A 56707-nucleotide genomic window follows, 5' to 3' on the forward strand; every position below is an offset into this window, starting at 1 on the left:
CTGCAGCGTTTCCTGGCCGAGGATTTTGCCAATCCGGGCGTGCTCGATGGCTTCCAGCCTGCGATGAAGGGTGGCTTCGCCCGCGCCCATGGTCCGGAGCTCCTGCTCCACATCTGGGCCGGCAACGTGCCGGGCCTGTCGCTCTGGAGCCTGATCTCCGGCCTCCTGGTCAAGGCCGGCAGCATCGGCAAGGTTGCCAGCGCCGAACCATTGCTCGCCGGTTGGTTCGCGCAGATCCTGGCCGAAATCGATCCGAGGCTCGGAGAATGCCTCGCCATCGTCTGGTGGAAGGGTGGGGATGCCGCAAGCGAGCAGGTCTGGCTGAACCAGGCGGACACGATCGTCGCCTATGGTGGCAACGATGCGTTGGCGGCGATCCGCGAGCGCGCCCCGATCACGGCGCGCTTCCTGACGCATGGCCACAAGATCGGTTTCGGCGTGGTCTCGGTGGCGGCACTCGATGCGCGCAAGGCCGGCGCGCTCGCCCGCCTCTGCGCCCATGATGCGATGCGCTACGAGCAGCAGGGATGCTACTCGCCGCAGATGCTGTTCGTTGAGCGCGGCGGCAAGGTCTCGCCCCGAGAATTCGCCGAAATGGTTTCGCGGGAGCTCGCCGCCTTCGCGCGCCGGCATCCGCGCCGGGCGCTGTCGGTTGCGGAGGCGGCCGGCGTTGCCGCCTGGCGCAGCGGTGAGGAGATGCGGGCTTTCGACAACGAGGGCAGGCTCGTCCTCGGCGATGCGGAGGATGGCTGGAGCGTCGTCCAGGTCGATGCGGCCGAGCCGCTGGCGCCGAGCGGGCTGAACCGCACGCTCAAGATCGTCGCTGTGGAGAGCCTCGACGCCGTCGTGCCGCTGGTCGCGCCGTTCCGGTCCTTTCTGCAAAGTGCAGCGATCGCGGCCTCCCCGGAGGAACTGTTCCGGATCGCCGCGCTGCTGGGCGAGGCCGGCGTGACCCGCATCGCGGCCTTCGGGACGATGACTGCGCCCGAGGCCGGCTGGCATAATGACGGGCGCTTCAACCTGCTCGACCTCGTGACCATCACCGAGATCGAGCACTCGGCCGAGCTCGCGGCGGAAGCGTTCGCACCCTATGTCGATTGAGCGCCATCCCCCACCCTTCAGCCCTCATCCTGAGGAGCGGCGAAGCTGCGCCTCGAAGGATGTTCCAAGCGGTTCCGGAGCCTCCGGGAGCATCCTCCGAGACGCCATTCCCAAGGGACTGGCTCCTCAGGGTGAGGGCTTAGATCACGCACGAGGGAGGCAGCGAGAGACCTTCGTCGCGATCGAGGCTGCCCGCTACGGCTACGGCACGGGGCCGGCGATCGTCGACGATGTCGACTGGACGATCCCGTGCGGCGCATTCCACGGGCTCGTCGGCCGCAGCGGCAGCGGCAAGACCACATTGCTCAAGCTGGCCGCCGGTCTGCTGCAGCCTGAGGCCGGTCGCGTCCGCATCGACGGCGCGCTCCTGAGCGGGCCGGGGCCGCGGATCGGCTTCGTCTTCCAACAGCCGACGCTGCTCGACTGGCTCAGCGTCGCCGACAACGTGCTGCTGCCGATATCGCTGAAGCGCCGGCCTCGTTCGGAGGATCGCGATCGCGCGCAGACCCTGCTCGAGCTGGTCGGGCTGGGCGCCCTGGCGCATCGCCATCCCGGCCAGCTCTCGGGCGGCCAGCAGAGTCGGGTCGCCGTGGCGCGAGCCCTGGTCGCGGAGCCCGACCTGCTGCTGCTCGACGAACCTTTTGCTGCGCTCGACGCGCTGACGCGGGAGGAACTGCAGGATGACCTGCTGGCGCTCTGTGCGCTCAAGGCCACCACAGTGCTCTTCGTCACCCACGACATCGGCGAGGCGGTCTATCTTTCCGACCGGGTCGCGATCATGGCGGCCGGACGGCTGCATCACGCGCTCGATGTCGCGCTGCCCCGGCCGCGTCGGCGCGAGATGCGCTACGAGCAGCCCTTCAACGCGCTCTGCCGGGAACTCCGGCAGGCGATGGACGAAGCGTCATGAGCTTGCGTCTCGCCTCCGCCCTGCTGCTGGTCGTCCTCCTCGGTGCATGGGAGGCTTATTGCCGGCTCGGCAGCGTGCCGGCGCTGATCGTGCCGGCGCCGTCCTCGGTCTTCGCGACCTTGTGGGGCGAGATCGCGAGCGGGCGGCTCTTGCCGCATCTGTGGGTCACCGCGGCGGAGATGGCGCTCGGCCTCGCCCTGGGCTGTGCGGTCGGGCTCGGCACCGGCATTCTGCTGGCGGAGGCCCCGGTCCTGCAGCGCATGCTGCACCCTTACATCGTCGCGAGCCAGGTCGTGCCGAAGCTCGCCCTCGGCCCGCTCTTCATCATCTGGTTCGGCTTCGGCATGGCGCCAACCGTGGTGATCACGGCGCTGATCTGCTTTTTCCCGCTGATGGAGAACACCCTGACCGGGCTGTCGCAGGTCGATCCCGGGCGGCGCGAGCTGTTCCGCATGCTTGGCGCCGGCCGCCTGCAGACCCTGTTGCGGCTGAAGCTGCCGAGCGCGTTGCCTGTGGTTCTCGCAGGGCTTCGCGTCGCGGTGGTGCTCTCGCTGGTCGGGGCGGTGGTCGGCGAGTTCATCGGCGGGCGGGAGGGGCTCGGCGCCTCGATCATCGCGGCCCAGAGCGTGATGGATTCGAGCCTGATGTTCGCGCTGTTCATCGTGATCACGCTGCTCGGAATGCTGTTCTACCAGGCGACGCTGATGCTCGAGCGGCTGCTGCTGCGCCACCATCTGAAAGGATAGGCCGATGCTTCGCCATTCCCGCCGCCATATGCTCGCGTTGCTTGGCGCGGTCCTGATCGGCACCGCACCGCTTCAGGCCCAGCCCCTCGACAAGGTCACCGTGGCGGGCTGGAGCCAGCCGATCAGCGAGATCACCAATCTGCTGGCCGAGCCGGACAAGGGCTTCTTCAAGGCGAAGGGCATCGAGCTTGGCTATGTGCCGGGCACCGGTGGCGGCTCGGCGATCCAGAACATGCTGACGGGGCAGGCCGACATCGCCTTTACCGATCCGGCCGCCTTCTATCTCGCGCTCGACAAGGGCGAGAAGCTGGTCGCGATCTACAACATCTACCCGCAGAACGTCTTCAACGTGGTCGCGCCGAAGGCCAAGGGGATCAAGGGGCCAGCCGATCTCAGGGGCAAGCGTGTCGGCGTCTACAGCCTGTCGAGCGGCACGCGGCAGAACCTGCAGGTGCTGCTGCACCAGGTCGGGCTGACCGAGAAGGACATCGCCATGGAAGTGACCGGCCTGCTCAACTTCGCGCCGCTGATCCAGGACCAGGTCGATGCCACCGCCGCGACCGATACCGGCCTGCTGGTCGGGCGGATGAAGGGGCTCCCCGAGGTCGATGTGATCGAGGTGAAGGACCATCTCAACCTGCCGAGCGACATCTTCGTCGTGACGCAGGCGACCTATGAAGCGAAGAAGCCGCTGCTGAAGCGCTTCCTCGCGGCCTATCGCGACAGCGCCGCCTGGATGATCGCGAAGCCCGAGGAGGCGGCGAAGATCGCCGTGACGCGCGCGATCAACGGCCGCGACGAGGCGCTGAACCTCGGGATCATCAAGCTGCGCAACGCCTCTAGTGTGTCGCCGACCACCGATGCGAAGGGGCTCGGGCATTTCGACATGGAGCCGATGCAGAAGGGCGCCGACACCTTCCACAAGCTCGGGCTGATCGCAAAGCCGCTCGACATGGGGCAGGTGGTGAAATCGGACCTGATCCCGTGAGGCGAGAGCCATGAAGTTTCGCGACAGGACGATCCTGGTCACCGGCGCCAGCCGCGGCATCGGGGCCGCCATCGCCAGGGCCTTCGCCGCCGAGGGCGGGCTGGTCTTCGTCAACTACCGGCGCAGCGAAGCGGAGGCGCAGGCGGTGGTCGAGGCCTGCCGGGCGGCGGGCGGGCAGGCGCTGGCGATCGCGGCGGACGTCACCGTTCCGGCCGAGGTCGAGGCGATGCTGGCGCGCATCGGCGAGGAGGCCGGCCGGCTCGATGCGGTCGTCAACAACGCCTTCGCGCCTTACGTCTTCGACCCGGAGGCTCGGGCGCGCTTCTGGGAGACGCCGTGGTCGGCCTATCAGGCGCAGGTCGATGGTGCGCTGAAGGCGACCTATAATGTCTGCCAGGCAGCGTTGCAGCTGATGCGCAGGCGTGGGCGCGGCGCCATCGTCAACATCGCGACCGACCTCGTGGCCCGGCCGAGCATTCCCTATCACGACTACACGACGGCCAAGGCGGCGCTGGTCGGCTTCAGCCGCAATCTCGCCGCTGAGCTCGGGCCCCTCGGCATCCGCGTCAACTGCGTCGCGCCGGGGCTGGTCTGGCCGACCGGCGCCAGCCGCCGCACGCCGGAGGATGTCAAGGAGGCGCTGATCGCGCAGACGCCGCTCGGGCGCATCGCGACGGCGGAGGATGTTACGGGGCCTGTACTGTTCCTGGCCTCCGACTGGAGCGGCTTCGTCACCGGCCAGACGCTGCATGTCGATGGCGGGCTGGTGATGGGCTAGCTGCCTGCCGCCTGCGCATCCCTGATCGCCCGCCAGATCTTCGCCGGCGTCGCCGGCATGTCGAGATGGGTCACGCCGAGCGGGCGCAGCGCGTCGAGGATCGCATTCATCACCGTCTGCGGCGCGCCGATGCAGCCGGCCTGGCCCGAACCCTTGACGCCGAGCGGATTGGCCTTGGTCGGAACCTCGACCATTTCGAGATCGAAGAAGGGCAAGTCGTCGGCGCGGGGCATGGCGTAGTCCATAAAGGTCGCGCTCAGCAATTGCCCGGAATCGGGATCGTAGAGAGCCTCCTCCAGCAGTGCCTGGCCGATGCCCTGCGCCAGACCGCCATGGACCTGGGATTCGGTCAGCAGCGGGTTGACCAACGTGCCGTAGTCGTCGACCGCGACATAGCGCTCCAGCGAGATCGCGCCGGTTTCCGGATCGATCTCGACCTCGGCGACCTGGGCGCCGTTCGGGAAGGTGATGACGTCGCAGACATTGTCGCCATGGCTTTCGAGCGCGGCGCCCGTGCTGTCGCGGACATGCCGGGCTATGGCGAAGAGGTCGATCTCGCGGGCGAGCCCATCCCTCTCTGCGGTGGCGCGGAAGCGGCCATCCGCGAACTCCAGCCGATCGGCCGAGACCTGTAGCAACTGCGCTGCGGCGGGCCGCGCCTTGGCGATCAAATCGTCCGCGGCCATCACCAGCGCCGTGCCGCCGAGATGCAGCGAGCGGGCGCCGCCATGGCCGCCGCCGCGCGGCACGCGGGCGGTGTCGCCCTGCACCAGGTTGAAGGTCTCGACGGGCAACCCAAGCCGTTCGGCCGCGACCTGGGCGAAGCTGGTCTCGTGGCCCTGGCCGTTCGACTGCGTGCCGACCGCCATGTCGATGGTGCCGTCGTCATGCATGCGCAGCCAGGCTTCCTCATCGGGCTGGCCGCGCGAGGTTTCGAGAAAGCAGCTTATGCCGAAGCCGCGCAACTTGCCGCGCTTCTTCGCGGTGCGCCTGCGGGCGGCGAAGCCCCCGCGGTCGGCAGCCAGCAGCACCTTGTCGAGATTCTCGGTGAAGGTACCGCAGTCGATCACGGTGCCAAAGGCGGAGCGGTAGGGGAATTTGCGGATGAAATTGCGCTTGCGCAGCGTGGCGGGATCGATGCGCAGCTGATGGGCGGCAGCCTCGATCAGGCGCTCGATCAGGTAGTTCGCCTCCGGCTTGCCGGCACCGCGATAGGCGTCGATCGGCGCGGTGTTGGTGAAGACGCCGCGCACGTCCATCGACATGGCGGGGATGTCGTAGAGCCCGCCCATCGCCGCTGAGGGTGCATTGGTCGAGCTGCCCGGGCCGAGCGAGGAGACATAGGCGCCGAGATTGCCGATGGTCTCGACTTCGAGCGCCAGGAAGCGGCCCCGCCGGTCGAGCGCGAGACGCCCGGCGCTGAGATTGTCGCGGCTGTGGACGCCGCCGGTAAAGTCCTCGATGCGCTCGGAAATCCAGCGCACCGGCCGTCCGAGCGTGCGCGCCGCCCAGAGCACCAGCGCATATTCGGGATAGGTCACGTTCTTCATGCCGAAGCCGCCGCCGACATCGGGGCAGGAGACCTCTATGTGGTCGAGCGGCAGGCCGAAGACGCCCTGCGCCAGCTCCTGCCGGATGGCGTGGACCGAGGCGCCGCTGATCTCGAGACGGTAGACGCCGCTTCCGGGATCGAAACGGCCGAGCGCGACGCGTGTCTCCAGCGGCGCGGCGACGATGCGGTTGTTGACGAGCTCGCAGGTCACGATATGGGCGGCCCTGGCGAAGGCCTGCTCCACCGCGGCCGGATCGCCGCGCCGGAAGCGGTAGGCGAGGTTGCCGGGCGCCTCCTGCCAGATCTGCGGCGCATCCGGCTCGGGCGCGGCGCTGAGCTCCGTGACCGAGGGCAGCATGTCGTAGTCTACCGCGATCAGCTCGCAGCCCTCGCGGGCGAGCGCGGTGCTCTCGGCGACGACGAAGGCCACCGGATCGCCGACATGGCGGACGCGCTCGCGGGCCAGCGGCAGGCGCGGCGGCACGATCAGCGGCTCGACCGTCGCCACCTTGATCGAAGTCGGCAGCGGGCCGAGGTCGGCCAGGTCGTCGGCGGTGTAGACGCCGTGTACGCCCGGCAGGGCGAGCGCCGCTGCCGTGTCGATCGAGACGATTACCGCATGGGCGTGGGGCGAGCGCAGCACGGCGGCGAAGAGCTCGCCCGTCGCCGGGCGGTCGTCGAGATAGTCGCCCTCGCCTATGAGGAAGCGCCGATCCTCGCGCCGCCGCCGCGAACGCGGGTCCAGGGCTGCGGTCAGCGGTCGCGCGCCTTCGCCGTCATTCATGGCCGATGCTCTTCTCGCCCTCCCGTGGTCGCTCACCTCGTGGCGGTGAGATAGCGGGCAAGCCCGGCCGTCGAGGAATCATGCGCGTCCGCCGGAGTCTTGCCCTCGACGACGGGCAGCAACGCGGTTGCGAGTTCCTTGCCGAGCTCGACGCCCCATTGGTCGAAGGCGTTGATGTCCCAGACCGCAGCCTCGACGAAGACGCGGTGCTCATAGAGCGCGACGAGACGGCCGAAGGCGAAGGGATCGAGCTTGCGGTAGGCGATGGTCACGGAGGGCCGGTTGCCCGGGAAGACCTTGTGTGGCGCCAGCGCCGCGGCGGCATCCGGCGCCAGGCCCTGCTTCAGCAGCTGGTCGCGTGCCTCCTCGAGCGTGCGGCCCTTCATCAGCGCTTCGCTCTGGGCCAGGCAGTTGGCGATGAGCAGGCGGTGATGGTTCGCAAGCTCGGGCTCGTGGCCCTCGGCCGCGATCATGAACTCGCAGGGCACGGTGTCGGTGCCCTGATGGATGAGCTGGTAGAAGGCGTGCTGGCCGTTGGTGCCCGGCTCGCCCCAGACCAGCGGGCCGGTGGCGCGGCCGACCGGCGAGCCGTCCTTGCGGACGCGCTTGCCATTCGATTCCATGTCGAGCTGCTGCAGATAGGCCGGCAGGCGCAGCAGGCGCTGGTCGTAAGGCAGGATGGCGCGGGCGGGATAGCCGCAGACGTCGCGGTGCCAGAGCCCGATCAGGCCGAGCAGCACCGGCAGATTGCGCTCCAGCGGGGCCGTCCGGAAATGCTCGTCGAGCGCATGCGCCCCGGCGAGGAATTCACGGAAGTTCCTGTCGCCGATGGCGATCATCACCGGCAGGCCGATGGCGGACCAGACCGAGTAGCGGCCGCCGACCCAATCCCAGAAGCCGAAGATGCGGTCGGGCGCGATGCCGAAGGCACCGACCTTGTCGAGCGCTGTCGAGACCGCGGCGAAATGCGCCGCCACCGCCGCCTCGCCGAGCGCGCCGGCGATCCAGCGCCGGGCGGTCGCGGCATTGGTCATGGTCTCGATGGTGGTGAAGGTCTTCGAGGCGACGATCACCAGCGTGCGCGCCGGATCGAGCTTCGCCAGCGTGTCGGCGATATGGGCGCCATCGACATTCGAGACGTAATGCAGGCGCGGGCCGTCATGATAGGGCGCCAGCGCGAGCGTCGCCATCACCGGCCCGAGATCGGAGCCGCCGATGCCGATATTGATGACATCGGTGAAAGGGCGGCCATCGGCGGCGGCGATGTTGCCCGAGCGCACGCCCTCGGCGAAGGCGGCCAGCCTGTCGAGCGTGGCATGGACCTCCGGCATCACATCGGCGCCGTCGACCAGGATGCGGCTGCCGGCGGGCGCGCGCAGTGCGGTGTGGAGCACAGCGCGTTTCTCAGTGGTGTTGATCGCCTCGCCGGCGAACATGGCGTCGCGCTTGCCGGCGACATCGGCAGCTTCGGCGAGCCTCAGCAGCAGCGCCATTGTCCGCGCGGTGACGCCGGTCTTGGAATAGTCGAGCAGCAGGTCGTCGAGCCGGGCGGTGAAGCTTGCGAATCGGGCTGCGTCCTCGGCGAAGAGGCTGCGCAGATGGTGCCCCTGCGTGGTCTTGCGATGGTCCGCAAGCTGCGCCCAGATCTCATCCTGCACGATGATGCTCCTGTTCGGTGCGATGGGCCGCGAACGCGGCCGCTGCGGCGAGCCGGCTGGGGCTCGCTGTCGGGTGGAAGGGTGGGACGGCAGGCGGCGGGAATCAACCCCGGTCAGGCTGGAGGCGCGCCCGCAGCGCTCGCGGCAGCGCCGCCGGATCAGCCCCGCGCAGGGTCAGGAGAATCCGGGCGGGCGGCAAAGGGAGCGAACAGGGCCGCCACCTCGCGATAGACGTCCTGCTTGAACGGGATGATCAGGGCTGGCGTCCGCTCCAGACGCTCCCAGCGCCAGGCGTCGAACTCGGCCTTGTGGCCGCCGGCCGGCGTCGCGATGTCGATCTCGCTGTCGGGGCCGGTGAGGCGGAAAGCGAACCATTTCTGGGCCTGGCCGCGCCAGCGGCCCTTCCAGGCCTGTTTGCCGATTTCGCCGGGCAGGTCATAGGCCAGCCAGCCCGGAGCCTCGGCCAGCAGTGCGACAGAGGTGACATTGGTCTCCTCCTGCAATTCGCGCCTTGCGGCTTCGACCGGCGTCTCGCCCTTGTCGATGCCACCTTGCGGCATCTGCCATTCATGGCCAGGCGCGACATGCTCGGGCTCGCCCTTGTTGGCGCGGCGGCCGAGGAAGACGAGCCCCTCGGCATTGAACAGCGCCAGCCCGACGCAGGGGCGATAGCCTTCCGGCGGGTGCTCGGTCATCTCAGAGATCCGGTTGTCTTGTCAGAGATCCAGTTGTCCTGGGGCTGCGCAGCTCGCGCGCGGCGCTCATCGGCACGATGACGAGGCCCTTGGCCTCGAGCGACTGCGCCCAGCGCGCGATCCGCTCGATCGAGACCGGCAGGGCGCTGGCGCTGGCGATCGCCACGCCCTGGTCGCGGGCAAGCGTCTCGAGGGCGGCGAGTTCCTTGTCGATCGCTTCGGGCCGAGCGACATTGTCGATGACGCGATCGACCTTCAGCGCCGGAATCTGCGCGCGCTGCGCGGAGGATGCGAGCAGGCTGCGGGCCGAGGAACCGTCATCCACCACCATCAGGCCGCGGCCGGCAAGCTCCCGCAGAATCGGGGAGATGGCGCTCTCGTCGGAGGTCAGCCGCCCGCCGAGAAAGTTGACGATTCCGACATATCCGGTGAAGCGCCCGAGCGCCCAATACAGGCGATCGATGTTGTCGGCCGATTTCGGGCCGGTCAGCAAGGTATGCGGGCCGGGATCGCTGTCGGGATAGTCGAAGGGCTCCATCGGCACCTGGAGGAAGACCTCGTGGCCCTGGCCGCGGGCGCGCTGGACGCTGCGATCCAGCTCGGCGCCATAGGGGGCGAAGGCTAGCGACACCGCGCCCGGCAACTTCGCGATCGCCTCAGTCGTGCCGCTCTGGCTGATGCCTAGGCCGCCGACGAGAAGTGCGATCCGGCCGTTGACCTTGCCGGCCGGCGGCGGGCCTTCGGGGCGGGCATAGACCTGCGCGGGCGTTGCGCCGTCGGCCCCGATCTTGGGCAGGAGCCCATGGCGTGTCCGCTCGACGAGCCGGGCGTCTGGCGCCGCGGCGAGCGTAACAGTCGCGGCGCTGTCGGGAATGGTGATGACGATGGCGCCGGGTGCCTCGGCGCCGGGCCGCACGACCGTGACGCCGGACTCGCTCTCGAGCTGGCGGGCGTTCGATTGCGTGCGGGCGGTCTGGGCGGCGTCCGGGCTGGAGGCCGCGCCCGCGGGCGCGGCAGAGGCCGAATCGGCCGGTGCGGCGCGTTTCTCGATCAGGGCGGTGACGATCGGCTCGCCGCCATCGGGGTCGCGCCTGAGTGCGACGATCAGGAGGATCGATACCCAGCCGAGACCGACGAGGCAGGCGCAGGCGGTCACGAGCCAACGGCCCCATGGTTTGCCATGGGGCGCGGTGCGGTCCCGGCCGAGCGGCCGATTGAGCTCCGTGAGCGGCGTTCCGGCCAAGCGAAGCCGTCCTCAAGCTTGCGAAGCGGGCCCGAATCAGTGGCCCGCAGGGCTAGTCTTGGCGTGCCCGGCGGCCGGCGTCGAGCCCGGAGGGCCTGCTTTCGCCGTCAGTTCGGCTTCGGGGCCTCGGGCGCGGGGGCCGGAGCCGGCGCTGCAGCGTCCTTCTTGACGCCGCGTAGCTGGTTCAGGGCCGCGATCAGCTGGGTGTCCTTGGTCGGGTCGTTGGGGACATAGGAGCCGGAACCCGACTGCTCGTCCTTGCCGTCGCCGGCCTTGAGATGCCCCTTCAGCGCCGCCTCGCCCTTGTTCTCGGCGATCTTCTCCTTGATCTCCGGCGGGATCTCCTGGACGATCTCGACATCGGGGCTGATGCCCTTGGCCTGGATCGAATTGCCGGACGGCGTGTAATAGCGCGCCGTCGTCAGGCGCAGGCCGCCATTGCCGGCAAGCGGGATCACGGTCTGGACCGAGCCCTTGCCGAAGGAGCGCGTGCCCATGATGGTCGCGCGCTTGTGGTCCTGCAGGGCGCCGGCGACGATCTCGGCGGCCGAGGCCGACGAGCCGTTGATCAGCACCACGACCGGCTTGCCCTTGGTCAGGTCGCCCGACTTCGCATTGAAGACCTGGGTCTCCTCGGCGTTGCGGCCGCGGGTCGAGACGATCTTGCCGCGATCGAGGAAGGCGTCGGAGACCAGTACGGACTGGTCGAGGCGGCCGCCGCGGTTGTTGCGGAGGTCGATGACATAACCCTTGATCTTGTCGGCGCCGATCTCGGTGTTGACCTTGTCGATCGCCTTGCGCAGCCCTTCATAGGTCTGCTCGCTGAAGGTGCCGATGCGGATATAGCCGACATCGCCCTCGACCCGCTCCTCGACCGCCGGCACGACGATCGTCGTCCGCGTCAGGGTGAATTCGAGCGGCTCTGTCTTGCCCGGGCGATCGACCGTGAGCTTGACTTGGGTGTTGATGATGCCGCGCATCTTCTCGACCGCCTGGGTCAGGGACAGGCCCTTCACCTCGGTGCCGTCGATCTGGGTGATGATGTCGTTGGCCAGGATGCCGGCCTTCGCGGCGGGCGTGTCGCGGATCGGCTTGGCGACCTTGAGGATGCCCTCCTCCATCGTGACCTCGATGCCGAGGCCGCCGAACTGGCCACGCATGTCGGTATCCATGTCCCGGAAGGACTTGGAGTCGAGATAGGAGGAATGCGGGTCGAGCGAGGAGACCATGCCGTTGATCGCGGCCTCGATCAGCTTCTGCTCATCGGGCTTCTCGACGTAGTCGGTGCGAATCTTCTCGAAGATGTCACCGAACAGGTTGAGGCTGCGATAGACCTCGGCCGAGGCCGCGACCGCGCTGGTCGAGGTCAACAGGCGGGTCTGCGTGACCATGCCGGTCAGGCCCGCGCCGAGGACGGCTCCGGCGAAAACGAGAGAAACCTTGCGCATCATCCGCGAACCTTTTCGCCAAGCGGTTTCGTCCACCACGGCGCCGGATCGACCGAAACACCGTCTTTTCTGAACTCGATATACAGAACCGGTTGCCCGGTTCCCGAACCTACGATCGTCGCCACCGCTTCAGACGTCTCACCCATGATCCCGACGGGCTCTCCCGCGAGAACGAACTGGTTCAGCGCCACGTCGATCCGCTGCATGCCGGCCAGTAGCATATAGTATCCCCCGCCGGCATTCAGGATCAAGAGTTGGCCGAAGGAACGGAAGGGGCCCGCATAAACCACCCAACCGTCCGAAGGCGCCGAAACTAGGGCATTGGGGCGCGTTTCGAGAGAAATTCCGCGTGTGGTCCCGCCCGCGCCATCGGAATCGCCGAAGCCACGCAATCGTGAACCCGCCACCGGCAGCGGCAGCAGCCCCCTGGCCTCGGCGAAGGCGATCTTCGGGCTGAGCCGGGCCGGGTCCTTGAAGGCGAGCGCCGCCATGCGCTGGCGTTGCTCGCGCGTCTCGGCCTCGAGCGCCTGGCGTGCCGCTTCGGCGGCGCGATTGGCGGTGGAAATCTCCTTTTCCATCCGCTCGACGAAGTCGCGCAGGCTGCGGGCCTGTGCGGCGAGCTCGCCGGCCTGCCCGCGCTGGGTCTCGGCGTCCTTGGCGGCGCTGGCTTCGCGCTCGCGCCTGGCCTCGACGAGCGAGGCGAGGCGCTGGCGCTCGGATGCGAGCTGCTCCATCTCGGTGGAGAGTGCCTTGCGCTCATCGGCGATGCCGTCGCGCAGCCGGACGAGTTCTCCGAGATCGGTGCCGAGCACTTCGATCTCCTGGCGCAGGTCGGGGACCACGGCGCCGAGCAGCATCGAGGCGCGGACGGCTTCCAGGATGTCTTCCGGCCTTACCAATACGGCGGGGGGCGGGCGGCGGCCGATGCGCTGCAGCGCGGCCAGCACTTCGGAGATCAGGCCGCGTCGGCCTTCCAGCGAGCGCCTGATGGCGGCCTCGCTCGACTGCAGTAACGCGAGGCGCTGTTCGAGCGCACCGATACGCTGCTCGGCGCCCTGCGTCCGGGCCGTGGTCTCGAGCAGGGCCTTGTTGAGCGCTGCGCGGTCGGCGCGGATGGCGGCGATCTCGGCGTCCAGCTTGGCGCGAGCTTCGACATTGCCGGCGAGGCGCTGCTCGATCGCCTTTAGCTCGCCCTCGCGCGCCTGCTTCTCGACCAGCTTCTGCATCGCCTCGCGGGCAAGGAGGTCCGGATCAGGCGTCTGGGACTGGGCGGATGCGGGCCGAACGAGGCACAGAACCAGGAGGAGCACGGGCACGCCGCAGCGCCGCAGCGTCATTGCGAGCCCCCGGGCTTGCCGAAGGCAAGATCCGGGGGCTCGCAATGACGCTGCGGTGTCAGCTCGCGAACGACGAATCAGATGCCGAAAAGGGCTCATGCGCGATGATAGGGGTGTCCGGCGAGGATCGTCATCGTCCGATAGAGCTGTTCGAGGACGAGTACCCGCACGAGCTGGTGCGGGATCGTCAGGGCGCCGAAGGCGAGCGTCAGCCCGGCCGCGTCACGAATCTCCTCGGCGAGGCCGTCGGCGCCGCCGATGACGAAGCTGGCCGAGGCGGTACCCGCGTCGCGAGCCGCGGCGATCCGCTGGGCGAAGGCCTCGCTGTTCTGGCTCCGGCCGCGCTCGTCGAGCGCGATCACCAAGCCTGGCGCGAGCCTGGCGGTGATCGCCGCGGCTTCGTCGCGCTTGCGCTCGTCGGGCCTGCGGCCGCGGCTTTCCGGAAGTTCGACGATCTCGGGCCCGTTCAGGCCCAAACCGCGGCCCAGCGTCGCGGCGCGCTCGCGATAGCGTTCGCAGAGTTCGCGCTCAGGGCCGTCCTTGAGGCGGCCGACGGCGATCAGGGACAGACGCATGCCTGCGCGTGGCCGTCAGATCACTTTGTAATCGGACGATATCGTCCGATTACAAAAAAAGTGATTTCTTTCAAAAGCTTAGAGCATTGCTTTTGCGAAAAGCCGGTTTCCACTTTTCCGCGCAACGCTCTACCCGACCAGGCGCTCGTTCGGCCGGTCGGCCCCCCACATCTTCTCGAGATTGTAGAACTGGCGCACTTCCGGGCGGAAGACGTGGACAATGATGTCGCCGGTGTCGATCAGCACCCAGTCGCAGGCGGGCATGCCCTCGACCTTCGGAGCGGGCAGGCCTGAGTTCTTGATCGCCTCGACCAGCGAATCGGCGATGGAGGCGACGTGACGATTCACCCTGCCGGACGCGATGATCATCGCGTCAGCCAGCGAGGTCTTGCCGACAAGGTCGATGACGGTGATGTCTTCGGCCTTCATGTCTTCGAGAACATGCAGTGCGAGGGCCACGCTGGCGGCAGAGGGGTTCTCCGACACAGCGGCATGGGGAAGCGGCGCAGGCTCGGCTTCACCAAGGGTTGAACGGTTCAGTTCCGTATCCTCACATGACGACGCGCTCTCGGCGCGACATGTCCAAAATAGGGCCTTCGGGCCAAAAATTCAATCGCGTTCGGCCCGTTGGCGCAACATCGTCGAGGATAGCTCCGATCTGCGGCCGTGCAGGAAGATCCAGGCCGGCGGTCGCGTCGCGGCAAGCGCGGCGCCCTGGCTTTCGGAAATCCGCCAGCGCGACAGCCAGTTGGCGGCGGGCGAGGCGACCGCGCTATGGGTCGAGCCCGGGCGGTCGATCACCGCGATCGGCATCATCCGGGCGATGGCGCGCCACTCGTTCCAGCGATGGAAGCTGGCGAGATTGTCCGACCCCATGATCCAGACGAAGTTCACGCCGGGGCAGCGGCGCTTCAGGGCGCGCAGCGTGTCGGCGGTGTAGCGGGTGCGCAGGCGGGCCTCGATGCCGGTGACATGGATGCGCGAATGGTCGGCGAGCTGGCGGGCGAATCGGATGCGTTCCGCCAGGGAGGGCAGGGTGGAGTTGTCTTTCAGCGGATTGCCAGGCGTGACCAGCCACCAGACCCGGTCGAGCTGGAGCCGGCGCAGCGCGGTCAGGCTCGCCATGCGATGCCCGTCATGGGCGGGATTGAACGAGCCGCCGAACAGCCCGATGCGCAGGCCCGGCGCATGCGAGGGCAGCCGCAGATGTTCCGTCGCCGCGGGATCGACAATCACGGCCGGATCTGGCCGCTGCCATGGACGCGGTATTTGAAGGAGCAGAGCTGCTCGACGCCGACGGGGCCCCGCGCATGCATCCGGCCCGTGGCGATGCCGATTTCCGCGCCGAAGCCGAATTCGCCGCCATCGGCGAACTGGGTCGAGGCGTTGTGCAGCACGATCGCCGAATCGACCTCGGCCAGGAAGCGCGCTGCGGCGGCCTCGTCGGCGGTGACGATCGCGTCCGTATGGTGCGAGCCGTAGCGCTCGACATGGTCGATCGCAGCGTCGAGCCCGGTGACGACCTTCACCGCGATGATGCGGTCGAGATATTCGGTCGCCCAGTCCTCCTCGGTCGCCGGAGTGACGCGGGCGTCGGCCTTTTGCGCCATGTCATCGCCGCGCACGGCGCAGCCCGCGTCGAGCAGGGCCGCGACGAGCGGGCGAAGATGCGTCTCCGCGCAGGCCCGGTCGACGAGCAAGGTCTCCGCAGAGCCGCACACGCCGGTGCGCCGGAGCTTGGCGTTGAGCAGGATTTCACGCGCCATGGCGAGGTCGGCCGCGGCATCGACATAGACATGGCAGTTGCCGTCGAGATGGGCGAAGACCGGCACGCGGGCATCGCTCTGGACGCGGGCGACCAGGCTCTTGCCGCCGCGCGGGACAACGACGTCGACAGTGCCGTCGAGGCCCTTGAGGATTTCGCCGACGGCGGCGCGATCTCGCGTCGGGACGAGCTGGATGGCATCGCCCGGCAGGCCGGCGCTCTCCAGGCCCTGCCGCAGGGCGGCGGCGATCTCGGTGGCGGTGCGGAAACTGTCGGAGCCGGCGCGAAGGATCGCGGCGTTGCCGCTCTTCAGGCAGAGCGCGCCCGCATCGGCCGTAACGTTCGGGCGGCTTTCGAAGATCACGGCGATGACGCCGAGCGGCGTCGCGACGCGCTCGAAGCGCAGCCCGTTGGGCTGCGTCCAGCTGGCCAGGACCCGCCCGAGCGGGTCGGGCAGCTCGGCTACGCTGGCGACTGCGGCGGCGACGTCCTCCAGCCGGGCCGCGTCGAGCAGGAGCCGGTCGATGAAAGCTGAGTTCTGGCCGCCTTCCCGCGCATCGGCCAGATCGAGCGCATTGGCGGCGAGGATCGGGGTGGCGCGCTCGCGCAAGGCAGCGGCCATGGCGTGCAAGGCCGCGTTTCGCTGCGGCTCCGGGGCGAGCGCTACGAGGCGGGCGGCGGCGCGGGCGCGCCGGCCGAGATCCTGCATCCGCGCGGCGACGTCGCGAACCGCGCCGTCCTCGCGGTCGGTGCCGCCCGTCGCGGCGCCGAGCAGCGCGCTTTCGCTCGTCATGTCCACCCTGCCGAATGCCATTGCGGTAGAACCTTAGCCGACCCCGAGCGCCATGTCGTCCCGGTGGATCATCTCGGCCCGGCCGGGATAGCCGAGGACGGCCTCGATGTCGCGCGAGGCCCGGCCGAGGACGAGCCCGGCTTCGGCCGCGTCATAGGCGACGAGCCCGCGCCCGAGCACGCGGCCTTCGGGGTCGCGGATCAGAACGGAGTCGCCGCGGGCGAAATCGCCTTCGATCCGGCTGACGCCGACCGGCAGCAGGCTTGCGCCGCCGCGCAGCGCACGGACCGCGCCTGCGTCGACGTGGAGCGCCCCGCGCGGCTCGAGCGAGCCGGCGATCCAGGTCTTGCGCGCGGTCGCGGGGGTCGAGGCGGTGAGGAACCAGGTGCAGCGTGCGCCTGCCGCGATGGCACCGAGCGGGTTCTTCTGCCGCCCGTCGGCGATCAGCATATGGGTGCCGCCGCTGGCGGCGATCTTGCCGGCTTCGATCTTGGTGCGCATGCCGCCGCGCGAGAGCTCGGAAGCCGCGCCGCCCGCCATGGCGTCGATCTCCGGCGTGATGCGCTCGACCAGCGGGATATGCCGGGCGGCCGGGTCGCGTGCCGGCGGGGCGGTGTAGAGGCCGTCGATGTCGGAGAACAGCACCAGCAGATCGGCGCCGGCCATGGTGGCGACGCGGGCGGCGAGCCTGTCGTTGTCGCCATAGCGGATCTCGGTGGTGGCGACGGTGTCGTTCTCGTTGATGACCGGAATGGCGCGCAGGTCGAGCAGGCGGCCGAGCGTGGCGCGCGCATTGAGATAGCGCCGGCGTTCCTCGGTGTCGGCCAAGGTCAGCAGGATCTGCCCGGCGGTGAGGCCGTGATGGCCGAGCGCTTCCGCCCAGGTCCGCGCCAGCGCGATCTGGCCGACGGCTGCCGCCGCCTGGCTCTCCTCGAGGCGGAGCGAACCCGAGGGCAGGCCGAGCACGGTGCGCCCGAGCGCGATGGCCCCGGACGAGACGACGAGAACATCGGCGCCGCGCTGATGCAGCTCGGCGAGATCCTCCGCCAGGGCTGCGAGCCAGGCCTGGCGAAGCCGGCCGTGGGCGCGGTCGACCAGCAGGCTCGAGCCGACCTTGACGACGATGCGGCGGAACTGGTTCAAGGACGGCGTCTGCACGGGTGGGGACCGGACGGGTTGGCGGTGGCGCGACCCCCTGCCTCTTGGCGAAAAGCGCGCCAATGTAAAGCGTCGGAGCGGTCAGGCCGCCGCGCGGCCAGCGCATCCGCGCGCCGGCCGGTTTGACAATACGGCCTCAAGCCCCCATATAGCTCCTGTCGATATTTAGGCCGAACGACTTGGCCCCGCGCATGTGAATGCGCTTGCTGACGAACTTCCCGCTCAAATTCGCAAATCGACTCGCGGAATCCTCCGCTAGTCTCACAACAATACCGTGAAAGGGTTCGTCATGAGCGTCGGTACAGTCAAGTGGTTCAACTCGACCAAGGGTTTCGGTTTCATTCAGCCGGATGATGGTGGTCAGGACGTGTTCGTCCACATCAGCGCCGTGGAGCGTGCTGGCATGCGCGATCTCAGGGAAGGTCAGAAGATCTCCTACGAGCTCACGCAGGACAAGCGCTCCGGCAAGATGTCGGCCGACCAGCTCCGCGCCGAGTGAGACGAAGACCGCGTCGGCGGGCAGGGAGATCAGGCAGGGCGACCACGGATGTACTGGCGCCTGCCATTTCACAGCCCCGATGATGTGGTTTGACGAAGGGTCGGGACCCACGCCCGGCCCTTTTTTCCATCCGCCAACCGGAGGAGACAGAGATGCAGGTTCTCGTTCGCGACAACAATGTCGAACAGGCCATCCGCGCCCTCAAGCGCAAGTTGCAGCGCGAAGGCGTGTTCCGCGAGATGAAGCGTCGCTCGGCCTATGAGAAGCCGTCCGAGAAGCGCGTTCGCGAGAAGGCCGATGCCATCCGCCGCGCCCGCAAGGCTGCTCGCAAGCAGATGCAGCGCGAGGGGCTGATCGCAGCGCCGAAGCCGAAGCCGCGGCCGGTCCGCGCTGGAAGCGCAGCGCCTGCGCGCTGAATTCGATACCCATCGGGCGCGTTTTGGATTATTGCGCCCCCGCGGGCCATATGGCGCCCGTAACAACCCGAGAGAAGGCAACCCTTGAAGAACCCGAACGACCGCAGCTTCACTGATCGTCAGGCCAATTCGGCAGCCGCCAAGAAGGCGCTCCTCGAGCGTTTCAAGAAGCGGCCCGGTCCGGATGACCCGATCATGCAGCAGCGACGCGCGGAACGCGAAGCCATCGCCGTCGCCCGCGCCGAGCGCGAGGCCGAGAAGGCTGCAGCCCGCGTCGAAGCCGAGCGCCTCGCCGAGATCGAGCGCGCCCGCCTCGCCGAGGAAGAGCGCATCGCCGAGCTGGCGCGCGAGGCAGCCCGCAAGGCGGAGCAGGCCAAGCGTGACGCCGAGCGTCCGCGCAAGGTGCTTCTCGAGGCCGTGCAGTACATGCAGATGCGGTCGGCGGGCAAAGGCGGCCGCCGCTGAAGGCCTTAAGGCCGGGCGCAACCGCTCCCGGCATCAGGCCGACACATTCTCGCATGCACGCCCATGGTCCCGGGAATTTGGCGGCGGGAACCCGGCACTCGACGAGTCCGGTCAAGACGGATGCCTTCAAAGGCGGATGTTCCGGCTGGTATGACGTGCCTATCCCTCTGGGGCAGGGTCGCTTCGGGCCATTCGACCCGAAGCGCGAACCCGCTCCCCGCCCTAACCCGGAGCGAGCCGCCATGGCGACGCGAGGCCTCTCCCCTGACGAGATCAAGCTCAGGGCCCAGCGCACCTTCGACAAGGCCGATGCACGCAGGCAGGAAGCCACGCGCGCGATGGAGGCCGAACAGCTGGAGCGCGATGCCGTGCTCCAGAAGACGGCGCGCCTGAAAGCGCTGCGGCTCGCCAAGGAGGCTGCCGACGCCGAGACAGCGGTCATCGTTGCGGAAGAACAGGCTCGCGCCAAGGCCGAGATCGCGGAAGCGAAAGCCGCCGCGCGAACCGCGAAGATCGCCGCCGCGGTCAAGAAAACTGCCAAGGTCAAGTCAGCGTCCTGACGATTTGAGTGGCCCTGATCCCGATTATGCGGCGCTTTTCTGCGCCGAGAGTTGGGATGAGCTTTGGCATGTCGACTTTTCCTCCCACTACGACATCATCCCTGCTCTGCGTTGCTCCGCGGCCTGCCCGAGATGACGCGGTGTTTCCAATAAGAACCGCCTTCCGCTTTTCGTGCCGATGCGCCGGCCGCGACAGGTAGAGCATCGCTTCCCAAAAAGCCGCCAAATGCCTCCGCGAAGGTTCATTTCGCGCGGATCGGCGTCACTTCCGGTTGACCACGCCTGTCGATGACGTAAGGAAAGGCGTCGCGGCCAGATTATTCTCGCCGCCGGTTGAACCTTTTCCACGCTCGCCGCGACCATCCCTTGCGAGCCGGATGTCAGGCCTCGAGGGCAATGCATACGGAATCGGACGACGAACTCGTCAAACGGATTGCCGGTGGCGAGCGGCTCGCGATGAAGGTGCTGTTTTCGCGGCACCAGACGCGGGTCTACCGTTTCGCGCTGCGGCTGCTGCGCGACGAGACGATGGCAGAGGATGTGACCGGTGACGTCTTCATGGACCTCTGGCGTCAGGCCAGCCGTTTCGAGGGGCGCGCCTCGGTTACGACCTGGCTGCTCACCATCGCACGCAACAAATCCTACTCAGCCCTTCGCAAGCGCCGCGACGCCGGTCTCGACGACGACTACGCCGAAAGCATCGAGGACGAGGCCGACGATCCGGAAGTCGTGCTGCAGAAACAGGACAAGGGTCTGGCGATCCGCGCCTGCCTCGCAAAGCTCTCCCGCGAGCATGCCGAGGTCATTGACCTCGTCTATTATCACGAGAGTTCGGTCGAGGAGGTCGCCCGGATCGTCGGCATTCCCGAGAACACGGTCAAGACGCGGCTCTTCCACGCCCGCAAGAACCTCGGCGAGCTGCTCAAGACCGCCGGCATCGATCGGGGCTGGCCTTGAGGGCGGCCGGGTGAGCCAGGCCCGTTACGATCCGCCGATGCCGATCCGCCCTTCATCGAGCCGTCCGGGAGTTCAGTCATGACCGACGCCATCGCGAACGACCCGAAGCGCGCCGAGCTCGAGCTGCTGCTCCCCTTCTATGCCAATGGACGTATCTCGGCCGCCGACAAGGCGCGGATCGAGGCGGCGCTCGCAACCGACCCCGAACTCCGCCAGCGGCTCGAGATCATCCGTGACGACATGGCCGAGACGACGCTGCTCAACGAGAGCCTTGGCGCGCCGTCGCCGCGTGCTCTCGACCGGCTGATGGCCGGGATCGAGGCCGAGCCGCGCAAGCTCGGCCTGTTCGCCACTGCCAAGGGCGGCCTCATGACCCGGCTGGGCAAACTGCTGGCCGCGCAGCCGCCGCGGCGGCTCGCCTATGCCGGTGCGGCCGCCTGCGCACTGATCGCGATCCAGGGTGCGGCGCTGACCGGTGTCGCCATGCGCGGCGGCGGCTTCGAGACGGCCTCGGTGCCCGCCGCGAGCTCGGAGCGTTACGTGCTGCTGAGCTTCGCAGCCGATGCCAGGGCCGGCGATATCGCATCGTTCTTCAGGCGCTTCGACGCCTCGGTGGTCGATGGGCCGCGCTCCAACGGCTATTTCAAGGTGCGCGTCGGCGACGCCTCGCTGACGCCGGCGCAGGTTGATGCCATCGCGGCGCGGATGAAGGCGGAAGCCACGATCGTGAGTTTCGTCGCGCCCGCGCCTTGACGCCATGGACGCGGCGGCGGATGAGCGGCATTCTGGTAGCTTGACGCAACGACAGGGCGTCGGGCCGAAAGTGGAATGCGATTCTCGGAAAAGCCGACGCATAATCAAAAGCTGTAGCATCGGGAGAGCGCATGATGACGTTGGCCCGCCCCCTTGACCGTCACTGCGCTGGCTCTGCCGTGCGCCTTGCCGGCGGATGCTGCCTCGCTCTCATGCTGGCACTGGGCGCCGCTCCGGTTTCAGCACAACAATCGTCAGGGAGCGGCTCGCCTTCGGTCGGCCCGTCCGGCGATTCGGGTTCGGCCGGAACTGGCCAAGCGAACCGTTCGATCCGGGTCACGCCACCGGCCTGGCAATTGCCGCCGGCCCTTGGCGGCCCCCCGACCCCGGGCCAATCCCGCACCGTCGTGCCGGCGGCGGACGAGACGCGCTTCGTTCCCGACGAGATCCTGTTCGAGCTCGCGCCGGATGCGCAGGCCGAAACGGTGCTGCAGCGCTATGGCGCAACGCTGATCACGAGCCGCCGGGTCGAGCTCGCCGGGACGACGATCATCCGGGCGAAGCTGGAGGCCGGGCGCGACTTGCGCAGCGTGCTGGTGCAGATGGCCGGCGACAACGCCATCGCCGGGGCACAGCCCAACTTCACTTACGAACTCCAGCAGGAGAGGCCACGGCCGGTCAGCACGACCGCTTCCGGCGGACGCCCGGACGTCCCGGCGCGGCTCTCCGATCCCGCCGCCGTCCGGACCACCCCGGCACCGCGGCGCGACCTGCCGCCGCAATATGTCGTCGACAAGCTGCGCCTCGGCGATGTGCACAAGCTGGCGCGGGGGGCGAGCATCCGCGTCGCCGTGATCGATTCCGGCGTCGATATCGGCCATCCCGAACTGCGCGGCGCCGTGGCCGGAGTTTACGATGCGCTCGACGAGGATTTCGTCCCGCATTCCCATGGCACGGCGATGGCGGCGGCGCTGGTGGCGCAGGGCCAGCTCCAGGGCGTCGCTCCCGCTTCGCGGCTGCTCGCGGCGCGCGCTTTTTCGGGCCGGGCCAGTTCGGCCTCGGCCAGCGGCACGAGCCTGCACATCATGGCGGCGATCGAATGGGCGGTGGGCCAGGGCGCGCGGGTCATCAATCTCAGCTTCGCAGGACCGCAGGACCGGCTGCTCTCGCGCGGGCTCGCGGGACTCACGGCCAAGGGGATGATCGCGGTCGCCGCGGCCGGCAATGGCGGGCCGCGCGCCGCGGCGCTCTATCCCGGTGCCGACCCGAACGTGATCGCGGTTACGGCGACCGATGCCGACGACAGGATCTTCCCGCGTGCCAATCGGGGCGGCTACATCACTTTGGCGGCGCCCGGGGTCGACGTGCTCGCCGCCGAGCCGCAGGGGCGCTACGCCTTTTCCTCAGGCACCTCGATCGCCGCCGCGCATGTCTCGGGGCTGGTCGCCCTCTTGCTCGAGAAGCGGCCCGATCTCGATCTGGATGGCGTTCGCCGGCTCCTGACGGAAAGCGCCATCGACCTCGGCTCGCGGGGGCGGGACCCGGTCTATGGCGCTGGCCGTATCGATGCCGCCGCGGCGCTGGCGCGGGCCATGCCGGTCACGGCCTCGCGGCCATGAGAGCTTGCCGTCCTTGCGATCGAAGCCGCGCTAGCTAAGTCGTTCCCTTCGCGCTGGAGCCGAGGCGCCGCGCCGGCTCGTACTGGCCTTCGAGGCGATTGGCGTGGCGGTGGAGCAGCCGCCAGCCGCCCTCCTCGAAGCGAAAGACGTGGGTGACGCGGTTGGTCCATTGCGTCGGCCGGTCCATGTCGGGCAGCGTGACGTTGAACGTCTCGATCTCGGTGGTGCAGGCGAGCTCGGTTCCGACGACGGTGGTGATGGTACGGTGGCTGACGGTGCCGCCCCGGAACTGCTTCGCCGCCCAGTCCCAGCGCTGCGAGACGTCGTCCCAGCCCTTCTCGTAGCCGCCCCAGCCATACATGCTGGTGGCGTCGTCGGCGTGGGAATAGAGCGTCTTGATCGGCCCGACATCGCCGTTCGCGACATGGGCCAGTGCGTCGTGGAGCGCAGCGAGTGCCGCAGGGAAGGCCTCTGCCGGCGAGAGCGTCGATGACCGGTCCATGTGCACCTCCAGGAAGCCTCCGTGAAGCTTGGGAAGCTAACACGCCGGCCGGTCCATCATTCAAGTACCGCCCTATCGTTTCCACGCGCCTGCCGCTTGACCTTCCGTGCCGCATCGGACTGATGTCGCGCCATGCCCCGCCCGAGACTTCTCTTCGTCGCGACCGAGGACTGGTTCTTCGCTTCGCATTTCCTGCCGATGGCGCGTGCCGCCCGCGAGCTCGATTTCGAGGTCGCGGTGATCGCGCGCGAGCGCAAGCATCGCCGCGTGATCGAGGCCGCTGGCGCGCGGCTGATCGCGCTGGAGGCGGAGCGCCGCAGTCTCGATCCGCGCGCTTTGTTCCGGCAGGTGACGGCGCTGCGACGACTGATCGAGGCCGAGCGCCCCGACATCCTGCACTGCATCGCGCTGAAACCGATCGCGCTGGCGGGCCTCGCGGGGCGGCTCGCGGGCGTCGAGCGCAGGGTCTATGCGCTGACCGGGCTCGGCTTTCTCGGCGCGCGGCAGGACATCGCGGCGCGCGCGGCGCGGCTCGCGGCGACGCTCTGGCTGCGCGGCGCTGTCGACGGCCCGCAGGTGCGCTTCCTCTTCGAAAATCCGGATGATCCGGTGACCCTCGGGCTCGACCCGCAGGATGCGAACAAGGTCGCGATCGTCGGTGGGGCCGGCGTCGACCCCTTGCTGCTGATGCCGGAGCCGATGCCGGCGACGCCGCCCTTCAAGGTCGCTCTGGTGGCGCGGATGCTCTGGTCCAAGGGCATCGATCTCGCCGTCGAGGCCGTGCGGCTGGCGCGGGCCGAGGGCGCGCGGGTCGAGCTGACCATCCATGGTGCGCCCGACCCGTCCAACCCCAAGGCGATCCCCGAGGACACCCTCAAGCAATGGGCGGCGCGGCCGGGCATCAACTGGGCCGGGCCGACGCGCGACATCGAGGGGGTCTGGCGCGGGCACCACCTCTGCATCCTGCCCTCGCGCGGGGGCGAGGGCCTGCCGCGCACCATCCTGGAGGCTGCCGCCTGCGGGCGCGCGATCCTGACGACCGATGTGCCGGGCTGCCGCAGCTTCGTCCGCGACGGTCAGGACGGCCTGGTCGTGCCCGTCGACGATGCCGCGGCGCTGGCGCAGGCGCTGACCGTCTTTGCCCGCTCGCCGGCGCTGGCCGAGCGGATGGGGGCGAGCGCCCGGGCCCGGCTGCTCGACGGCCATACCGAGCGCGATGTCATGAATGCGGTGAAGGCGCTCTACCGCTCGATGCTCGCGCGGCCGACCACGGATGTCGCGGCGTGAGCGCGCCTGCTGCCGAACTCGACCGGCGTGGCTTCATCCTGGAGCACACCCGCCTCCTGCCCGTGCCGCATGCGCCCGAGATCGGCCTGCATGTTGCGCAGGAGGCGACGGAGCTCTGGCAGAAGACCGAGGACGAACTCGCCACGATCGGGCTGCCGCCGCCGTTCTGGGCCTTCGCCTGGGCCGGAGGCCAGGCGCTGGCGCGCTATCTGCTCGACGATACCAGCATCGTGCGCGGCCGGCGCGTGCTGGATTTTGCCAGCGGTTCCGGACTGGTCGCGATCGCGGCGGCGAAGGCGGGTGCGGCCGCGGTCGAGGCCTGCGACATCGATGCCTTCGCGGCGGAGGCGATCGCCATCAATGCCGACGCCAATGCGGTGCGGATCGCGGTCAGGCTCGACGGCCTCGTCGGTCGCGACGAGGGCTGGGACGTCGTCTGCGCCGGGGACGTCTGCTACGAACGGGCCATGGCCGAGCGCGTGATCGCCTGGCTGGAGCAGCTGGCGGCGCGGGGCGCGCAGGTGCTGATCGGGGACCCCGGCCGCAGCTACCTGCCCAGGGCGCGGCTGGAGACCCTGGCGAGCTACGCCGTGCCGGTGACGCGCTCGCTTGAGGATGCCGAAATCAAGCAGAGCTCGGTCTGGCGCCTGAAGGGCGAGGGCGTTCGGCTAACGGTGTGAACAAGAAGGCTCGCCATCCCGGGCCAAGTGCGGGATGACGCGCGGTTCCGTCCAGAATCCGTTCACGCTAGGCGGCGTCGCGGGCCTTGGGCTTCGCCGGCATGCGGCCATCCTGTGTGCGGAAGGTCGAGACGAGCTCGTTGAGCTGGGCGATCTGGTCGAGGAGCGTGCGGGCGGAGGCGGCGCTCTGTTCGGCGAGCGCGGCGTTCTGCTGCGTGATCCCGTCCATATGCGTGACCGCCTGGTTCATCCCGTCGATGCCCCTGGCCTGCTCTCCCGAGGCGCTGGCGATCTCCTCCACCGTGGCCGAGACGCGGGCCGAGGCGTCGACGATCTGCTCCAGCGTGTCGCCTGCCAGGCGCACGAGCTTGACGCCCTCGGTGACCTCGGCATCGGACGAGGCGATCAGCCCGGTGATACCCTTGGCGGCTTCCGAGGAGCGCTGCGCGAGCGCGCGCACTTCCGCCGCGACCACCGCGAAGCCGCGCCCGGCCTCGCCGGCGCGGGCGGCCTCCACGGCGGCGTTCAGCGCGAGCAGGTTGGTCTGGAAGGCGATGCCGTCGATCACGCTGGTGATCTCCGAGATCTTCTTCGAGGCCTCCTCGATGCGGGCCATGGCATCGGTCGCATCCTTGACGATGGTTCCGCCTGTGCGGGCGATCTTGGTCGCGTCGTCGGCGAGCTCGGCCGAGCGGCGCGAGGCCTGGGCCGAGGTCTTGACGGAGGCCGCGAGCTGCTCAGTGGTGGCGGCGCTTTCCTCCAGCGCCGCAGCCTGCTGCTCGGTGCGCGCCGACAGATCCTCGGCTCCGGTGTTGATCTCCAGCGAGGAGGCGGCGATGGCGGCCGAACTGGCCTTGATCGTCGCGACCATTCCCTCCAGCCGGGCCATGGCGTCGTTGAAGTTGTCGCGGATCAGCCCGTACTCCGCCGGGATGTCCTGGCCGATGCGGAAGGTCAGCTCGCCCCGGGCGAGGGCGGCCATGCCTTCGCTGACCTGGCGCACGGCCTTCTCGCGCTCGGCGGCAGTGGCGAGCTCGACGGCGCGGGCCTGTTCCTCAGCCCGGACACGGGCGCTCTCCGACGCGGCAAGATAGACCGATATGGCGTAATCCATGTCGAGCAGCGCCGCCTTCACCAGCGCGCTGATCTCGGCGCTGCGCGCGGCCGCGCCCGCGACCTTGCCGCCGAAGCGCTGCCTCGGCCAGCGCGCTTCGAGCACCTCCGTGATCAGCTTCTCGAGGAGCAATGCGTAGCCGCCGATGTACCACCGCGGTTCCAGCCCGATGCGGGCATGCGTTTCCCCCACCCTTGTGACGCCGGCGACATAATCCTGGTCGAACTGGCCGGCCGCGATCCGTTGCCAGTGCGAGATCTGGCGCTGCTTGGCGCCCTCGACATGCTGGGCACCGCTGAAGAAGGAGCGGGTCTCGGGAAAGCTGGTGATCTGGCGGTAGAACGTGTCGAGCGCCCCGGGCAGGGCCTCCACCACGATCTCCCGGATATCGTTCAGATGCTCCTTCGCATGCGCATCGAACTGCAGGAAGGACAGGCGGTTGGCGAGGTGATCGGGGGCAGTCATGGGCGGTTTCCAAGGCAGGCTGCCCGCCGCCGGTGGGCGGGCACGCTTCCCCTTAGGCTACCTTGGGTTAACGACCGATCACCCGTGTCCTGCCAAGTTTACATGGAAGTTATGCGGCCCATGACTTCGTGGGTTGCTAGCGTCCAGGTTAACGGCCGAGCATGAAGCTATCGAGAATGCGGAAACGGCTCGCGCGATCATCCTGCTTGAACACGACGATACGGTCGATCGCGACCGACCCGGCTGGGACGCGTTCCGAATGGGCGTGCGCAAGCGCCGCCTTGACGCCGTCCAGCTTTTCCGGCGGCAGCGAGCCGGTCAGCGTCATGTGGAAGCGGAAGGCGTCGCCGACATAGGGGTAGCCATAGGCTTCGAGACAGGCGCGCTCCGCCGGCGTCATCGGGCTGGCGAGCCGGCGCTCCCGATCGGCCGCGCTCAACGGCGCACGCAAAGGCTCGAAAGCCTGGACGATGTCGAAGGCGAGCTTCTGGAGTGCGCCGCTCGCCGCCGCCGGCGTCAGCGCGATGAAGCGGCCGAGCGCGGTGACGGCGAGGCCGGCCAGCGGCACCGGCGCGAGGCCGGCTGCGGTCTGGTGGGCGAAGGCGCGCAGCTGCCCTTCGCTGCGGCCATCGGCTAGCTCGAAGGGCGCCTTCAGCGTGGCGTGGAAGCCGTAGCGGCGCGGCTCGGCCGTGCGCTGCGGCCAAGAGGTCGCGTCGCAGCCGAGCGGAGCGTCGAAGGCCACGTCCACGCCCGTATAGGCGTCATAGCCGAGCACCGCGCTGCCGAAGCGCCAGAGCGGATTGTCTGCGGCGGGCGCGTAGTAGATGGCGTAGCGCGGGCCGCTCAAAATGCGCGCTCGCCCTTCGACCAGACCGCGCCGATGACCGGTGTCGGGCCGAGGACCCGGAAGCGGACGAGGTCGGCGCGCAGGCCCTGCCTGAGATGGCCGCGATCCTTCAGGCCGAGGATGTCGGCAACCTTCCAAGTCACCATGCCCATGGCTTCCGGCAAGGCGATGCCATGGCTGGCATTCAGCTTGACGACCGCCTGCAGCAGGCTTGCCGGCACATAATCCGAGGAGAGCCCGTCAAGGAGCCCCTTCTCGGCCAGCTCCGAGACGGAGACGCCGCCTGAATGCGAACCGCCGCGCACAACGTTCGGCGCGCCTGCGACTGTGGCGAGGCCATGCTGCCGCGCGGCCTCCGCCGCCACCACGGTCGTCGGGAACTCGGAGATCACCGCGCCCGATGCGACGCCGGCCTCGACATGGTCCGGCGTGGTGTCGTCATGCGTCGCGATCGGGATGCCGCGGCCGGAGAACATCTCGACGATGGCGGACCAGTTCGCCGGGACATATTTGTGGCTTTCGGCCTGGCGCTCGCGCACATCCGTCTCGAACTCGGCTTCGCTCTTGCCGATGCCGAGGGAATAGGTCTTCAGGTGCTCGATATTGCTCCACTGCCGCTGGCCGGGGGTGTGGTCCATCAGCGAGACGAGCTGGACAAGCTCATGCGTGCGATAGGGTTCGACCTCGTCGAGCAGGAATGGGCTGGTCAGTTCGCAGCGCATGTGGATGCGGTGGTCGATGCGGAAGAGGTTCTGCTCCTGGCCGTCGGTCAGCGCTTTCATCAGGCCGTGGAAGATGTCCTTGCGGTAGTCCTTGGCCGAGAAGGGCGTGCCGGCGCAGACGGCGTCGTAGACGGTGGTGACGCCGGCAGCGGCCATCTGCGCGTCATGGACCAGGGCGGCTGCGAGCCCGTTCGGCCAGAAGACCTTTGGGCGCGGCATGAAGTGCTTTTCCATGTTGTCGGTGTGCATCTCGACGAGGCCGGGCGCGACATAGTCGCCGCCGACATCGATGGCGCCGGGAAGGGATGAGTTGCCCTGGTCTACTGCGACGATGCCGCTTCCGTCGAAGGCGATGGTGCCGGTGACGACCTCGTTCTCGAGGATCAGCTTGGCGTTGGTGAGAACGGTCTGCATCGTCAGGCCTTCCGGAAAGCGGTGATATCGAGATAGCGGGTTGCGACGCGTTCGCGAACCGCCTCGTCATGGAAGATGCCGACGATGGCGGAGCCGGCGGCGCGTGCCTCCGCGATGAGTTCGACGACGACGTCGCGATTGGCGGCGTCGAGCGAGGCGGTGGGCTCATCGATCAGCATGATCGCAGAGGGATCGACGAAGGAGCGGGCGATGTTGACGCGCTGCTGCTCGCCACCGGAGAAGGTGGCCGGCGCCAGGCTCCAGAGCCGCTCCGGCAGGTTGAGGCGGGCGAGCATCGCGCGCGCCTTTTCCGTCGCGGTTTCAGGTGAGGCGCCGCGGGCGAGCAGCGGGTCGCGCACGATGTCGAGGGTCGAAACGCGCGGGATCACGCGCAGGAATTGCGAGACGAAGCCGAGCGTGCGGCGGCGGATGTCGAGCACGGTGCGCGGCACCGCCGAGACGATGTCGATGGGCCGGCCGGCATGGGTGATGCGGATCGTGCCCGCGGTGGGCTTGTAGTTGCCGTAGAGGATGCGCAGCAGGCTCGACTTGCCGGCGCCCGACGCACCGGCGAGCACCAGAGCCTCGCCGGCCTCGACGCTGAAATTGACGTCGTCGAACACCGGCAGCCGGGCGCCGCCCTGGTTGTGCAGCGTGAAGGTCTTGGCGACGTTCTCGACCTGGATCATCGTGGTCATGGTGTCAGTGCCTTGTGCCGGCGAAGTGACGGGGGTGTGACGAATTCTCCGCTGTCATTCCGGGGCGCGCCGTAGGCGCGAACCCGGAACCCACGACTGGGTGAGCGGACATGATCGCCATCGGCAAAGGTCTCATCCGGTCGTGGGTTCCGGGTTCTTCGCTGCGCGAAGCCCCGGAATGACAATGGAACAGCTCACACACCGAGCACCGCCGAGGTGAGAAGCTGGGTGTAGGCGTGATGCGGATCGTCCAGCACCTGGTCGGTCAGGCCCTGCTCGACGACGCGCCCGTCCTTCATCACCATCAGCCGGTCGGTCAGGAGTCGGGCGACGGCGAGGTCGTGGGTGACGATGATTGCGGCGAGGCCGAGATCGCGGACCAGCACGCGCAACAGGTCGAGCAGGCGGGCCTGGACGGAGACGTCTAGGCCGCCGGTCGGCTCGTCCATGAAGACGAGGCGCGGCTCCGAGACCAGCACGCGGGCGATCTGCAGGCGCTGCTGCATGCCCCCGGAGAACTGGCGCGGCCGGTCGTCGATGCGGCTGCCTGCGATCTCGACGCGGGTCAGCCAGTCGAGCGCGCGCTCGCGGATCTGGCCGTAATGCCGGTCGCCCCGGTCCATCAGCCGCTCGCCGACATTGCCGCCGGCCGAGACGTCCATGCGCAGGCCGTCGCGCGGGTTCTGGTGGACGATGCCCCAGGCCGTGCGCATCAGGCGGCGGCGCTCCTGCTCGGGCACCGAGTAGATGTCGAGCGGTTCGGCTCCACCCCGAAACAGCACCTCGCCCTCGTCGGGCCGGTCGATGCCGGCGAGGCAGCGCAGCAGCGTCGACTTGCCGGAGCCGGATTCGCCGACGATGCCCAGAACCTCGCCGGGCCAGAGGTCGAAGGTGACGTCGGCGCAGCCGATGCGCTCGCCATAGAAGCGATTGAGGCCGGCGACGGAGAGGAGGGGCGCGGGTTCGAGGGCGGCCTCGGGGAAGGTGGCGTGGACGGTCATAGCTTGCTCTCCCCCACCAAACCGCTCGAGGTCGCGTCGGCCAGCATCGCGCCGCGATGACCATCTTCCCGGCGCGTCTCGCAGAAATGGCTGTCCGAACAGACGAACATGCGCTTGCCCTGGTCGTCGATCACCACCTCATCGAGATAGGAGTCGGCAGCGGCACAAAGCGCGCAGGGCTCGTTCCAGCTCTGGATGCGGAAGGGATGGTCGTCGAAGTCGAGGCTCTTGACGCTGGTATGCGGCGGCAGCGCGTAGATGCGCTTCTCGCGGCCGGCCCCGAAGAGCTGGAGCGCCGGTGACATGTGCATCTTCGGATTGTCGAATTTCGGGATCGGTGAGGGGGCCATGATGTAGCGGCCGTTGATCAGGACCGGGTAGTCATAGGTCGTCGTGACCTCGCCGAAGCGGGCGATGTTCTCGTAGAGCTTCACCTGCATCAGCCCGTATTCGGCCCAGGCGTGCATCTTGCGCGTCTCGGCCTCGCGCGGCTCGAGCTTGCGCAGCGGCTCCGGCTGCGGGACCTGATAGACCATGATCTGGCCGGCCTGCAGCGGCGCCTCCGGGATGCGGTGGCGGGTTTGGATGATCGTGGCCTCGTCGGTCGCCTCGGTGGTCTTCGCGTTGGCGGTCTTCTCGAAGAAGCGGCGGATCGAGACGGCGTTGGTGGTGTCGTCGGCGCCCTGGTCGATGACCTTCAGACGGTCCTGCGGGCCGATGATCGCGGCGGTGATCTGGATGCCGCCGGTGCCCCAGCCGCGGGCGAGCGGCATCTCGCGCGAACCGAAGGGCACCTGGTAGCCCGGCACGGCCACGGCCTTGAGCAGGGCGCGGCGGATCATCCGCTTCGTCTGCTCGTCGAGATAGGCGTAGTTGTAGGCGGGCTGCGCCGCATCTTGCGTAACGGGAGTGTGAAGGGTCATTCCGCGGCCTCCGGCAGCGTGTCCTGGTTCCTGGCGAGCCGCTCCTCGCGCTCGCGCCTGATGCGGCGGATCAGTTCGAGCTCGCCCTGGAAGTCGACGTAATGCGGCAGCTTCAGGTGCTCGACGAAGCCGGCGGCCTCGACATTGTCGGAGTGGTAGAGGACGAACTCGTCCTGCTGCGCCGGGTACTCCGCCGCCTCGCCGAATTCGCGGCATTTCAGCGCCCGGTCGACCAGCGACATCGACATCGCCTTGCGCTCGCTATGACCGAAGGAGAGCCCGTAGCCGCGGGTGAATTGCGGCGGGACATCCTTGGAGCCGGCAAACTGGTTCACCATCTGGCATTCGGTAAGGGTGATGTCGCCGAGGTCGACGGCGAAGCCGAGCTCCTCCGGCACGAACGCGACCGAGACCTCGCCGACGCGGACCTCGCCGACGAAGGGATGGCTGTTGCCGTAGCCGCGCTGGACGGAATAGCCGAGGCCGAGCATGAAACCCTCGTCGCCGCGCGCCATCGCCTGCAGGCGCACATCGCGGTCGGCCGGGAAGGAGACCGGCTCGCGAGTCAGGTCGAAGGGGCGCGGGTCGCCCTCCGGCGGCTCCTCCGGCTCCATCAGGCCTTCGGCACCGAGAATGTCCGGCACGCGCGGCATGTGGGCGTCGAGGGGTTTTGCGTCATGCTCGGGCCTGACCCGAGCATCTTCGGCCGAATGAGGCTCGCCTTCTCGTTCCGAGATGGTCGGGTCAAGCCCAACCATGATGTTCGAGGCTTCCATCAGCGCAAAATCGAACAGCCGGTGGGTATAGTCATAGGTCGGCCCCAGCACCTGCCCGCCCGGCAGGTCCTTGTAGGTGGCGGAAACGCGGCGGCGGATCGCCATGCGGGCGGTGTCGACCGGCTCGGAGGAGCCGAAGCGCGGCAGCGTCGTGCGATAGGCGCGCATCAGGAAGGCCGCTTCGATCGCATCGCCCTGCGCCTGCTTCAGCGCCAACGCCGCGAGGTCGGCGTCGTAGAGCGAGCCCTCGTTCATGACGCGGGCGCAGGCGAGGCCCTGCTGCTCGCGGATCTGCGCCACTGAGATCTCCGGCACCGCCTCGTCGCCCCGGCGTGCCTCGGCGACGAGATCATGCGTTGCGAGGATGGCGGCCTCGCCGCCCTTGACCGCGACATACATCAGAAAGCTCCCTCGATACGCGTCGAGCGCGGCAGGCCGAAAAGCGCATCGGCATGGCAGAGCAGGAGGTCGATCCCGAGCGGATAGGCCTCGCTGTTGGCCGCGACCTCGGCCCAGAAGCTGTCGCGCAGCCCGGCCGGCGCGATCGTGCGGGTGCCCGGAATGCCGGGGCCGCTCAGCGTGACGGCCTCGCCGCCTTCCAGTGCCGCGCATTGGACGATGACCGTCGCCGAGCGGTCGGGGAACTGGTCGGTGCCGGCGTCGAAATCGGCAAGCGCCGGGGCGGAAGCGAGGCCGTCGATCACCGCGAAGGCGGCGCGGCCGGGTTCCGCGACGAGCGCGGCGCCGCAATGGAAGCGCAGCCAGGCCCCGGCCGCGCCGTCGCGCAATGCGGGCGGCAGCCAGATCGGCGTCTCGTAATCGGCCAGCGTCAGCAACGCCGTCGCCGCGGCGGCATGCAGTCCGTTGGGCGGGGTGAGGCCCTCGGTCACGGCCTGCCGCGTGCCAGGCTCGGCCAGGGCGGCGAGGATCGCGCGGAAGGCGCCCTGGGACTGGAAGACCGGGTCGGCGAAGCCCGGGCCGATCAGCGTTTCGTCGGTCATCACGCGCCCCGCACCAGAGTGAAGAAATCGACCTTGGTCGCGGCCGCCTTGCGGGAAGCAAGGTCGCGGGCTGCGGCCTGGTTTTCAGCCAGGCGAGCGATGCCCTGATGAAGCGTGCTGTCCGAGGCCTCGGCCTGCAGCCTTGCGTCGAGGATCGCCGCGAGGCGCGCCTTGCGGGCATCGCGGCCGAGCGCATAGGAAAAGCCCATCGCGCCCTCGGCGAGACGCACGACGCAGCGCGTCACCGTCGCTTCGCCCAGGTTGAAGCGCCGGCCGGCGCCGCCGGCGCGGCCCTCGACCATGACGGTCCCGGTTTCCGGCGCCTTCAGCACCTCGTGCTGCGGGAGGTCGGGGCCGAGCAGGCTCGCGACCTCGGCTCGCGAGGCGCGGGACAGGATTGCCATCCAGCGCTGCCGCGCGGTTTTCTCGCTCATCGTCATTCGCCGTCTGGTCGCTCGTTAATGTCTAGACTATATTAGGTGAGTTGTGAGGAAAGGTCTATACATTTTGCGTGACGATTTGGTGACCGGCGAAGACGACGCCGTGGCGGCGGATGCGGGCACGGCCTGGCGCAGGATCGCCGACGATCTCGCCTGCTCGATCGGCAAGGGCGAGTACGGGCAGGGCGACACGTTGCCGGCCGCGACCGCGCTTGCCGAGCGCTACGGCGTGCATCGTCATACGGTGCGACAGGCTTTTCGCCATCTGGCGGAGCAGGGCTTGGTCACCGTCTCGCGTGGACGCGGCACGCAGGTGAATGCGCGGCGCGTGCCCTATCCGATCGGCAAGCGCGTCAGCCTGCGCGCCAATCTTGGCCGGCTCGGCCTGGTCGGATCGAGCGCGGTGCTCGCGGTCGAGCAGGTCGCCGGCGAGGGCGAGATCTGCCGGACGCTGGGCGTGGCTGAGGGGGCGCCTCTCTGGCGGCTGCAGGGCCTGAGCCTGGCCGACGGCACGCCGATGGGCACAGGTACGCATTTTCTCTCGGCGGCGCGGTTTCCGGAGTTCGACAGCGCCTATCGTGAGGCGGAAGGGTCGATGACCGGGGCTTTCAAGGCCTGTGGCATCACCGACTATGTCCGTCTGTCGACGCGCCTGAGCGCAAGGCTGGCGAGCGAGCGCGAGGCGGAGCTGCTCGCGATCGAGCCCGGTGCGCCGGTGATGGTCTCGGTGGCCGTCGATGCGCTGCCTGACCTGACTCCGATCCATCTCGTCAGCAGCGTCTTCGCCGGTGAGCGGATGGAGATGGTGGTCGAGCCCTTCGCGGAGTGAGCCCCTTCGTCATGCTCGGGCTCGACCCGAGCATCTCCTAACGGCGAAGGCGCCGAACCGCGCATCTCGGTAAGCGATTCTCGGGTCTGCGCTTCGCTTCGTCCGAGAATGACGGCTGCTTTTCCTTCCGGCCTCAGACCGCCCGCTTGCCGATGATGGCGAAGCGCAGCTTGGCCGAGAGGAAGTCGATCGCGGTGACGGCGGCGAGGATCAGCAGGATCAGGAACGACACCTGCTGCCATTCCAGCGTGCGGATCGTTTCGGCGAGATAGAGGCCGATGCCGCCGGCGCCGACGATGCCGATGATCGTCGAGGAGCGGGTGTTCGACTCGATGAAGTAGAGCACCTGGCTGGCGATCACCGGCAGCACCTGCGGCATCAGCCCGAAGCGGACTTCGTGCAGCTTGCCGCCGCCGAGCGAGGTAACGCCCTCCACCGGCTTGCGGTCGGCAGCCTCGATCGCCTCGGAGAAGAGCTTGCCGAAGGCGCCGAGATCGGCGGTCATGATCGCGAGCATGCCGGCGAAGGGGCCGAGGCCGACGACGTTCACCCAGATGAGCGCCCAGATCAGCGCGTCGACGCCGCGGACCGTATCGAGCGAACGGCGGGCGAAGAAATGGACGATGCGGTTGGCGACGACGTTGCGCGCGGCGAGGAAGCCGAGCGGAAAGGCGAGGATGGCGGCCAGGATGGTGCCGAGGAAGGCGATCGCGATCGTCTCGAACAGCGCTTTGATGAAGATGATGGCGCGGGCGAGCGAGCCCGGGTCCGGCGGGACCATCAGCACCGCGAAGGTGCCAAGGCTGCTGAAGCCGGAAAGAATGCGCCAGAGCGAGACCTCGAAGGTGGTCAAGCCGTAGACGAAGAGGCTGAGCAGGCCGATCACGACGGCGCAGGTGATGAGCTTGTTCTTGAGCGAGCCGTCGATGGCGGCCTGGTGGCGGGCGACGAGGGCAGCCTGTTCGGCAGGTGAGAGGGCGAGGCTCATTTGCCGTGCTCCAGGCTGAGGAGGGCGTGGCGCAGGCGCTCGGTGCCGTAGTCGATCAGCATCACGGTGACGATGATCATCAGCAGGATGGCGCTGACATCGGTGAAGTAGAACTTGCGGATCGCCTCGATCAAGTCCTGGCCGATGCCGCCGGCGCCGACGAAGCCCATGATCGAGGCGCCGCGGACGTTGATCTCGAAGCGCAGCAGCGAATAGCTGGCGAAGTTGGAGAGCACCTGCGGCACGACCGCGAAACGGATCGTCTGCCACCAGCCGGCGCCGGTCGCGGTCAGCCCGTCCACCGGCTTCATGTCGATGTTCTCGACGACCTCGGAGAAGAGCTTGCCCATGGCGCCCATGGTGTGGATCGCGATGGCGAGCACGCCGGGCAGGGGGCCGAGGCCGAAGGCGATGACGAAGATCAGCGCGAAGACGATCTCGGGAACGGTGCGGCTGAATTCGAGGAAGCGGCGGGCGGCGAAGCGGGCCGTCTTCGAGCGGCCGAGATTGCCGGCGGCGACGAAGCAGAGCAGGAAGCCGCCGACGACGCCGAGCGCCGTGCCGACATAGGCGATCAGGATGGTCTGCCAGAGCAGCCGGAGCCAGCCCTTCCAGCCCCAGAACCACTCGGCGAAATCCGCGCCCAGGCTGTTCCAGCGCAGGACCGGCATGGTCTCGACGATGTATTTCGGGAAGCGCCAGGCGTTCTCGGCGAATTTGCCGAGGTCGACCTCGGCGCCGATCGCGGCGAGCCAGACGCAGACCGCGAAGACCGCCGCGCCGAGCAGCGTCTGGCGCCGTTTGGCGGACATCGCGCTTGCATAGGCTGCGGCGTGGCCGCTGATCGCAGGGTCGTTGCGGTCGATCGCGATGGTCATGAGGTTTGCCGGGACAGTTTTCAACGGCGGAAGCGCCGCTCCCCGTCATGCTCGCCCTTGTGGCGAGCATCCACGTCTTGAACGTTACCCGCGATGGGCGAAGACGTGGATGGTCGGGACAAGCCCGACCATGACGGGCAGACGGTATGAAGTCTTACGAAGACTTCTTGCGACGCAGATCGTCGACGAACTTGTTCAGCTCGATGATCGGGTCGTAGGCCTTGTTGTCGACGGCGACGAGCGGGCCCTGCTTGCCCTCATAGATCTTGTCGAAGGCGGCCTTGTCCTTGGTGGTGATGTTCAGGACGGCGTCGCGGATCTTGGCCTTCAGCTCTTCCGGCATGTCGGAGAGATAGGCCAGGGGCGAGTTCACGATCTGCTCGGACTTGAAGATGATGCGGAAGTCCTCGGCCTTGGCCATGTTCTTGCGGACCATGCGCTGCAGGTTCGACTCCTGCTCGTCGTTCCACCAGTTGGCGACGATGTCGACGGTGCCCTGCTGGAGCGCGATGATCGCGTTCTCATGGCTGCCGGTGTAGACGACCTTCGAGAAGAAGCTCTCGGGCTCGATCTTCATGCCGTTGAGGGCGAAGCGCGGCACGTTGTTGCCCGAGGTGGAGTTCGGATCGACGAGGCCGAGATTCTTGCCCTTCAGGTCCTCGACCTTCTGATAGGGCGAGTCCTTCTTCACATAGAAGACCGAGTGATAGCCCTTGGTGCCGTCGAGGTTGGTCTCGATCGCGAAGGCGTCGACCTTGGCGCCGGTCATGCGGGCGCGGGCGAAGGAGGACGGGCCGTAGGAGGCGATGTGGATGTTGCCGGCGCGCTGGCCCTCGATGATCGCGGCGTAGTCGTTGGCGATACGCAGCGTGACCTTGGTGCCGAGTTCCTTCGCGAGATAGTTGACGAAGGGGGTGTAGCGCTCGGTGACGCCCGAGGCGTTCTCGGCGGGGATGATCGCGAAGACCAGCTCCGGATACTTGGCCTTCCAGTCCTGGGCGAAGGCGGGGGCGGCCAGCGAGGCGAGGCCCGCGGCGGCCAGCGCCAGGGTATGACGACGGGTCAGCATGATGTGCTCCTGGTGGTTGATTCGGTTGTCGCTGGTGTTTCGCCGGCTGTTGCCGGCAAACGGGTTCAGGCGGCGCTCTGCCGGGCGCGCTGCGCCTCTTCGCTGACGATGGCGTCGAGCTGGTGCAGAGCCTCGGCGCCGGCATCCTTGGCTTCGATGCCGTAGAGGCTGGCGGCCACTTCGCTGGTGAGCTGATGCGGCGGGCCGTCGAAGACGATCTTGCCAGCGGCCATGCCGATCAGCCGGTCGCAATACTTGGCCGCGATGTCGAGGTGATGCAGGTTGGAGACGACGGTGATGCCGTCCTCGCGGTTGATCCGGAACAGCGCGTCCATCACGACCTGGGTGTTGCGCGGGTCGAGCGAGGCGATCGGCTCGTCGGCCAGGATGATCTGGGGCTCCTGCACCAAAGCGCGCGCGATGGCGACGCGCTGCTGCTGACCGCCCGAGAGCGTTTCGGCGCGCTGGCTCAGAAGATGTCCCATATCGAGACGCTCGAGCGCCGCAATGGCATGGATCTTGTCGTCGCGGGAAAAGCTCTTGACCAGCGTGAGGGCGGCGGAGCGGTGGTTGAGCCGGCCGAGCAGGACATTGGTCAGCACGTCGAGCCGCCCGACCAGGTTGAACTGCTGGAAGATCATCGCCGTGTCGCGTCGCCAGCCGCGCAGAGCCGCACCGCGTAGCGCGGTGACGTCGCGCTCGCCGGAGAGGACCCTGCCCTCGCTTGGTTCAGCCAGGCGGTTCAGCATGCGCAACAGCGTCGATTTGCCGGCGCCCGAACGGCCGATGATGCCGACCATCTCGCCGCGGGGGATGGAGAGCGTGACGTCGTCGACGGCGGCCTTCCCGCCGAAGCGCTTGGTCAGGCCTTCGATGCGCAGCATGAGAACGGTCTCGCTTGCGGTGAGCGAGCACGACCCTGAACGGAGGCTTTGGTGCCGCCGTCAGGTCCGTGCTCTCGATGCGAGACTGCTAGTCAGTGCAGATGACAGCCGGGTGACAGCCGTTTGGCCCTTCAACAGGGCTGTGGAGGCGCGAAATCCCGGCGGTCAGGCGCCGCGCAGAAGCAGGTCCACGCAGGCGCGCACATATGCGCGTCGCGCGGTCGCGGGCGCAGGCTTGACGTTCAGCAGGCCGCGGACCTGATGGAAACCGCGCAGCATGCCGACGAACTGCTCCGCCAGGGTTCTGGCCTGCTTCTCCGTGAGCGGCGCGTTCAGGCCATCACCGATTCGTGAACGCTGGGTCAGCAGGGCGGAAAGGTCGTCGATCATGCGCAACGCGCCCGCCTCCCAGGCGATGCGGCCGAGTTCCGGAAAGCGGACGGCGGCACTCATCACGAGACGGTGTAGATCAAGTGAAGCCGGGTGCAGTATCATCGCCAGCGTGTCTTCGCCGAGGCGGATAAGCGTGCTGCGCAGGTCGTTTTCCGCGGCCGGCTTTCGGAGAGGAATCGTAAGCTTTTCAGTGAGTTCCGTGCAGATCGCCTTGAACAGCGCCTCCTTGTCGGCGAAGTGGCTGTAGATGGTCTGCTTGGAGACGCCGGCGCGCTGCGCGATCTGGTCGAGGCTCACGCGCTCGAAGCCCTCGGCGAGGAACATTTCGGAGGCGGCCTGGGTGATCGCGTCGTGCTTGTTCGGGCGAGCCCTGTCGGACGGCAAGCGTCTTGCATCCGTCGCCTCGGTCGCGGCATCCCGCGATGCGGCCGTGACTGCCATGTTTACGCCCATTGGGCCCCTTATCAAACTAGACCGTCCAGTCTAAGATAATCGTACATGTTAGGAGCGTCCAGTTCTATGAAGCGGTTTGCCTATCTGCTCCTGGTCGTCGCCCTCGCCGGCGGGGGTTACTACGGTTATCGTCACTTCAAGCAGGGCAGCGTTCCGGCGCAGGCCGCCGTGACCACCGGAAAGACCCCGGGCGTGCCCGTGGAGGTCGCCAGGATCGAACGTGCGACGGTCAAGGAAGAGGTCGAGGCGCTGGGCACGCTGGCCGCTGACGAGGCGGTGGTGATCGCTCCGGAGATTGCGGGCCGCGTCACCGCGCTCGGCTTCAGGGAGGGCGAGCGCGTCGAGAAGGGCCAGCTCCTGGTCAAGCTCGATACCGCCATTCTGGACGCCGAGCTGAAGCAGCTCCAGGCCGATCTCAGTCTGGCGCGCGACACCTTCCAGCGCAACCAGTCGCTGGTGCAGCGCGGCGCTGGCACGCAGGTCGCGCTCGAGCAGGCCATCGCCCAGCTCGCCTCCAGCGAGGCGAAAGTGCAGCTCGCTCAGGCGAAGCTGGCGCAATCGGCGATCATGGCCCCGTTCAGCGGGGTGGTCGGGCTTCGTGCGGTCAGCGTCGGCGACTACGTCTCCGTCGGCAAGCAGCTGATCACGCTGACCAGCATGGATCCGATCAAGATCGACTTCCGCGTCCCCGAAATGTTCCTGGCCAAGGTCAAGGTCGGCCAGCCGGTCCACCTCAAGGTCGATGCGGTGCCGGGCAAGGATTTCGAGGGCAAGATCTTCGCCGTCGATCCGGCGGTGGATATCAATGGGCGGGCGATCCGGCTGCGCGCCACGGTGCCCAATGGCGATCATGCGCTGAAGCCGGGCCTGTTCGCCCGCATCAACATCGTCGTCGACCAGCGTGAGAACGCGCTGGTGGTTCCGGAATCGGCCGTGGTGCCGGACGGCCTCGGCAAGATGGTCTACATCGTCGAGGACGGTAAGGCGAAGCGCGTTCCGGTCGAGCTGGGCAAGCGCCTGCCGGGCAAGGTCGAGATCGTGAAGGGGCTGACGCCGCAGATGCAGGTGGTCAGCTCCGGTCAGATGCGGCTGCGCGAGGGTTCGGTCGTCTCGATCAAGAACACCCTGCCGGCGGTCCACACCAGCGCCCTCTCCGGGGCTTCGGCGAGCCCGCAGCAATGAGCCTGTTCGAACTCTTCGTCCGCCGGCCCGTCCTCTCGACGGTGTTGAGCCTTCTCGTCATGCTCGTCGGCATCGTCTCCTATGACCGGCTGACGGTGCGCGAATATCCCAATATCGACGAACCGATCGTCTCGGTGCGGACCGATTATCGCGGCGCCAGCGCCGAGATCATCGAGACGCAGGTCACGCAGATCCTGGAGAACTCGATCGCCGGCATCGAGGGCATCGAGATCATCTCCTCGACCAGCCGCCAGGAACGCAGCTTCATCTCCGTCCGCTTCCGCCCGAACGTCGACCCCGACGTCGCCGCTTCGGACGTGCGCGACCGGGTCAGCCGCGTGCGCAGCCGCCTGCCCGACGAGATCGACGAGCCCGTCATCGCCAAGGTCGAAGCCGATGCGCAGCCGATCCTGTATCTTTCGCTCACCAGTTCGCGGCACAGCCCGCTGGAGCTGACCGACTTCGCCGACCGCTTCATCGCAGACCGGGTGCAGAACGTCACCGGCGTGGCGGAGGTGCGGATTCTCGGCCAGCGCCAATATGCGATGCGCATCTGGCTCGACCGGCCGCGCATGTCGGCCTACGGCATCACCGTCCAGGATGTCGAGGCCGCGGTCCGCGCCCAGAACGTCGAGATTCCGTCCGGCCGGATCGAGAGCAACGACCGCGAATTCACGGTGCTTTCGCAGACCAGCCTGACCTCGCCGCGGGAATTCGAGCAGATCGTCGTCAAGGACGTGAACGGCTTCCCGGTGCGGGTGCGCGACCTTGCCCGCGTCGAACTCGGCGCCCGCGAGGAGCGCAACGCCGCCTGGTTCCGCGGCACGCCGTCGGTGACGATCGGCATCGTCAAGCAGGCGACCGCCAATCCGCTGGACGTCTCGTCCGGCGTCACGGCGGCGATGCCGAGCATCACCGAAGACCTGCCGGACGGCATGTCGATCAACACCTCCTACGACACCTCGATCTTCATCGATCGGTCGATCAAGGCCGTCTACACCACGATCGCCGAGGCGGTCGTCCTCGTCGTCCTAATCATCTTCATCTTCCTGCGCTCGCTGCGGGCGACGCTGATTCCGCTGGTCACGATTCCGGTCTCGCTGGTGGGCGCCTTCGCGCTGATGTATGCGCTCGGCTTCACCGTGAACACGCTGACCCTGCTGTCGATGGTGCTCGCGATCGGCCTCGTCGTCGACGACGCCATCGTCGTTCTGGAGAACATCCACCGCCATATCGAGAACGGCGTAGAGCCGACGAAGGCCGCGATCCGCGGAATCAACGAGATCGCCTTCGCCGTCGTCGCGATGACGCTGACGCTGGTCGCGGTCTATGCGCCGATGGCCTTCTCGACCGGCCGTACCGGCCAGCTCTTCATCGAGTTCGCCTTGACGCTTGCCGGCGCCGTGCTGGTCTCGGGCTTCGTCGCGCTGACATTGACGCCGATGATGTGCGCCAAGCTGCTGCGCCATCACGAGTCGCATGGCCGGCTCTACAATGTGCTCGAGCGCGGCTTCAATGGGATGGCGAGCGGCTACCGGCGCTCGCTGCGCTTCGCGCTGTCGATCCGGCCGGTGATCGTCTTGCTGGCGCTCGGCGTCGCCGGGGCGAGCTATTTCCTCTTCACGAACCTGCGCTCCGAACTCGCTCCGGTCGAGGATCGCGGCACCATCACCGCCATCGGCGTTGCACCGGAAGGCGCGACGATGACCTTCACCGCGGATTATGCGCGCCGGGTCGAGGATTATCTGAGCAAGATCCAGGAGGTCGAGACCTATCTGGTGATCGTCGGCTTCCCCGACGTGACGCGCTCCATCGCCTTCGCCCGGCTCAAGCCCTGGGAGCAGCGGACGCGCAAGCAGCAGGATCTCGTCGCCGAGATCAACAAGGACCTGTCGCAGATTCCCGGCATCCGGCTCTTCGCTACCAACCCGCCCTCGCTGGGCCAGGGCGGCGCCAACAGCAAGCCGGTCGAGTTCGTGCTGCGCTCGTCGGAATCCTATGTGCAGATCAAGGATTACGTCGATGCCGTGATCGCCGAGGCCTCGAATTCGCCGGCGATGACCAATCTCGAATCGAACCTCATCCTGGACAAGCCCCAGATCAAGGTTTCGATCGACCGGCAGCGCGCCGCCGATCTGGGCGTCGGCGTCGACGTCATCGGCCGCACCATGGAAACCCTGCTCGGAGGCCGCCAGGTCACCCGCTTCAACATGAATGGCGAGCAGTACGACGTCGTCATCCAGGTCGCGGGTGAAGACCGCAACACGCCGCAGGCGCTGCAGTCGATCTATCTGATGGGCCGCGGTGGCCAGGTCGTGCAGCTGTCGAGCCTCGTCAAGATCGAGGAGAACGTCGCGCCGAAGGAACTGATCCGCTTCAACCAGCTGCGCTCGGCCACGATCACCGCCGTCCCGGCGCCAGGCTACTCGCTGGGCGACGCCCTCAACGTGCTCGACGCTGCGGCGGCGAAGGTGCTGCCCTCCTCGGTGCAGATCGACTATTCGGGCCAGAGCCGCGAGTTCAAGCAGTCCGGCTCCAGCATCGCGATCGTCTTCCTGCTGGCGCTCGGCTTCATCTATCTGGTGCTCGCGGCGCAGTTCGAGAGCTTCGTCGATCCCGTGGTCATCATGGTGTCGGTGCCGCTCTCGCTCACCGGGGCGCTCGCCGCGCTCTACTTCACCGGCGGTACGATGAACGTCTACAGCCAGATCGGCCTGATCACGCTGGTCGGCCTCATCACCAAGCACGGCATCCTGATCCTGGAGTTCACCAACCAGCTTCGGGAGGAGGGCAAGGAGATGATCGACGCGCTGGTCGAGGCGGCGGAGCTGCGTCTGCGCCCGATCCTGATGACCACCGGCGCGATGGTGCTCGGCGCGGTGCCGCTGGCGCTCGCCTCGGGTGCCGGTGCCGAGAGCCGCTCGCAGATCGGCTGGGTCATCGTCGGCGGCATGACCTTCGGCACACTGCTGACGCTCTATGTGGTGCCGGTCGCCTATTCCTATCTGGCGCGGAGCAAGCATGGCAGCCGCGGTGCTGCCCATGCAGAGGATGGCGCGGCGCATCCCGCTCCGGCGGAGTAAGCGGGAAGCACAGCCGAGTCTGCGGCGCTTGCGTCATTGCGAGGAGCGTCAGCGACGAAGCAACCCAGGGGCGGCCGAGCGCTACGCCCCACTGGGTGCTTCGCTGACGCTCGCAATGACGGCGCTGGCTATTGCAGTCGGACCGAGACGCTCTCGCTGGCGCCGGAGCCGTCGATCACGGAAATCCGCATGAAGCCCTTGCCCGAAGGCTGCCAGACCGCTTCGCGCCGGCGGGTCGGGCTCAGCACCGGCGTGCCGTCGACCAGCCAGGTATAGGGCGGCGCGCCGCCGGCCGCCTTCAGGTTGAGTTCGGCCCGGCCGTCAATGAGCGAGGCTGAAAGGTCGATCCTGGCGCCCTCGGGCGGGAAGGCGAGTTTCAGCGCCGGTGTCGCGATGGCGGCGATCGTCTTCGGCACATCCTGGCGCAAATGGCGCAGAGGCGGCGGCAGATTCGCGGTGGTGGCCACGATCGCATCCGGCGGCTGCGGGAAGGGGCGCGGGTCGATGCCGAGCCGGGCGAAGGCGTCGAACAGGATCGGCGCCGCGACGCTGCGGCCGACGAGTCCCGGCACGGCGCCGTTATCGGCCCGCCCGACCCAGACGCCGATCGTATGGCGGCGGTCGAAGCCCACTGCCCAGGCGTCGCGATAGCCATAGGAGGTGCCGGTCTTGTAGGCGATGCGCCCGGGCACGGCGTTGAGCGGCGGCGGTGCGCCCAGCAGCGTGTCGGCGACATACCAGGCGGCGACGGGCTCGACGAGGCGGGACGAGGGAATCGCCCCCTCCCGAGGCGAGGCCCTAACGCGCAGCGCCGGCACGTCGCCGCCGCGCGCGAGGCCGACGAAGAGGCGCGTCAGGTCCTGCAGGGTGATGCCGAGCCCGCCCAGCCCGACCGCGAGACCCGGCGCGCCGCCTTCCTTCGGCATCGCGACCGAGACGCCGGCATCGCGCAGCCGGGACAGGAAGCGCTGCGGCCCGAGCGCGGCGAGGAGTTCGACGGCCGGCACGTTCAGCGAAAGCTGGAGCGCCTTGCGGGCCGAGACCATGCCCTGGAAGGTCATGTCGAAATTCTCGGGGATATAGATGCCGTAGCGGGCCGGCCGGTCCTCCAGCATCGTCTCGGGATGGGCGATGCCGTTGTCGAAGGCGAGCGCATAGATGAAGGGCTTCAGCGCGGAGCCCGGCGAGCGCAGCGCCCGCGTCAGGTCGAGCGAGCCGGCGCGCTCGGCGGCGAAATAATCGACGCCGCCGACCGAGGCGCGCACCTCGCCGGTCTCGTTGTCGATGGCGAGGATCGCGATCGAGACCTGGGGTGCGAGGCCAAGGCTGCGTTCGCGGGCGAGGCTTTCGAGCGCCGTCTGCAGCCGCGCTTCGAGGCTGAGTTCGTGACGCCGCAGCGCTGGCGCCTCGGCCACCACCTGTTCGGCGACATGCGGGGCCAGATTGGGGAAGGGGCGGCGGGCGGTGGGGATCGCCTCCTCGCGCGCGGCCGCGACCTCGGAAGCCGTGGCGAGGCCCGCCCTCTCGACGCGGGCGAGCACGCGGTCGCGGGCCTTGCCGGCGGCTTCCGCTAAGCGGTCGGGCCGGCGCGTCTCGGGCGATTGCGGCAGGGCGACGAGCAGGGCCGCCTCGGCGGTGGAGAGTCGCCTCGGTTCCTTGCCGAAATATGCGAAGCTCGCGGCACGCACGCCTTCGAGGTTGCCGCCGAAGGGGGCAAGGGTCAGGTAGAGATCGAGAATCTGGCTCTTGGAGAGGCGGCGCTCCAGCTCGAGCGCACGCAGGGCCTGGCGAAGCTTGGCGGAGAGCGTGCGCTCCTCGCGCGGTTCGAGCAGGCGGGCGACCTGCATGGTCAGGGTCGAGCCGCCCGAGACAACGCGGCCATTCGCCAGCATCTGGGCGGCGGCGCGCAGCATCCCGAGCGGGTCGATGCCGGGATGCGCGTCGAAGCGCTTGTCCTCGAAGGCCTTGAGCATGGCGAGATAGCGCGGATCGACGTCGTCGACGCCGACCGGCAGCTTCCAGCGCCCATCCGCCGTGAGGAAGGGGCGCAGCAGCCTGCCCTCGCGGTCGAGCACGACGGTCGAGCGGTCGGAAGCGGCGGCGAGGTCGAGCGGGGGGAGGGCGCGGGCGTAGAGGGCGAGGGTGGCGGTCGCGGCGGTCGCAAGCAGCGCCACGGACGCGGCTGCAAGTTTCAGCTTGCGAAATCGGCGCGGCGCGAACCCCTCCCCCTTGTGGGGAGGGGTAGGGGTGGGGGTGGCAAAGGCGGGTTCGCCACCATTCGCCTCGCTGTCGGGCCGATCCGGCGCCGCGTCCTTCGGTCGCTCACCCAGCGGCGCGACCCCCACCCCCATCCCCTCCCCACAAGGGGGAGGGGTGGAGCCCCGGTGATTGCCGTTCGAGGTCAAGACGACTTCACCGCGCTGACGAAATATCCACCGTGCCGAAGGCGGTGCGGCCGAAGCGGTCCGGCCGGTACATGTCCTCGATCACGGCGGCGGGCGAAACATAGCGTCCCGGCGAGACGGCGCGGGCGATATAGGCGACCGTGTAGACCAGCTTCTGGTTGGTGCCGCCGGAACGCTCGAAGGCGGCGACATAGCGGTCGTCGCGCGCCTCGGTATGGACCGGGTAGACCTCCTGCTTCAGCCAGTCGAGGCCTGCGACCGAGGCGCCCTCGGTCAGGTTGGCGTTCTCGATCTCCAGCCCGGCGGGGACCGGATCGACCAGCAGCAGCCGGCCGAAATTGCTGGCGGATTCGGTCACCGTGAGCGCCACGACATAGCGCTCGTTCTGGCGCAGGCGCGCGGGATCGGCCCGCTCGCCCTTCATCGTGTAGATGACGCGGTCGAGGCCGAAGCCCTGGTTCAGCGCGGGCTCCGGGCCGGTCGGGATGCCGGAGACGGTGATCACAGCCTGGGCCGAGGCCGCGGCCGGGTTGGCGACGGTCAGCGGCCTGGCGTCCAGCGCCTCGGCGGAGATCGTCCGGTAGAACGGCCCTTTGCGCTCGGTGCCGTCCACCGTCAGCGCCATGCCCTCGGCGTCCTTCGCCATGGCCTGCGCCGCCAGTACCATCCACATCTGCTCCTGGGTCGAGGTGTAGCGGGCACTGTTGCGGACGTTGTCGAGGATCGCGGCGGCACGGGAGAGGTCGGCGCGCTCGCCGGAGGATTCGGCGATCAGCGCGAGGACGGCGGCGCCGTCGCGCAGGCGGGTGCCGTAGTCCGGCCGGGAGAGGCCGTCGTCGCGGGCCTCCTGCAGGCCGGCCAGTGCGCTGGTGAAGGCGGCCCGGCCGCGGCCGCGATCGCCCAGCGCCGAGAGCGCGGCACCGATCTGGGCGCGCGCCATCGGGGTTGCGAAGCTCGCCAGCTTGTTGTCGGCGAGATAGCGCAGATCGCCCATCACCGGCCGGCCGTTGCGGGCCAGCACATAAAGCGCATAGGCGATGCCGGCGGCCTCCTCCCTGGCGATCTCGCCGGTGTTGACGACCTGGTTGCGCAGCCGGTCGAGCGCCAGGTTGAAGGCGGTTTGCGGCACGGCGAACTGGCGCTCGCGCGCCCGGGTCAGGAAGTCGGTGGTGAAGGCGTCGAGCCAGAGGTCGTCGCCGCCGACGCTCCACAGGCCGAAGGAGCCGTTGGCACCCTGGCGCGTCAGCACGCGGTCGATGGCGTTCTGCACGCGCTCGTCGGCATTGCCGTCGATGGCGAGCTGCTCCAGCGAGGCGAGGCGGTTGACATGGAGCAGCGGCAGGGCGCGGCTGACCGTCTGCTCGGTGCAGCCATAGGGGTAGCGGTCGAGCGCCTTGAGCAGCGCCGGGACGTCGAGCGAGGCCAGCGGCGAGACCGAGACGGAGACCTGCCCCGAATTCGGCACGAGGTCGGCCATAAGGTCCGACGAGACGGTGATGGCGCCGCCATTGCCGGGCAGCGGCCGGACGATACGCCGGGCGATGGTCGCCGCCGAGGGCTGCACCCTGACGGCGAGGTTCTGCACGGTGCCGATCCCGCCCGGGCCGGTCACCCGCACGTCGAACTCGGCGCGGCCGAGGCCGGCTGCGGTCACGGGGATCGTGATCTGGCTCTTGGCGCCGGCGGCGAGCTGGATGGTGCGGCGCGTGGCGTCGGCCGCGACGAGCACGGGGCCACGCACGTCGAGATCGACGACATAGGGGCCTGCCGGGCCCTCGACATTGTCGATCTGGAGGTGGAAGCGCGACTGGTCGCCGATGGCGAGGAAGCGCGGCAGCGTCGCCTGCGCCACGATCTGGTCGCGGACGATCACGTCGGCGCTGGCCTGCCCGGTGCGCCCAGCCGACCAGGCGACGGCCATGACCCGCAGCGAGCCGTTGAAGGCCGGCACGTCGAATTCGACCTTCGCGACGCCGTCCGCGCCGACCTTGACCACGCCGGAATAGCGCGCGACCGGCTCCTGCGTCGGCTTCTCGCCCTCGAGCGCGGGCGCGGCGTCGCCGCCCGTCCGGATCGCGCCGCGCACGCCTTGCATGCCGTCGATCAGGTAGCCGTAGAGGTCCCGCAGATCATGGCCGATCTGGCGCTGGCCGAAGAAGAATTTGCTCGGATCGGGGCTTTCGAAGCGGGTCAGGTTGAGGATGCCGACATCGACGGCCGCGACCGTGACATAGGCCTCCTCGCCGGCGCTGGCGCCGGTGACCTTGACCGGGAGAGACAGCGTCGAGAGCGGCCGCACCAGGTTCGGCGCGCCGAGGTCGAGCGACAGCGTGCGGGCCTCCTTGCCGATCTGGAACCAGGACAGGCCGATGGCGCGGCCGGGAAGGCGCTGGGCGGCGGCGTCCATCGGGCGATGGGCGAGCACGACGAGATAGGCGCCGGCGCCCCATTCGGCCTTGACCGGGATGCTGGTGCTGATGCCGCCGGGCGCGATGTCGATGGTGCGGATGTCGGCGACGCGGTCGGTGACGACGGCCAGCGTCGCCTTGCCGGCGAAGCGCGGGTTGAGGCGGACCTGCAGGCTCTCGCCATCGGCATAGGCAGCCTTGTCGAGGGCGACGTCGAGCACGTCCGGCGTATCGGCGGTCTTGTCGGCCTCGTAGCCGACGCTGAACGACACCGAGGTCTCGGTCGCGTCCGGGCCGTCGGCGGCGACGTCGAGACGGTAATTGCCCCATTCGACCTGGGAGGCGATGCGGGCCGGGGCGCCTTCGGTCACCGCGATCTCGCCATCGGCGACGCGGCGGGTGGACTTGACGCCCTCATAGTTCCAGCGACCGTCCTGGAAGAACCACTGGTAGTTGCGGGTGACCTTGGAGAGCGTCCATTTCACGCCCGGCCGGGCGAGGCGCCGGCCGTCGCCATTGGCCATGATGACCTCGAAATTCGCGGTCTGGCCGTTGCCGAGCTCGCCGTCCTTGAACGCCTTCCTGACGCCGATGGCGGCGCCCTTCGGCACGATCGGCAGGGTAACGGAGCGGGCGATGGCGCGCCCGCCGGGCTCGCCGACGCGGATCGTCAGCTCGGCTTCGAGCGGGCGGTTGGTCTCGGGCTGCGCGACCGGGTTGGTCACCGTGACCTTGCCGGCGGCGTCGGTGACGGCGCTCTCCTCGAACTCCGACTGCACCGCCTCGAAGGCCTCGTCGGTGAGGCCGACCTGGTAGCCGGCGAAGCCGGGAATCGCGGACTGGCCGGCGGCGCGGATCGTCATCGAGCCCGTGACGTCGAGCGCGGAGCCCGGCGCGCCGTAGAGATAGCGCGCGGCGACGTCGATCTCGGCAGGCTCGCCGGCCTGCAGCACCGGCGCCTTCGGCGTCAGCGTCAGCTCGAGGCGCTCGGGGACATAGTCCTCGACGAGGAAGGAAACCTCGCCGATCGCCGGGCCCTTCGGATCGGCATAGGCCTGCACGCGCCAGGTGCCGGTTGCGGCGCCGGGCAGCAGCGGGATCGAATGGGCGCGGCCACCGGCGCCCTGGTCCTCGACCTGGCGGCGGCGATACTCGACGCCGTCGGGGCGCTTGACGACCAGCGTCAGGGCTAACCCGGTCACCGCGGTGCCGCGTGCATCGCGCAGCAGGCCGGTGAGGTAGACCGTCTCGCCGGAGCGATAGACGCCGCGCTCGGTGTAGAGATAGGCGTCGAGCCCGGCGGGCGCGACGCGCCCCTTGACGCCGCGATCCGAGAGATCGAACGCCGTCTGCTTCAGGTCGAGGAAGCCGTAATCCTCGGCCAGCGCCGCGGTGACGAGGCCCGGCGCATTGCCGCCCTGGCCCTTCGCCAGGCCGGCATCGAAGCGGGCATAGCCGTTGGCGTCGGAACGGATGGTCGCCAGGACCTCGTTGTTGCGGGCGATCAGGCGCAGCTCGGCGTTGGCGACGGGGGCGGCGCTGGCGAGCGAGCGCACCAGCACATGCACGCCGTCCGGCCCCGAGAAGGAGGTCAGGCCGAGGTCGGAGACGACGAACCACTGCGTCGCGCGGGTGGTGCCGTCGTCATAGTCGCCATCGCCGTCGGAGGTGGGCGCGGCTGGCCCCCCGCTCGGCTTGGCGAACATCACATAGACGCCGGGCTTGAGCGAGCCCACGGCCTCGAGCACCGGGAAGGCGGTGACGACATCCTTGTTGAGCTCGGACTTCACCTCCATCGAGCCGGTCCAGACGCTCTGGCCCTTGTCGGCGGAGATCCGGCTCGCCGACCAGGAGCCGAGCTGGCCGAGGAAATCGTCGGAATGGACGGAGTTGATCAGGTTGCGGTCGCCGATCCGCATCACCTCGAGGTCGAGGCGGTCGCTGTTGACCGAGACGACCGGGACACCCTGCTGGCCGGTGCGCGGCAGGACGTAGTTCTTGCCGGTGAAGCGCACGGAGGGCGTGCGGTCGCGGACATAGACCTCGTAATCGGCCGATTTCAGCAGCTGCTCGTCGGGAATGGCCGAGGGCACGCCCTGGCGGATGACGAAGGCGTAGCGCTCACCATGGCGCAGTCCGTCGACGCAGATCTGGCGGTCCTCGGCGCTGACGGCGAAGTCACCCTTGCCGCCGGAGACGGCGACGTAAGGGGCGAAATCGACGCGGCCGCGGGCGAGCGGCTCGGAGAACTGGAAGCAGGCACGCGGCGACGCTGCGTCGGCATCGACCTTGTTGCCGGTCAGCCGGAAGCCGCGCTGCTCGCGAAGCGCTTCATAGGCGGTGCGCAGCGAGGCGTTGTCGACGAGGTCGAGGCTCAGCCGATAGGTCGTCAGCGCCGGGCGCCAGAGCTCGTGGCGCTCGAACAGGCGGGCGAGGACGCCGAGCGAATTCGCCTCGTCGTTGCGGCCGGCGGAGCGCTGATAGGCGAGATAAGCGGCGCTGATCGCGCGCTCGCGCAATTCCCAGCGCTCGCGATAGTCGCGCGGCTCGATCGCGTTGGCGGCGCGCGCCATCAGGCGCCAGGCGGCGGCGTTGCCGGGCTCGGCGACGACGGCTGCATTGGCCTGGGGCAGGGCGGCGCGGGCATCACCGCGCGAGAGCGCCGCCTCGCCGGTCCGCACCAGATCGGCGGCGGAACGGGCGCCGGCCGTGACTTCCCGCTTCAGACGCTCCTCCAGCCTCTGCCCGTCGGCGGCGAGGTCGTTGCGGATATAGGCCTTCTGGGCGAGCGCCGGATGGGCCGCGAGGACAAGCCCGAGGAGGAGCGCGAAGGGGGCGAGCAGGGTCATCGTCGTTCCTCTACGTCGGGCCGGTTCGCCAGCCTCGCCGAGCGAGGCTTCAGGCCGATGACGGCGCGAGACGGGGCCGGCAGGCTATCACTGCGCCGCAGGCGTTCAAGTCATGCGAACGCAGGTCGTCCCATCCGGCTCGGCGGGTATGGCTACCGATATTCCGCGGCGATCGGCCCGTCGGCATCCCGCGGTTGCGGTGCGCCCCGTTCTGTCGCTCAATGCGCGCCGCCTTGCCTGCCTTGGAGAACGAATTTCATGCCGCGCGACGGTTTCCGCAATCTGCGAAGCGAGGGGCTTCGCGCCGCCGCACTGGCGCTCGCATTGCTCGGGGCCTCGGCCGCGGGTGCGCAGGCTCCCAATCCGCAGATGGCTGCGGCCCAGACGAGCTTCGACAGCCTGCCGGAGGCGGAGCGCAAGGCGATCCAGGCCGACCTGATCTGGGCCGGGCATTTCAACGGCGCCGTCAGCGGATCCTACGGGCCGCTGACCTTCCGCGCCATCAACGCGCTGAAGGCCGGGCTGAAGGGGGCGCCGGACGGCACGCTGAACCCGGCGGAGCGCAGGGCGCTGGCGCAATCGGCCGAGGCGGCGCGGACCGCGGCCGGCTTCCGGCTGATAGCAGACGAGAAGACCGGGGCGCGCATCGGCGTTCCGGAGCGTATCCTGCCGAAGCGCGACCTCGCGCCCTCGGGCAGCCGCTGGCAGAGCGGGGACGAGAAGATCACGCTCGACACCTCGGCGACGCCGCCGGGCGAGACGCTCGAGGCCGTGTTCGAGAAGGCGACGGCGCCGACGCCGAACAATCCCGGCCGCAAGATTACCTACAAGCTGCTACGGCCCGACTTCTTCGTGGTCACCGGCGAGACGCCGACCGGCAAGTTCTACCGCCGGCTGGCGGCCGGGCCGGAAGGGCTGCGCGGCTTCTCGATCGGCTACGACAAGGCGCTGGCGCCGAGCGTCGACAAGCTGGTGATCGCGATTGCGGCGAGCTTCGATCCGTTCCCGACCGGGGCGATGTCAGCCCCCTCCGCCGTCGCATCGGCTCCGGTCGCGGTGCCTACCACGGCGACTCCCGTGCGGGTGACCGAACGCTACGGCGTCGCGCTGGTGGTTGGGGAGAGGGTGGTTGTGACGGCGGCTCCGGCTGTCGAGAACTGTCGCTCGCTGCAAGTCGGTGGCCGCAATGCCAATGCTCGCGGGCCGGGCGAAGGCGGGCTCGTCCTGCTCGATCTCGAAGGCGGGCCGGCCCTGACGGCGATCGCGCCGCGCGCCGAGCCGCCGGCTGCGGGCGAGAGCCTTGTGCTGCTTGCCTTCGGCGCGGAGGGCGGCCGGCGCGCCGCCGTCGCCCTGTCGGGGCAGGGTGTGCGAATCGGCGAGAAGGCGGCGGTCTTCGCGCCGCTGCAGCCGGGACAGGCCGGCAGTCCCGTATTCGATCGCCAGGGCCGGCTTGCCGGCATCGTCACCGACAATCCGTCCGACAAGGTGCTCGTCGCCGGGGTCGCGCCGCAGCGGGCCTATGCGGTGGCCGGGGGATCGGTTTTGGGCGGCCTTCTGCCACGTGCCGGAGCGGCGGGGGCGCCTGCCGCAGCGGTTTCCGGAGTCGAGCTCAGCACGGGCGCCGTCGTCGAAAAGATTTCCGCGTCGGTGCTTCCGGTGAACTGCGGCCTGTAGAAATCGTACAAAGAGCAGTTGTCACTGCGGCGACAATCGGTTCAGATACGCCGTCTTCAAAGAGGGCCCCGTCATCGACGAGGAGCGCTCGATAACTAAATCGATTTAGGGAGAGAGAGCAGATGAACGACAGAATCAGCAGGCGTAGTGTGCTCGCGGGAGCGGCTGCGGCCGGCGCGGTAGGTTTGATCGCCAATCCGGCGATTGCGCAGGCAAAGTATCCTTCCCGGCCGGTGACGCTGGTCTGCCCCTGGGGCGCGGGTGGCGGCACGGATGCGGTGGTCCGCATCATCGCGGCGGTCCTCGAGAAGAACCTCGGACAGCCCTTCGCCGTGGTGAACCGCACCGGCGGTTCCGGCGTGGTCGGCCATTCCGCGATCGCGACAGCGGCGGCGGACGGCTACACGCTCGGCATCATCACCTCCGAAATCGCGATGATGCACCACCAGGGGCTGACCAAGCTGACCTATGCGGACTACACCCCGCTCGCCCTGATGAACGATGACCCGCCGGGCGTGCAGGTGAAGTTCGATTCGCCCTACAAGGACATCAAGGCGCTGGCCGACGCGATCAAGGCGGCGCCTCCCGGCAAGTTCAAGGCGTCCGGCACGGGGCAGGGCGGCATCTGGCATCTGGCGCTGATCGGCTGGCTGCAGGCTATGGGCCTGAAGCCAGACCATGTCGCCTGGGTGCCATCCAACGGCGCCGCACCGGGAATGCAGGACCTCGCCGCCGGCGGCGTCGACCTCGTCACCTGCTCGGTGCCGGAAGCGCGGGCCATGATCGATGCCGGCAAGGCGAAGTCGCTCGCCATCATGGCCGAGGCCCGCAATCCGCAGTTCAAGGACGTGCCGACGCTGAAGGAGAGCCTGAACATCGATTTCACGCTCGGCTCCTGGCGCGGCATCGGCGGCCCGAAGGGGTTGCCCGCCGACATCGCGAGCCTGCTCGCAGGCGAGTTGAAGAAGGTCTACGAATCCAAGGAGTACAAAGACTTCATGGAGTCGCGCGGCCTTTCGATGAAGTATGCCGACGCCGACGGCTTCGCCACCTTCATGGCCGGAAGCGACAAGTCGATGGGCGCTTTCATGAAGGCCGGCGGTCTCGCCAAGAGCTGATTTAGCCATCCATGGACGCCGGAGAAGCCTTGCTCTCCGGCGTCGTTTTTTTGATCTCTCGACAAAGAAGGAGGTTGCCGAAATGCAACTGTCCGACCGCATGACCGGTGGAGCGATAGCGACTCTCGGTGCGATGGCTTTCTTCTATGGCTCGCAATTGCCGCCAGTGCCGGGTCAGCAGGTCGGCCCCTCCGCCTTTCCAATGGTGGTCGGCGGTGGGCTCGTCCTCTGCGGCGTCCTGATCGCCATGGGCGTCGGCCGGCATTTCGAGGAGGTGGCCGAGGCCGATGTCGCGAGCCATTCGGCGCCCGAGTTGCTGGAGCCGCTGCCGGCCTGGCGGAACTGGCTGGCGCTGCTGCCGCCGGCGCTGATGATCTTCTATGCGCTCGTTTCCGAGCCGCTCGGCTTCCTGCTGACGTCGGCGATCATCGTGCTGGTCGGCGCCCTGGCCTTCGGCGCCCGGCTCAAGCTCGCCGTGCCGGTCGCCATCGTCGGGCCCTTCGTGATCAACTTCATCTTCCTCAAGCTGCTGCGCGTGCCCCTGCCGGGTGGCCTGCTGCCCTTTCCCTGGTGAGCGCACCGATCATGAGCGACCTCCTCCAGGCCTTCGGCCTCGTCTTCCAGACCGATGTGCTGATCGCCATCGCGGCTTCCGCCATCTATGGGTTGACGGTCGGGGCGATTCCCGGCCTCACCGCCACCATGGCGGTGGCGCTGCTCGTGCCGATCACCTTCTATCTGTCGCCGATCGCCGCGATCGCCACGATCATCACCGCGTCCGCCATGGCGATCTTCGCGGGCGACATCCCGGGCTGCCTCCTGCGCATTCCGGGCACGCCCGCATCGGCCGCCTATACGGACGACGCCTATCAGATGACCCGGAAGGGGCAGGCGGAGACCGCGCTCGGCATCTGCCTTTGGTTTTCGGCGCTCGGCGGCATCTTCGGCACCTTCGCCGTGACGCTGATTGCCCCGGCGCTGGCCGAGATGGCGCTCTCCTTCTCGACCTATGAGAATTTCTGGCTGGCGATGCTGGGCCTGATGTGCGCGACGCTCGTGGCGCGCTCCTCGCCGATCAAGGCGATCGCGGCGATGCTGCTGGGGCTGCTGATCACCTGCATCGGCATCAACAATCCGGGCGGCGTGGCGCGCTTCACCCTCGGCTCCACCGATCTGCTCGGCGGCATCGAGCCGATCCCGGCGCTGATCGGTGTCTTCGCCCTTTCGGAGGTGATGCGCGCCCTCACCGAACGCGAGCCGCCGAAGATGGAGGATCGCCGCCTCGGCTCGATCCTCGCGGGCCAGTGGGCTCTCACCAAGAAATATCCGAAGCAGCAGGCGCGCGGCAACGTCACCGGCATCCTCGTCGGCGTGCTGCCGGGCGTCGGCGCCGACATGGCGGCCTGGGCCAGCTATGCCATCTCCAAGCGCTTCTCCAAGACGCCCGAGAAGTTCGGTACCGGCCATCCCGAAGGGTTGATCGAGGCCGGCGCCTCCAACAATGCCTCGCTGGCCTCGAGCTGGGTGCCCGCACTGCTCTTCGCCATTCCCGGCGACACCATCACCGCCATCGCGATCGGCGTGCTCTACATGAAGGGCCTGAACCCGGGCCCGGCGCTGTTCACCGAGCAGGCGTCGAGCATGTACGCCCTCTACATCATCTTCGTCATCGCCAACCTGATCATGATCCCGCTGGGCATCGTCGCGATCCGGCTGTCGAGCCGGATGGTCCGAGCCCCGCGCTCCGCGGTGATGCCGCTCATTCTGGTCTTCTGCGCGGTCGGCGGCTTCGCTACGGCGGGCAACAACCTCTTCGCGGTCTGGTGTGTCATGGTCTTCGGCGTCGTCGGCTTCCTGATGGAGAAGAACGGCTATCCGGTCGCGGCGATGGTGCTGGGTATCGTCATGGGCACGATGGTGGAGCAGAACTTCGTGACCTCGCTGATCAAGTCGGACGGCTCGCTCGTGCCCTTCTTCAGCCGGCCGGTGGCGAGCGTGCTCGCCGCGATGACCTTCGCCGCTCTGCTCTGGCCGGTGTTCTCCTGGGGCCTGCAGAAATTGCGGGGCCGCCGGGTGGTCACTGCCTGACGGGAAGCGCGTCGCGGCGTTCCCGGGCGCCTCAGCGCTTGAGGAACGCGGCGAAGGCCGCCTGCGCTTCGTCGGAGCGCAGGCGCTCGTCGAAATGCCGCGCCTCGGTCGCGATCGCGTCGGCGATGGCGGCGGCTTGGCCGCGCTTCAGCAATTGCTTCGTGAGCGCGATCGATTGCGGGGGCAGGGCGGCCAGAGCCTTCGCCTTGTCGAGGGCTGTCCCAAGCGCGGCGCCCTGGGCGACCACGCCGTTGAGCAATCCGGCTTCCCGCGCGATCTCGGACCCGAAGGCCTCCGCCAGCATCAGCAGTTCGGAGGCCCGCTTGGAGCCCGCGGCGAGCGGCAGCAGATAGCTCGACGCGCCTTCCGGGCAGAGCCCGAGTGCAGCGAAGGGCATGCGGAAGGTCGAGCCCTCGCCGGCATAGGCGAGGTCGCAATGCAGCAGCATCGTCGTGCCGATGCCGACCGCGAAACCCTCGACCGCCGCGACGATGGGCTTCGTCGCCGTCGAGATCGTCGTCAGGAAGTCCATGGCGACGCGGGCTCCCTCAAGCGCCGAGGTCGCGAAGTCGCGGATGTCGTTGCCGCTGGTGAAGCAGCCGCCGGTCCCGGTGACGACGATGGCGCGGGTCTGCGCATCGGCCTCGGCGGCGGCGAAGGCCGCGATCAGGCCGCGATAGCTGGCCTGGTCGAGCGCATTCTTGCGCTCGGGGCGGTTCATCGTGATCTGGGTGAC

Annotated in this window: 50 protein-coding genes (2 of these 50 only partly in view); 21 read left to right on the forward strand and 29 right to left on the reverse strand. The window is 68.5% G+C overall.

Annotation, left to right across the window (positions count from 1 at the left end; translation table 11 throughout):
• The 5 genes in view from ASE63_RS12800 to ASE63_RS12820 are tightly spaced (at most 10 nt apart) and all read left to right on the forward strand, a layout consistent with a single transcriptional unit that may run on beyond the window.
• Positions 1-1101 carry the 3' portion of an acyl-CoA reductase gene (locus tag ASE63_RS12800; protein ID WP_056801497.1) on the forward strand. Its footprint begins 351 nt before the window's first position, so 1101 of the gene's 1452 nt are visible here — the last part of the coding sequence; its start codon lies beyond the left edge, outside the window; its stop codon occupies positions 1099-1101.
• A complete protein-coding gene (locus ASE63_RS12805; protein ID WP_082609887.1) occupies positions 1091-2011 on the forward strand; it encodes an ABC transporter ATP-binding protein in 921 nt (306 codons plus the stop codon). The genes ASE63_RS12800 and ASE63_RS12805 overlap by 11 nt, the downstream gene beginning before the upstream one ends.
• On the forward strand, positions 2008-2757 hold the full coding sequence (locus ASE63_RS12810) for an ABC transporter permease (protein ID WP_056801499.1): 750 nt from the start codon (positions 2008-2010) through the stop codon (positions 2755-2757). Before ASE63_RS12805 ends, ASE63_RS12810 begins: the two co-directional genes overlap by 4 nt.
• Before the next feature lie 4 nt (positions 2758-2761).
• Positions 2762-3745, forward strand: a complete 984-nt coding sequence (locus ASE63_RS12815; protein WP_056801502.1) for an ABC transporter substrate-binding protein — start codon at positions 2762-2764, stop codon at positions 3743-3745.
• 10 nt (positions 3746-3755) lie between these two features.
• A complete protein-coding gene (locus ASE63_RS12820; protein WP_056801504.1) occupies positions 3756-4523 on the forward strand; it encodes an SDR family oxidoreductase in 768 nt (255 codons plus the stop codon).
• On the opposite strand, the gene ASE63_RS12825 is transcribed toward ASE63_RS12820, so the two are convergent.
• The 11 genes from ASE63_RS12825 to proB all read right to left on the reverse strand — a co-directional run bounded on the left by ASE63_RS12825 (position 4520) and on the right by proB (position 17516).
• Positions 4520-6859 (reverse strand): xanthine dehydrogenase family protein molybdopterin-binding subunit, encoded by a 2340-nt coding sequence (locus tag ASE63_RS12825; protein ID WP_056801506.1) that lies wholly within the window; start codon positions 6857-6859, stop codon positions 4520-4522. The two genes, ASE63_RS12820 and ASE63_RS12825, sit on opposite strands and share 4 nt — an antisense overlap.
• Positions 6860-6891: 32 nt before the next feature.
• Complete coding sequence (gene pgi / locus ASE63_RS12830) at positions 6892-8517, reverse strand: glucose-6-phosphate isomerase (protein WP_056801508.1); 1626 nt, start codon at positions 8515-8517, stop codon at positions 6892-6894.
• A gap of 158 nt (positions 8518-8675) precedes the next feature.
• On the reverse strand, positions 8676-9212 hold the full coding sequence (locus tag ASE63_RS12835) for an RNA pyrophosphohydrolase (RefSeq protein ID WP_056801510.1): 537 nt from the start codon (positions 9210-9212) through the stop codon (positions 8676-8678).
• 1 nt (position 9213) lies between these two features.
• Positions 9214-10455, reverse strand: a complete 1242-nt coding sequence (locus tag ASE63_RS12840; RefSeq protein WP_056801512.1) for a divergent polysaccharide deacetylase family protein — start codon at positions 10453-10455, stop codon at positions 9214-9216.
• A 107-nt stretch (positions 10456-10562) separates the two neighbouring features.
• Positions 10563-11903, reverse strand: a complete 1341-nt coding sequence (locus tag ASE63_RS12845; protein ID WP_056801775.1) for a S41 family peptidase — start codon at positions 11901-11903, stop codon at positions 10563-10565.
• On the reverse strand, positions 11903-13240 hold the full coding sequence (locus tag ASE63_RS12850; protein WP_056801514.1) for a peptidoglycan DD-metalloendopeptidase family protein: 1338 nt from the start codon (positions 13238-13240) through the stop codon (positions 11903-11905). The genes ASE63_RS12845 and ASE63_RS12850 overlap by 1 nt, the downstream gene beginning before the upstream one ends.
• 95 nt (positions 13241-13335) lie before the next feature.
• Positions 13336-13815, reverse strand: coding sequence for a 23S rRNA (pseudouridine(1915)-N(3))-methyltransferase RlmH (rlmH, locus tag ASE63_RS12855; protein ID WP_056801516.1), 480 nt, complete (start codon positions 13813-13815; stop codon positions 13336-13338).
• 129 nt (positions 13816-13944) lie between these two features.
• Positions 13945-14301, reverse strand: coding sequence for a ribosome silencing factor (gene rsfS / locus ASE63_RS12860; RefSeq protein WP_244491387.1), 357 nt, complete (start codon positions 14299-14301; stop codon positions 13945-13947).
• Between the two features lie 123 nt (positions 14302-14424).
• A complete protein-coding gene (locus tag ASE63_RS12865; RefSeq protein ID WP_082609890.1) occupies positions 14425-15051 on the reverse strand; it encodes a nicotinate-nucleotide adenylyltransferase in 627 nt (208 codons plus the stop codon).
• Positions 15048-16289 carry a glutamate-5-semialdehyde dehydrogenase gene (locus ASE63_RS12870; RefSeq protein ID WP_056801781.1) on the reverse strand — a complete coding sequence of 414 codons (1242 nt, stop codon included), beginning with the start codon at positions 16287-16289 and terminating at the stop codon, positions 15048-15050. The genes ASE63_RS12865 and ASE63_RS12870 overlap by 4 nt, the downstream gene beginning before the upstream one ends.
• 117 nt (positions 16290-16406) lie before the next feature.
• Positions 16407-17516 (reverse strand): glutamate 5-kinase, encoded by a 1110-nt coding sequence (proB, locus tag ASE63_RS12875; RefSeq protein WP_348271354.1) that lies wholly within the window; start codon positions 17514-17516, stop codon positions 16407-16409.
• 304 nt (positions 17517-17820) lie between these two features.
• Between proB and ASE63_RS12880 the strand changes: the two genes are divergently transcribed.
• The 7 genes from ASE63_RS12880 to ASE63_RS12910 all read left to right on the forward strand — a co-directional run bounded on the left by ASE63_RS12880 (position 17821) and on the right by ASE63_RS12910 (position 22800).
• Complete coding sequence (locus tag ASE63_RS12880) at positions 17821-18030, forward strand: cold-shock protein (RefSeq protein WP_056801520.1); 210 nt, start codon at positions 17821-17823, stop codon at positions 18028-18030.
• Between the two features lie 152 nt (positions 18031-18182).
• Positions 18183-18446, forward strand: coding sequence for a 30S ribosomal protein S21 (rpsU, locus tag ASE63_RS12885; protein WP_056801522.1), 264 nt, complete (start codon positions 18183-18185; stop codon positions 18444-18446).
• Positions 18447-18530: 84 nt separating this feature from the next.
• A complete protein-coding gene (locus tag ASE63_RS12890; RefSeq protein ID WP_244491388.1) occupies positions 18531-18911 on the forward strand; it encodes a DUF6481 family protein in 381 nt (126 codons plus the stop codon).
• A 242-nt stretch (positions 18912-19153) separates the two neighbouring features.
• Entirely contained in the window at positions 19154-19471 is a 318-nt protein-coding gene (locus ASE63_RS12895) for a hypothetical protein (RefSeq protein ID WP_056801524.1), read from the forward strand.
• A 396-nt stretch (positions 19472-19867) separates the two neighbouring features.
• Positions 19868-20428, forward strand: a complete 561-nt coding sequence (locus tag ASE63_RS12900) for a sigma-70 family RNA polymerase sigma factor (protein WP_056801526.1) — start codon at positions 19868-19870, stop codon at positions 20426-20428.
• A 78-nt stretch (positions 20429-20506) separates the two neighbouring features.
• Positions 20507-21181, forward strand: a complete 675-nt coding sequence (locus ASE63_RS12905) for a hypothetical protein (protein ID WP_056801528.1) — start codon at positions 20507-20509, stop codon at positions 21179-21181.
• A gap of 356 nt (positions 21182-21537) precedes the next feature.
• Positions 21538-22800: a S8 family serine peptidase gene (locus ASE63_RS12910; RefSeq protein ID WP_162261765.1), complete on the forward strand. Its 1263-nt coding sequence runs from the start codon at positions 21538-21540 to the stop codon at positions 22798-22800.
• A gap of 34 nt (positions 22801-22834) precedes the next feature.
• Here the strand turns inward: ASE63_RS12910 and ASE63_RS12915 are convergent, their stop codons facing one another.
• The gene (locus tag ASE63_RS12915; RefSeq protein ID WP_056801532.1) at positions 22835-23302 is read right to left on the reverse strand and encodes a nuclear transport factor 2 family protein; all 468 of its coding nucleotides are present in this window, start codon (positions 23300-23302) and stop codon (positions 22835-22837) included.
• Between the two features lie 132 nt (positions 23303-23434).
• On the opposite strand from ASE63_RS12915, the gene ASE63_RS28365 reads away from it, so the two are divergent.
• Both ASE63_RS28365 and ASE63_RS28370 read left to right on the forward strand, forming a co-directional pair.
• Entirely contained in the window at positions 23435-24589 is a 1155-nt protein-coding gene (locus tag ASE63_RS28365) for a glycosyltransferase family 4 protein (RefSeq protein WP_056801534.1), read from the forward strand.
• Complete coding sequence (locus ASE63_RS28370) at positions 24586-25269, forward strand: 50S ribosomal protein L11 methyltransferase (protein ID WP_056801536.1); 684 nt, start codon at positions 24586-24588, stop codon at positions 25267-25269. Before ASE63_RS28365 ends, ASE63_RS28370 begins: the two co-directional genes overlap by 4 nt.
• A 67-nt stretch (positions 25270-25336) precedes the next feature.
• On the opposite strand, the gene ASE63_RS12930 is transcribed toward ASE63_RS28370, so the two are convergent.
• The 9 genes from ASE63_RS12930 to phnG all read right to left on the reverse strand — a co-directional run bounded on the left by ASE63_RS12930 (position 25337) and on the right by phnG (position 33664).
• The gene (locus ASE63_RS12930; RefSeq protein WP_056801538.1) at positions 25337-26848 is read right to left on the reverse strand and encodes a globin-coupled sensor protein; all 1512 of its coding nucleotides are present in this window, start codon (positions 26846-26848) and stop codon (positions 25337-25339) included.
• Positions 26849-26996: 148 nt separating this feature from the next.
• Positions 26997-27695: a DUF1045 domain-containing protein gene (locus tag ASE63_RS12935; protein WP_244491389.1), complete on the reverse strand. Its 699-nt coding sequence runs from the start codon at positions 27693-27695 to the stop codon at positions 26997-26999.
• Positions 27692-28831, reverse strand: coding sequence for an alpha-D-ribose 1-methylphosphonate 5-triphosphate diphosphatase (locus tag ASE63_RS12940; protein WP_056801540.1), 1140 nt, complete (start codon positions 28829-28831; stop codon positions 27692-27694). Before ASE63_RS12940 ends, ASE63_RS12935 begins: the two co-directional genes overlap by 4 nt.
• 2 nt (positions 28832-28833) lie before the next feature.
• Positions 28834-29529, reverse strand: coding sequence for a phosphonate C-P lyase system protein PhnL (gene phnL / locus ASE63_RS12945; protein ID WP_056801542.1), 696 nt, complete (start codon positions 29527-29529; stop codon positions 28834-28836).
• A gap of 194 nt (positions 29530-29723) precedes the next feature.
• Positions 29724-30530, reverse strand: a complete 807-nt coding sequence (gene phnK, locus ASE63_RS12950) for a phosphonate C-P lyase system protein PhnK (protein ID WP_056801544.1) — start codon at positions 30528-30530, stop codon at positions 29724-29726.
• Entirely contained in the window at positions 30527-31453 is a 927-nt protein-coding gene (locus ASE63_RS12955) for an alpha-D-ribose 1-methylphosphonate 5-phosphate C-P-lyase PhnJ (protein WP_056801546.1), read from the reverse strand. Before ASE63_RS12955 ends, phnK begins: the two co-directional genes overlap by 4 nt.
• On the reverse strand, positions 31450-32628 hold the full coding sequence (locus tag ASE63_RS12960) for a carbon-phosphorus lyase complex subunit PhnI (RefSeq protein ID WP_056801548.1): 1179 nt from the start codon (positions 32626-32628) through the stop codon (positions 31450-31452). The genes ASE63_RS12955 and ASE63_RS12960 overlap by 4 nt, the downstream gene beginning before the upstream one ends.
• Entirely contained in the window at positions 32628-33230 is a 603-nt protein-coding gene (phnH, locus tag ASE63_RS12965; protein WP_056801550.1) for a phosphonate C-P lyase system protein PhnH, read from the reverse strand. Before phnH ends, ASE63_RS12960 begins: the two co-directional genes overlap by 1 nt.
• Positions 33230-33664 carry a phosphonate C-P lyase system protein PhnG gene (gene phnG / locus ASE63_RS12970; RefSeq protein WP_348271355.1) on the reverse strand — a complete coding sequence of 145 codons (435 nt, stop codon included), beginning with the start codon at positions 33662-33664 and terminating at the stop codon, positions 33230-33232. The genes phnH and phnG overlap by 1 nt, the downstream gene beginning before the upstream one ends.
• Before the next feature lie 88 nt (positions 33665-33752).
• On the opposite strand from phnG, the gene phnF reads away from it, so the two are divergent.
• Positions 33753-34499: a phosphonate metabolism transcriptional regulator PhnF gene (gene phnF, locus ASE63_RS12975; RefSeq protein ID WP_162261766.1), complete on the forward strand. Its 747-nt coding sequence runs from the start codon at positions 33753-33755 to the stop codon at positions 34497-34499.
• A 133-nt stretch (positions 34500-34632) separates the two neighbouring features.
• Here phnF and phnE (ASE63_RS12980) read toward each other — a convergent pair whose 3' ends face one another.
• The 5 genes from phnE (ASE63_RS12980) to ASE63_RS13000 all read right to left on the reverse strand — a co-directional run bounded on the left by phnE (ASE63_RS12980) (position 34633) and on the right by ASE63_RS13000 (position 39152).
• Complete coding sequence (gene phnE, locus ASE63_RS12980) at positions 34633-35487, reverse strand: phosphonate ABC transporter, permease protein PhnE (protein WP_056801557.1); 855 nt, start codon at positions 35485-35487, stop codon at positions 34633-34635.
• Positions 35484-36365, reverse strand: coding sequence for a phosphonate ABC transporter, permease protein PhnE (gene phnE / locus ASE63_RS12985; protein ID WP_056801558.1), 882 nt, complete (start codon positions 36363-36365; stop codon positions 35484-35486). Before phnE (ASE63_RS12985) ends, phnE (ASE63_RS12980) begins: the two co-directional genes overlap by 4 nt.
• Before the next feature lie 154 nt (positions 36366-36519).
• Entirely contained in the window at positions 36520-37434 is a 915-nt protein-coding gene (gene phnD / locus ASE63_RS12990; RefSeq protein WP_056801560.1) for a phosphonate ABC transporter substrate-binding protein, read from the reverse strand.
• A 65-nt stretch (positions 37435-37499) separates the two neighbouring features.
• Complete coding sequence (gene phnC, locus ASE63_RS12995) at positions 37500-38318, reverse strand: phosphonate ABC transporter ATP-binding protein (RefSeq protein ID WP_056801562.1); 819 nt, start codon at positions 38316-38318, stop codon at positions 37500-37502.
• A gap of 165 nt (positions 38319-38483) precedes the next feature.
• Complete coding sequence (locus tag ASE63_RS13000; protein ID WP_162261767.1) at positions 38484-39152, reverse strand: TetR/AcrR family transcriptional regulator; 669 nt, start codon at positions 39150-39152, stop codon at positions 38484-38486.
• A 78-nt stretch (positions 39153-39230) separates the two neighbouring features.
• Between ASE63_RS13000 and ASE63_RS13005 the strand changes: the two genes are divergently transcribed.
• Both ASE63_RS13005 and ASE63_RS13010 read left to right on the forward strand, forming a co-directional pair.
• Positions 39231-40346 (forward strand): efflux RND transporter periplasmic adaptor subunit, encoded by a 1116-nt coding sequence (locus tag ASE63_RS13005; RefSeq protein ID WP_056801566.1) that lies wholly within the window; start codon positions 39231-39233, stop codon positions 40344-40346.
• Positions 40343-43429, forward strand: a complete 3087-nt coding sequence (locus ASE63_RS13010) for an efflux RND transporter permease subunit (protein ID WP_056801569.1) — start codon at positions 40343-40345, stop codon at positions 43427-43429. The genes ASE63_RS13005 and ASE63_RS13010 overlap by 4 nt, the downstream gene beginning before the upstream one ends.
• 128 nt (positions 43430-43557) lie before the next feature.
• Here the strand turns inward: ASE63_RS13010 and pbpC are convergent, their stop codons facing one another.
• Positions 43558-45603, reverse strand: coding sequence for a penicillin-binding protein 1C (pbpC, locus tag ASE63_RS13015; protein ID WP_244491390.1), 2046 nt, complete (start codon positions 45601-45603; stop codon positions 43558-43560).
• Positions 45604-45841: 238 nt separating this feature from the next.
• A complete protein-coding gene (locus ASE63_RS13020; RefSeq protein ID WP_056801571.1) occupies positions 45842-51091 on the reverse strand; it encodes an MG2 domain-containing protein in 5250 nt (1749 codons plus the stop codon).
• Positions 51092-51349: 258 nt separating this feature from the next.
• Between ASE63_RS13020 and ASE63_RS13025 the strand changes: the two genes are divergently transcribed.
• The 4 genes from ASE63_RS13025 to ASE63_RS13040 all read left to right on the forward strand — a co-directional run bounded on the left by ASE63_RS13025 (position 51350) and on the right by ASE63_RS13040 (position 55971).
• Positions 51350-52765, forward strand: a complete 1416-nt coding sequence (locus ASE63_RS13025) for a serine protease (protein ID WP_056801573.1) — start codon at positions 51350-51352, stop codon at positions 52763-52765.
• A gap of 122 nt (positions 52766-52887) precedes the next feature.
• Entirely contained in the window at positions 52888-53883 is a 996-nt protein-coding gene (locus ASE63_RS13030; protein ID WP_056801576.1) for a tripartite tricarboxylate transporter substrate binding protein, read from the forward strand.
• An 82-nt stretch (positions 53884-53965) separates the two neighbouring features.
• Positions 53966-54457: a tripartite tricarboxylate transporter TctB family protein gene (locus ASE63_RS13035; RefSeq protein WP_056801577.1), complete on the forward strand. Its 492-nt coding sequence runs from the start codon at positions 53966-53968 to the stop codon at positions 54455-54457.
• Positions 54458-54465: 8 nt separating this feature from the next.
• Entirely contained in the window at positions 54466-55971 is a 1506-nt protein-coding gene (locus ASE63_RS13040) for a tripartite tricarboxylate transporter permease (protein WP_056801787.1), read from the forward strand.
• Positions 55972-56002: 31 nt separating this feature from the next.
• On the opposite strand, the gene ASE63_RS13045 is transcribed toward ASE63_RS13040, so the two are convergent.
• Positions 56003-56707 carry the 3' portion of an enoyl-CoA hydratase-related protein gene (locus tag ASE63_RS13045; RefSeq protein WP_056801579.1) on the reverse strand. The gene runs 39 nt beyond the window's last position, so the window shows 705 of its 744 coding nt (coding positions 40-744); its start codon lies off the right edge, out of view; its stop codon occupies positions 56003-56005.

It is taken from the genome of Allobosea sp. Root381 (assembly GCF_001429395.1).
In the GTDB taxonomy this organism is placed as follows: Bacteria; Pseudomonadota; Alphaproteobacteria; order Rhizobiales; family Beijerinckiaceae; genus Allobosea.

Coding starts and splice junctions, on each gene's coding strand:
- ASE63_RS12805 (WP_082609887.1), top strand. CDS start 1,091: ATGTCGATTGAGCGCCATCCCCCACCCTTCAGCCCTCATCCTGAGGAG.
- ASE63_RS12810 (WP_056801499.1), top strand. CDS start 2,008: ATGAGCTTGCGTCTCGCCTCCGCCCTGCTGCTGGTCGTCCTCCTCGGT.
- ASE63_RS12815 (WP_056801502.1), top strand. CDS start 2,762: ATGCTTCGCCATTCCCGCCGCCATATGCTCGCGTTGCTTGGCGCGGTC.
- ASE63_RS12820 (WP_056801504.1), top strand. CDS start 3,756: ATGAAGTTTCGCGACAGGACGATCCTGGTCACCGGCGCCAGCCGCGGC.
- ASE63_RS12825 (WP_056801506.1), bottom strand. CDS start 6,859: ATGAATGACGGCGAAGGCGCGCGACCGCTGACCGCAGCCCTGGACCCG.
- ASE63_RS12835 (WP_056801510.1), bottom strand. CDS start 9,212: ATGACCGAGCACCCGCCGGAAGGCTATCGCCCCTGCGTCGGGCTGGCG.
- ASE63_RS12845 (WP_056801775.1), bottom strand. CDS start 11,903: ATGCGCAAGGTTTCTCTCGTTTTCGCCGGAGCCGTCCTCGGCGCGGGC.
- ASE63_RS12850 (WP_056801514.1), bottom strand. CDS start 13,240: ATGACGCTGCGGCGCTGCGGCGTGCCCGTGCTCCTCCTGGTTCTGTGC.
- rlmH (WP_056801516.1), bottom strand. CDS start 13,815: ATGCGTCTGTCCCTGATCGCCGTCGGCCGCCTCAAGGACGGCCCTGAG.
- ASE63_RS12870 (WP_056801781.1), bottom strand. CDS start 16,289: ATGCAGGATCTCGGCCGGCGCGCCCGCGCCGCCGCCCGCCTCGTAGCG.
- ASE63_RS12880 (WP_056801520.1), top strand. CDS start 17,821: ATGAGCGTCGGTACAGTCAAGTGGTTCAACTCGACCAAGGGTTTCGGT.
- rpsU (WP_056801522.1), top strand. CDS start 18,183: ATGCAGGTTCTCGTTCGCGACAACAATGTCGAACAGGCCATCCGCGCC.
- ASE63_RS12895 (WP_056801524.1), top strand. CDS start 19,154: ATGGCGACGCGAGGCCTCTCCCCTGACGAGATCAAGCTCAGGGCCCAG.
- ASE63_RS12900 (WP_056801526.1), top strand. CDS start 19,868: ATGCATACGGAATCGGACGACGAACTCGTCAAACGGATTGCCGGTGGC.
- ASE63_RS12905 (WP_056801528.1), top strand. CDS start 20,507: ATGACCGACGCCATCGCGAACGACCCGAAGCGCGCCGAGCTCGAGCTG.
- ASE63_RS12915 (WP_056801532.1), bottom strand. CDS start 23,302: ATGGACCGGTCATCGACGCTCTCGCCGGCAGAGGCCTTCCCTGCGGCA.
- ASE63_RS28365 (WP_056801534.1), top strand. CDS start 23,435: ATGCCCCGCCCGAGACTTCTCTTCGTCGCGACCGAGGACTGGTTCTTC.
- ASE63_RS12930 (WP_056801538.1), bottom strand. CDS start 26,848: ATGACTGCCCCCGATCACCTCGCCAACCGCCTGTCCTTCCTGCAGTTC.
- ASE63_RS12940 (WP_056801540.1), bottom strand. CDS start 28,831: ATGCAGACCGTTCTCACCAACGCCAAGCTGATCCTCGAGAACGAGGTC.
- phnL (WP_056801542.1), bottom strand. CDS start 29,529: ATGACCACGATGATCCAGGTCGAGAACGTCGCCAAGACCTTCACGCTG.
- phnK (WP_056801544.1), bottom strand. CDS start 30,530: ATGACCGTCCACGCCACCTTCCCCGAGGCCGCCCTCGAACCCGCGCCC.
- ASE63_RS12955 (WP_056801546.1), bottom strand. CDS start 31,453: ATGACCCTTCACACTCCCGTTACGCAAGATGCGGCGCAGCCCGCCTAC.
- ASE63_RS12960 (WP_056801548.1), bottom strand. CDS start 32,628: ATGTATGTCGCGGTCAAGGGCGGCGAGGCCGCCATCCTCGCAACGCAT.
- phnH (WP_056801550.1), bottom strand. CDS start 33,230: ATGACCGACGAAACGCTGATCGGCCCGGGCTTCGCCGACCCGGTCTTC.
- phnG (WP_348271355.1), bottom strand. CDS start 33,664: ATGAGCGAGAAAACCGCGCGGCAGCGCTGGATGGCAATCCTGTCCCGC.
- phnE (WP_056801557.1), bottom strand. CDS start 35,487: ATGAGCCTCGCCCTCTCACCTGCCGAACAGGCTGCCCTCGTCGCCCGC.
- phnE (WP_056801558.1), bottom strand. CDS start 36,365: ATGACCATCGCGATCGACCGCAACGACCCTGCGATCAGCGGCCACGCC.
- phnD (WP_056801560.1), bottom strand. CDS start 37,434: ATGCTGACCCGTCGTCATACCCTGGCGCTGGCCGCCGCGGGCCTCGCC.
- phnC (WP_056801562.1), bottom strand. CDS start 38,318: ATGCTGCGCATCGAAGGCCTGACCAAGCGCTTCGGCGGGAAGGCCGCC.
- ASE63_RS13000 (WP_162261767.1), bottom strand. CDS start 39,152: ATGGCAGTCACGGCCGCATCGCGGGATGCCGCGACCGAGGCGACGGAT.
- ASE63_RS13005 (WP_056801566.1), top strand. CDS start 39,231: ATGAAGCGGTTTGCCTATCTGCTCCTGGTCGTCGCCCTCGCCGGCGGG.
- ASE63_RS13010 (WP_056801569.1), top strand. CDS start 40,343: ATGAGCCTGTTCGAACTCTTCGTCCGCCGGCCCGTCCTCTCGACGGTG.
- ASE63_RS13020 (WP_056801571.1), bottom strand. CDS start 51,091: ATGACCCTGCTCGCCCCCTTCGCGCTCCTCCTCGGGCTTGTCCTCGCG.
- ASE63_RS13025 (WP_056801573.1), top strand. CDS start 51,350: ATGCCGCGCGACGGTTTCCGCAATCTGCGAAGCGAGGGGCTTCGCGCC.
- ASE63_RS13030 (WP_056801576.1), top strand. CDS start 52,888: ATGAACGACAGAATCAGCAGGCGTAGTGTGCTCGCGGGAGCGGCTGCG.
- ASE63_RS13035 (WP_056801577.1), top strand. CDS start 53,966: ATGCAACTGTCCGACCGCATGACCGGTGGAGCGATAGCGACTCTCGGT.